The 56,559-nt window shown below is 57.9% G+C and carries 53 protein-coding genes and 1 pseudogene (2 of these 54 running past the window's edge); 23 read left to right on the forward strand and 31 right to left on the reverse strand.

Annotation, left to right across the window (positions count from 1 at the left end):
* Positions 1-1,335, reverse strand: the 5' portion of a protein-coding gene (locus ACVWY9_RS05220; RefSeq protein WP_457387704.1) for a serine/threonine-protein kinase. It extends 585 nt beyond the left edge of the window; the window shows 1,335 of its 1,920 coding nt (coding positions 1-1,335); its start codon is at positions 1,333-1,335; the stop codon falls past the left edge of the window.
* Positions 1,336-1,466: 131 nt separating this feature from the next.
* On the opposite strand from ACVWY9_RS05220, the gene ACVWY9_RS05225 reads away from it, so the two are divergent.
* Positions 1,467-2,384 (forward strand): histone deacetylase family protein, encoded by a 918-nt coding sequence (locus ACVWY9_RS05225; RefSeq protein WP_457387705.1) that lies wholly within the window; start codon positions 1,467-1,469, stop codon positions 2,382-2,384.
* An 11-nt stretch (positions 2,385-2,395) separates the two neighbouring features.
* Here the strand turns inward: ACVWY9_RS05225 and ACVWY9_RS05230 are convergent, their stop codons facing one another.
* The 12 genes from ACVWY9_RS05230 to ACVWY9_RS05285 form a co-directional block, all read right to left on the reverse strand.
* On the reverse strand, positions 2,396-3,115 hold the full coding sequence (locus ACVWY9_RS05230; protein ID WP_414349919.1) for a PP2C family protein-serine/threonine phosphatase: 720 nt from the start codon (positions 3,113-3,115) through the stop codon (positions 2,396-2,398).
* Positions 3,115-4,818: an ABC1 kinase family protein gene (locus tag ACVWY9_RS05235; RefSeq protein ID WP_457387706.1), complete on the reverse strand. Its 1,704-nt coding sequence runs from the start codon at positions 4,816-4,818 to the stop codon at positions 3,115-3,117. The genes ACVWY9_RS05230 and ACVWY9_RS05235 overlap by 1 nt, the downstream gene beginning before the upstream one ends.
* Before the next feature lie 29 nt (positions 4,819-4,847).
* Entirely contained in the window at positions 4,848-5,159 is a 312-nt protein-coding gene (locus tag ACVWY9_RS05240; protein WP_414343148.1) for a DUF6825 family protein, read from the reverse strand.
* Between the two features lie 124 nt (positions 5,160-5,283).
* A complete protein-coding gene (locus tag ACVWY9_RS05245) occupies positions 5,284-6,009 on the reverse strand; it encodes a phycobilisome rod-core linker polypeptide (protein WP_414343146.1) in 726 nt (241 codons plus the stop codon).
* Positions 6,010-6,067: 58 nt separating this feature from the next.
* Positions 6,068-6,709 carry a HEAT repeat domain-containing protein gene (locus tag ACVWY9_RS05250; protein WP_457387707.1) on the reverse strand — a complete coding sequence of 214 codons (642 nt, stop codon included), beginning with the start codon at positions 6,707-6,709 and terminating at the stop codon, positions 6,068-6,070.
* 75 nt (positions 6,710-6,784) lie between these two features.
* Positions 6,785-7,555: a HEAT repeat domain-containing protein gene (locus ACVWY9_RS05255; RefSeq protein ID WP_457387708.1), complete on the reverse strand. Its 771-nt coding sequence runs from the start codon at positions 7,553-7,555 to the stop codon at positions 6,785-6,787.
* A gap of 73 nt (positions 7,556-7,628) precedes the next feature.
* Positions 7,629-7,898, reverse strand: coding sequence for a phycobilisome linker polypeptide (locus ACVWY9_RS05260; protein WP_414349914.1), 270 nt, complete (start codon positions 7,896-7,898; stop codon positions 7,629-7,631).
* 320 nt (positions 7,899-8,218) lie between these two features.
* Positions 8,219-8,707 (reverse strand): globin family protein, encoded by a 489-nt coding sequence (locus ACVWY9_RS05265; protein WP_011432574.1) that lies wholly within the window; start codon positions 8,705-8,707, stop codon positions 8,219-8,221.
* 145 nt (positions 8,708-8,852) lie between these two features.
* Positions 8,853-9,371, reverse strand: coding sequence for a phycocyanin subunit beta (locus ACVWY9_RS05270; RefSeq protein ID WP_457385326.1), 519 nt, complete (start codon positions 9,369-9,371; stop codon positions 8,853-8,855).
* A gap of 394 nt (positions 9,372-9,765) precedes the next feature.
* Entirely contained in the window at positions 9,766-10,581 is an 816-nt protein-coding gene (gene trpA, locus ACVWY9_RS05275) for a tryptophan synthase subunit alpha (RefSeq protein WP_414329025.1), read from the reverse strand.
* A gap of 61 nt (positions 10,582-10,642) precedes the next feature.
* Positions 10,643-12,058: an ABC transporter substrate-binding protein gene (locus ACVWY9_RS05280; RefSeq protein ID WP_457387709.1), complete on the reverse strand. Its 1,416-nt coding sequence runs from the start codon at positions 12,056-12,058 to the stop codon at positions 10,643-10,645.
* Between the two features lie 140 nt (positions 12,059-12,198).
* Complete coding sequence (locus ACVWY9_RS05285; protein WP_011430147.1) at positions 12,199-12,414, reverse strand: hypothetical protein; 216 nt, start codon at positions 12,412-12,414, stop codon at positions 12,199-12,201.
* A 28-nt stretch (positions 12,415-12,442) separates the two neighbouring features.
* Between ACVWY9_RS05285 and ACVWY9_RS05290 the strand changes: the two genes are divergently transcribed.
* Positions 12,443-13,291, forward strand: coding sequence for a class I SAM-dependent methyltransferase (locus tag ACVWY9_RS05290; protein ID WP_457387710.1), 849 nt, complete (start codon positions 12,443-12,445; stop codon positions 13,289-13,291).
* Positions 13,292-13,299: 8 nt separating this feature from the next.
* Here the strand turns inward: ACVWY9_RS05290 and ACVWY9_RS05295 are convergent, their stop codons facing one another.
* Positions 13,300-14,088 (reverse strand): amino acid ABC transporter ATP-binding protein, encoded by a 789-nt coding sequence (locus ACVWY9_RS05295; protein ID WP_011432567.1) that lies wholly within the window; start codon positions 14,086-14,088, stop codon positions 13,300-13,302.
* Positions 14,089-14,351: 263 nt separating this feature from the next.
* Here ACVWY9_RS05295 and ACVWY9_RS05300 point away from each other — a divergent pair, with 263 nt between their 5' ends.
* From ACVWY9_RS05300 to ACVWY9_RS05340, 9 genes are all read left to right on the forward strand, one after another.
* Positions 14,352-15,389, forward strand: a complete 1,038-nt coding sequence (locus ACVWY9_RS05300; protein WP_457387711.1) for an amino acid ABC transporter substrate-binding protein — start codon at positions 14,352-14,354, stop codon at positions 15,387-15,389.
* Between the two features lie 98 nt (positions 15,390-15,487).
* Positions 15,488-16,660: an amino acid ABC transporter permease gene (locus ACVWY9_RS05305; RefSeq protein ID WP_457387712.1), complete on the forward strand. Its 1,173-nt coding sequence runs from the start codon at positions 15,488-15,490 to the stop codon at positions 16,658-16,660.
* A 3-nt stretch (positions 16,661-16,663) separates the two neighbouring features.
* Positions 16,664-17,872 (forward strand): amino acid ABC transporter permease, encoded by a 1,209-nt coding sequence (locus ACVWY9_RS05310; protein ID WP_457387713.1) that lies wholly within the window; start codon positions 16,664-16,666, stop codon positions 17,870-17,872.
* Positions 17,873-18,030: 158 nt separating this feature from the next.
* Positions 18,031-18,813, forward strand: coding sequence for a twin-arginine translocase subunit TatC (gene tatC, locus ACVWY9_RS05315; protein ID WP_457387714.1), 783 nt, complete (start codon positions 18,031-18,033; stop codon positions 18,811-18,813).
* Positions 18,814-18,835: 22 nt separating this feature from the next.
* The gene (locus tag ACVWY9_RS05320; RefSeq protein WP_414421994.1) at positions 18,836-19,417 is read left to right on the forward strand and encodes a nucleotidyltransferase family protein; all 582 of its coding nucleotides are present in this window, start codon (positions 18,836-18,838) and stop codon (positions 19,415-19,417) included.
* Entirely contained in the window at positions 19,404-20,852 is a 1,449-nt protein-coding gene (locus ACVWY9_RS05325; RefSeq protein ID WP_457387715.1) for an NAD(P)/FAD-dependent oxidoreductase, read from the forward strand. The genes ACVWY9_RS05320 and ACVWY9_RS05325 overlap by 14 nt, the downstream gene beginning before the upstream one ends.
* A gap of 107 nt (positions 20,853-20,959) precedes the next feature.
* Positions 20,960-21,826 carry an LmeA family phospholipid-binding protein gene (locus ACVWY9_RS05330; protein WP_457387716.1) on the forward strand — a complete coding sequence of 289 codons (867 nt, stop codon included), beginning with the start codon at positions 20,960-20,962 and terminating at the stop codon, positions 21,824-21,826.
* A 224-nt stretch (positions 21,827-22,050) separates the two neighbouring features.
* Positions 22,051-23,622, forward strand: a complete 1,572-nt coding sequence (locus ACVWY9_RS05335; protein ID WP_457387717.1) for a hypothetical protein — start codon at positions 22,051-22,053, stop codon at positions 23,620-23,622.
* A gap of 77 nt (positions 23,623-23,699) precedes the next feature.
* Entirely contained in the window at positions 23,700-24,617 is a 918-nt protein-coding gene (locus tag ACVWY9_RS05340; protein WP_457387718.1) for a methylenetetrahydrofolate reductase, read from the forward strand.
* Here ACVWY9_RS05340 and dapB read toward each other — a convergent pair.
* From dapB to rpsL, 6 genes are all read right to left on the reverse strand, one after another.
* Positions 24,614-25,474, reverse strand: a complete 861-nt coding sequence (gene dapB / locus ACVWY9_RS05345) for a 4-hydroxy-tetrahydrodipicolinate reductase (RefSeq protein WP_457387748.1) — start codon at positions 25,472-25,474, stop codon at positions 24,614-24,616. The genes ACVWY9_RS05340 and dapB overlap by 4 nt on opposite strands.
* A gap of 121 nt (positions 25,475-25,595) precedes the next feature.
* Entirely contained in the window at positions 25,596-25,913 is a 318-nt protein-coding gene (gene rpsJ, locus ACVWY9_RS05350) for a 30S ribosomal protein S10 (RefSeq protein WP_414328725.1), read from the reverse strand.
* 124 nt (positions 25,914-26,037) lie between these two features.
* The gene (tuf, locus tag ACVWY9_RS05355; RefSeq protein ID WP_414399300.1) at positions 26,038-27,267 is read right to left on the reverse strand and encodes an elongation factor Tu; all 1,230 of its coding nucleotides are present in this window, start codon (positions 27,265-27,267) and stop codon (positions 26,038-26,040) included.
* A gap of 31 nt (positions 27,268-27,298) precedes the next feature.
* Positions 27,299-29,422, reverse strand: coding sequence for an elongation factor G (gene fusA / locus ACVWY9_RS05360; protein ID WP_011432555.1), 2,124 nt, complete (start codon positions 29,420-29,422; stop codon positions 27,299-27,301).
* Between the two features lie 153 nt (positions 29,423-29,575).
* Positions 29,576-30,046: a 30S ribosomal protein S7 gene (gene rpsG, locus ACVWY9_RS05365; protein ID WP_011432554.1), complete on the reverse strand. Its 471-nt coding sequence runs from the start codon at positions 30,044-30,046 to the stop codon at positions 29,576-29,578.
* Positions 30,047-30,129: 83 nt separating this feature from the next.
* Positions 30,130-30,537, reverse strand: coding sequence for a 30S ribosomal protein S12 (rpsL, locus tag ACVWY9_RS05370; protein ID WP_011432553.1), 408 nt, complete (start codon positions 30,535-30,537; stop codon positions 30,130-30,132).
* Between the two features lie 209 nt (positions 30,538-30,746).
* Between rpsL and ACVWY9_RS05375 the strand changes: the two genes are divergently transcribed.
* Positions 30,747-31,439 (forward strand): ComF family protein, encoded by a 693-nt coding sequence (locus tag ACVWY9_RS05375; protein WP_457387719.1) that lies wholly within the window; start codon positions 30,747-30,749, stop codon positions 31,437-31,439.
* Here the strand turns inward: ACVWY9_RS05375 and ACVWY9_RS05380 are convergent.
* The 3 genes from ACVWY9_RS05380 to ACVWY9_RS05390 all read right to left on the reverse strand — a co-directional run bounded on the left by ACVWY9_RS05380 (position 31,417) and on the right by ACVWY9_RS05390 (position 34,419).
* The gene (locus tag ACVWY9_RS05380; protein WP_457387720.1) at positions 31,417-32,442 is read right to left on the reverse strand and encodes an HD-GYP domain-containing protein; all 1,026 of its coding nucleotides are present in this window, start codon (positions 32,440-32,442) and stop codon (positions 31,417-31,419) included. The two genes, ACVWY9_RS05375 and ACVWY9_RS05380, sit on opposite strands and share 23 nt — an antisense overlap.
* A gap of 194 nt (positions 32,443-32,636) precedes the next feature.
* Positions 32,637-33,575, reverse strand: coding sequence for a prohibitin family protein (locus ACVWY9_RS05385; protein WP_457387721.1), 939 nt, complete (start codon positions 33,573-33,575; stop codon positions 32,637-32,639).
* 40 nt (positions 33,576-33,615) lie between these two features.
* The gene (locus tag ACVWY9_RS05390) at positions 33,616-34,419 is read right to left on the reverse strand and encodes a prohibitin family protein (protein WP_457387722.1); all 804 of its coding nucleotides are present in this window, start codon (positions 34,417-34,419) and stop codon (positions 33,616-33,618) included.
* A 236-nt stretch (positions 34,420-34,655) separates the two neighbouring features.
* Between ACVWY9_RS05390 and ACVWY9_RS05395 the strand changes: the two genes are divergently transcribed.
* The gene (locus tag ACVWY9_RS05395; protein WP_457387723.1) at positions 34,656-34,931 is read left to right on the forward strand and encodes a hypothetical protein; all 276 of its coding nucleotides are present in this window, start codon (positions 34,656-34,658) and stop codon (positions 34,929-34,931) included.
* Positions 34,932-34,950: 19 nt separating this feature from the next.
* On the opposite strand, the gene ACVWY9_RS05400 is transcribed toward ACVWY9_RS05395, so the two are convergent.
* A complete protein-coding gene (locus ACVWY9_RS05400; protein ID WP_457387724.1) occupies positions 34,951-35,583 on the reverse strand; it encodes a 4Fe-4S single cluster domain-containing protein in 633 nt (210 codons plus the stop codon).
* A 170-nt stretch (positions 35,584-35,753) separates the two neighbouring features.
* Positions 35,754-38,030 (reverse strand): ComEC/Rec2 family competence protein, encoded by a 2,277-nt coding sequence (locus tag ACVWY9_RS05405; protein WP_457387725.1) that lies wholly within the window; start codon positions 38,028-38,030, stop codon positions 35,754-35,756.
* Positions 38,031-38,287: 257 nt separating this feature from the next.
* On the opposite strand from ACVWY9_RS05405, the gene cphA reads away from it, so the two are divergent.
* The 3 genes from cphA to ACVWY9_RS05420 all read left to right on the forward strand — a co-directional run bounded on the left by cphA (position 38,288) and on the right by ACVWY9_RS05420 (position 42,499).
* Positions 38,288-40,984, forward strand: a complete 2,697-nt coding sequence (gene cphA, locus ACVWY9_RS05410) for a cyanophycin synthetase (RefSeq protein WP_457387726.1) — start codon at positions 38,288-38,290, stop codon at positions 40,982-40,984.
* A 322-nt stretch (positions 40,985-41,306) separates the two neighbouring features.
* Positions 41,307-41,507: a hypothetical protein gene (locus tag ACVWY9_RS05415; RefSeq protein ID WP_011432545.1), complete on the forward strand. Its 201-nt coding sequence runs from the start codon at positions 41,307-41,309 to the stop codon at positions 41,505-41,507.
* Between the two features lie 122 nt (positions 41,508-41,629).
* Positions 41,630-42,499 carry a prepilin peptidase gene (locus ACVWY9_RS05420; RefSeq protein WP_457387727.1) on the forward strand — a complete coding sequence of 290 codons (870 nt, stop codon included), beginning with the start codon at positions 41,630-41,632 and terminating at the stop codon, positions 42,497-42,499.
* 269 nt (positions 42,500-42,768) lie between these two features.
* Here the strand turns inward: ACVWY9_RS05420 and ACVWY9_RS05425 are convergent, their stop codons facing one another.
* The 3 genes and pseudogenes from ACVWY9_RS05425 to ACVWY9_RS05435 form a co-directional block, all read right to left on the reverse strand.
* Positions 42,769-43,143 (reverse strand): DUF6883 domain-containing protein, encoded by a 375-nt coding sequence (locus ACVWY9_RS05425; protein ID WP_414330567.1) that lies wholly within the window; start codon positions 43,141-43,143, stop codon positions 42,769-42,771.
* A 102-nt stretch (positions 43,144-43,245) separates the two neighbouring features.
* The gene (locus ACVWY9_RS05430) at positions 43,246-47,208 is read right to left on the reverse strand and encodes a magnesium chelatase subunit H (RefSeq protein WP_457387728.1); all 3,963 of its coding nucleotides are present in this window, start codon (positions 47,206-47,208) and stop codon (positions 43,246-43,248) included.
* 241 nt (positions 47,209-47,449) lie between these two features.
* Positions 47,450-47,617: pseudogene (locus tag ACVWY9_RS05435) on the reverse strand (tyrosine-type recombinase/integrase); the annotation flags it as partial.
* 484 nt (positions 47,618-48,101) lie between these two features.
* On the opposite strand from ACVWY9_RS05435, the gene yhdJ reads away from it, so the two are divergent.
* The 6 genes from yhdJ to ACVWY9_RS05465 all read left to right on the forward strand — a co-directional run bounded on the left by yhdJ (position 48,102) and on the right by ACVWY9_RS05465 (position 54,133).
* The gene (gene yhdJ, locus ACVWY9_RS05440) at positions 48,102-48,992 is read left to right on the forward strand and encodes an adenine-specific DNA-methyltransferase (RefSeq protein ID WP_457387729.1); all 891 of its coding nucleotides are present in this window, start codon (positions 48,102-48,104) and stop codon (positions 48,990-48,992) included.
* Complete coding sequence (locus ACVWY9_RS05445; RefSeq protein ID WP_457387730.1) at positions 48,992-50,149, forward strand: restriction endonuclease; 1,158 nt, start codon at positions 48,992-48,994, stop codon at positions 50,147-50,149. Before yhdJ ends, ACVWY9_RS05445 begins: the two co-directional genes overlap by 1 nt.
* Positions 50,150-50,443: 294 nt before the next feature.
* Entirely contained in the window at positions 50,444-52,627 is a 2,184-nt protein-coding gene (locus tag ACVWY9_RS05450; RefSeq protein WP_457387731.1) for a DEAD/DEAH box helicase, read from the forward strand.
* Between the two features lie 462 nt (positions 52,628-53,089).
* Entirely contained in the window at positions 53,090-53,314 is a 225-nt protein-coding gene (locus ACVWY9_RS05455; RefSeq protein ID WP_414418970.1) for a hypothetical protein, read from the forward strand.
* Positions 53,304-53,639, forward strand: coding sequence for a putative toxin-antitoxin system toxin component, PIN family (locus ACVWY9_RS05460; RefSeq protein ID WP_414329508.1), 336 nt, complete (start codon positions 53,304-53,306; stop codon positions 53,637-53,639). The genes ACVWY9_RS05455 and ACVWY9_RS05460 overlap by 11 nt, the downstream gene beginning before the upstream one ends.
* Positions 53,640-53,842: 203 nt before the next feature.
* On the forward strand, positions 53,843-54,133 hold the full coding sequence (locus ACVWY9_RS05465) for a nucleotidyltransferase family protein (RefSeq protein WP_414329506.1): 291 nt from the start codon (positions 53,843-53,845) through the stop codon (positions 54,131-54,133).
* 290 nt (positions 54,134-54,423) lie between these two features.
* Here the strand turns inward: ACVWY9_RS05465 and ACVWY9_RS05470 are convergent, their stop codons facing one another.
* The 3 genes from ACVWY9_RS05470 to ACVWY9_RS05480 form a co-directional block, all read right to left on the reverse strand.
* A complete protein-coding gene (locus ACVWY9_RS05470) occupies positions 54,424-54,924 on the reverse strand; it encodes a low molecular weight protein-tyrosine-phosphatase (RefSeq protein WP_011432541.1) in 501 nt (166 codons plus the stop codon).
* Positions 54,925-55,061: 137 nt separating this feature from the next.
* A complete protein-coding gene (gene aat, locus ACVWY9_RS05475) occupies positions 55,062-55,640 on the reverse strand; it encodes a leucyl/phenylalanyl-tRNA--protein transferase (RefSeq protein WP_414347239.1) in 579 nt (192 codons plus the stop codon).
* A 17-nt stretch (positions 55,641-55,657) separates the two neighbouring features.
* Complete coding sequence (locus ACVWY9_RS05480; RefSeq protein WP_457387732.1) at positions 55,658-56,155, reverse strand: hypothetical protein; 498 nt, start codon at positions 56,153-56,155, stop codon at positions 55,658-55,660.
* Positions 56,156-56,511: 356 nt separating this feature from the next.
* Here ACVWY9_RS05480 and purN point away from each other — a divergent pair, with 356 nt between their 5' ends.
* Positions 56,512-56,559, forward strand: the 5' portion of a protein-coding gene (gene purN, locus ACVWY9_RS05485) for a phosphoribosylglycinamide formyltransferase (protein WP_414343433.1). Its footprint extends 615 nt past the window's final position; 48 of the gene's 663 nt are visible here — the first part of the coding sequence; its start codon is at positions 56,512-56,514; the stop codon falls past the right edge of the window.

Genomic DNA, 56,559 nt, shown 5'->3' on the forward strand with positions numbered 1-56,559 from the left:
CAGCTCCGGTGCCGGGTCCCGCCGTTTGCTCTGCTCTGAAGCCAAAACAAGGAACTCAGGGATCCCCTCCAGCGGCGGCTCCTCGCTCGAACCACTCTCCTCAGACAGGGGATGGGCATTCTCTGGGGCAATGGGATCTTCCACTGCCGGACGAGATCCTGACCCGGAAACAAGGGGAGCTGAGGGGCGCTGGAGAAACCGTCCCCATCCCCAACTCACCAAGGTCAAGCCCAGCAACCCGCCCATTAGAAGGGGAATCAGGCGCACCCAAAGCAGGGATCCCCCGTTCTCGACCTCCGTGGCCGCCGTCAAGGGCCTGAGCCGCAGAGTACCGGCTGTAACCAAGGACGGCGCAGCGGCAGGGAGACCTCCAGAAAGTGGGCCAGAGGCAGCCTCTTCCGACAAGGCGACTGGGACCTGAGGGGCAATAGATCCCTGTGCTCTGGCTTGAATGTGCTCCAGCTCCGCCAACACATTGGCCACCGATTGCGGGCGGGCGGCAGGATCTTTGGCCAGGCAACCGAGGATCAAGTCAGACAAACCGGCGGGCAGCGCGAACTTCAATCCCAGGTCTTCCAGAGGAATGGGGCGGCGCTTGTGGTGGGCCTGGTACCAGCCCGGGAAAGATTCGGTGGTGGGCTTGAGGGGCATCTGGCCAGACACCATCTGGTACAGCATGATCCCGAAGCTGTAGATATCGGAACGGGCGTCCAGCGGCAACCCTTCCAGCTGTTCCGGGGAAGAATAGGCCAGCGTTCCCAGGTAGGCATGGGTAGAGCTCAAAGATTCATGGCTGTTGAGCAGCTTGGCAATGCCGAAATCCACCAGCTTCGCCAGTTCCCCAAAACTGCTATCAGGCACTACAATCACGTTGGCCGGCTTCAAATCGCGGTGGATCACCTGCACCCGTTGCCCTTCCATGAGGATCCCCTCGTGGGCTGCTTTCAACCCCAAGCCAATTTGACGGGCCAGCCGGAAGAAGCGCTCCAAAGGCAAAGCCCCTGCGGCCAGAATATCCTTGAGGGTTTGGCCGTTCAGGTATTCCATCACATAGAAAGGCACCTCATCGGGGGTAAGGCCATAGTCATTGACTTTGACAATGTGCAGGCTTTTTTGGCCCAAAGCCGCGCAGGCTTTCGCTTCCCGTTCAAAGCGCAGGCGGGTGCGCTGATCCATTGCCGGCTGGGAGAGCAGCTTGACGGCCACTTCCACCCCACCAAAGAGCAAATCTTGAGCCAAATAGACTCGCCCCATGCCCCCCTGTCCCAGCAGATGTACAAGTCGATAACGCTGAGCCAAGAGGCGACCCAAAAAGGGATCCGACGCAGTAAACATAGGGAATTGCGGCGGTACGGAGAACAGGTTTGCAAGAGTCTCGAAGGGATCCGGCAGGAGCGGGCTACCTCTACCATAAGCACTGGAGCCGTCATAGGCCATGCTCGCCGCCGTCAATCCAGTTGCCCTTGATGTCTTTGCCAATTGTTTACCACCCCGACTACAGTGCCCCCCTGTCGCCGGACCACCGCTTTCCCATGCCGAAATTTCGCCTCTTGCAAGAGCTGCTGCTGCGGGAAGGGGTGATCCGCCCCCAGCAAGTGCACCACCCTGAGCTGCCCCCTCTCGCCTGGATTGAGTCGGTACATACCCCTGAGTACGTCAGGGCCTACTGTGAGGGATCCCTGGAGGCCAAGCTGCAGCGGCGCATCGGCCTGCCCTGGAGCCCGGAGCTGGTGCAGCGCACCTGTCGAGCGGTGGGGGGTACCGTCTTGACCGCCCAATTGGCCCTGCGCCACGGCCTGGCCTGCAACACCGCCGGCGGCACCCACCATGCCTTCCCCGCCTACGGCTCCGGCTTTTGTATCTTCAACGACCTGGCCATTGCCGCCCAAGTCTTGCTGCAGCAAGGGCTGGTGCAAAGGCTCTTGATCGTGGATTTGGATGTCCACCAGGGAGACGGCACTGCTTGGATCTTTCGCTCCGAGCCGCGGGTGTTCACCTTTTCCATGCACTGCGAGGCCAACTTCCCCGCCACCAAACAACAGAGCGACCTGGACGTGCCCCTGCCAGTAGGCATGGAAGATGAAGCCTATCTCCAGACTTTGGCCGACCACTTGCCCGATCTGTTGGCTCAGGTGCGCCCTGACCTGGTGCTCTACGATGCCGGTGTGGATCCCCACGAGGAAGATCTCCTGGGCAAGCTGGCCCTTAGCGACCAGGGCCTGTTTCGGCGGGACATGCAAGTGCTGAACACTTGTCTAAAGCAGGGCTATCCTGTCGCCTGCGTCATCGGCGGCGGCTACGGCAAAGACCTCAACCGCCTCGTGTATCGCCACTCCCTGCTGCACCGGGCTGCCAGCGAAGTGTACCGCCAATACCGTCTCTAGCCGGGGGCAAACTAGGCGTATTCGGCAATCACCACCGTGATGTTGTCTCGCCCGCCCCGCTCTTTGGCCGCCTCGATGAGCTTTAGGGGAAGCTGCTCCAAATCTTCCACCTGCAGGCAGTACTCGATGATCACTTCGTCGTCTAACTCCTCCGTCAGGCCGTCGCTACACAACAACAGGCGATCCCCTGGGTAAACTGTAATCGGCTGCACAGAAGGTGGACCCGCATCGGGTCGGCCCAGGCAGCGCTCGAGAATATGTCGCCAAGGGTGAATCCGGGCCTGCTCATAGGTCAGCTCCCCCAGTCGAATGGAGCGGGCCACCAAGGTGTGATCCTCTGTCATTTGCTGCATTTCGGATCCCCGTAGGCGATAGAGGCGAGAATCGCCAATGTGAGCGCTCCAGCAGTTGTCATTGGGATCCACCATGGCCACCACCACCGTAGTGCCCATGTCTGCCCGCTCTGGATTTTCCCGCTGATCCTTGAGGATGGCACTGTTGGCTGCTTCTACGGCTTCGCTGAGCAACCGGGGTGCCGGCACGTTTTTCCAGCCTCGATCCAGATATTCTCGGATGGTCTCGACGGCCAACAGGCTGGCTGTAGCCCCGGCAGCATGTCCTCCCATACCATCGGCAACAATAAAATAGCGCCCCTCTGGATCGCAGTAGCAGGCATCTTGATTGCTGCTGCGGATCTTGCCGGGATCCGTAGCGCAGGCATATCGTCGCATCACATCAATCGCTCTGACCGATTCAACCTTAAGAGTACTCTGATTAAAGCAAGAGCAGCGAGGGCAGCCAAAACCAAAGTGATAACCGTTAAGGTAGCATGTCCGGCCAAAAAGAGCTGAGTTGCGCTCAAAAAAAAGGCCGCAAACAACACCCCGTAAATGACTCCCAGCCCGGTGTTGTTCAGCTTGCGCAGCAAGCGCTCCGTCTCGCTGGATCGCACCCGCAGGCGTAGCTCCCCTTGTTCTATCTTGCTCAAGGTCAATTCGATCCGGCGCGGCAAGCTGAGGCTGCTGCTGGTGAACTCAGCCGCTTGACGGCCAACCTGGGCCAAGAGGGTCTCAGTCTTGCTTCCGTTTAAACTCATCAGCTCTTCCGCAAAGGGTTTGGCCACCTCCATAAAGTCGAACTCCGGATCCAACCCTTTCCCCAATCCCTCCAGCGTGGTCAGGGCCCGCATCACAAAAGTAAAGGTAGCCGGAAAACGAAACGGCTGATCGTAGGCCAGCTCGTAAAGGTCTTCGCTAATGGCCGCCACCGAGATTTCTCCCGAGTTGCCGGAAAAGGGTTTGTCCATAAAGTGATCCAGCATGTACTGCACCGAGCGGCGCACCGGAGCCAGATCGGCGGTGGGCACCAGCACCCCCAGTTCCACCAGCGAGGCCACCACCTGATCGGCATTTTTAGAGACCACACCTGCCAGCGTGCCCATCAGCTTTTCTTTCACATCGGAGGGCAGGCGGCCCATCATGCCGAAGTCGTAGAAGATCAGCGTGCCATCGGGCTTCACGGCAATGTTGCCGGGGTGGGGATCGGCGTGAAAAAAGCCATCCTTGAGCAGTTGCCGCAGATAAGCCTCTGCCCCCAGACGAGCCAAAACCTTGCGATCCAGCCCCGCCGCGCTCAGGGCTTCGTAATCGCTGATTTTGATCCCCGGCAGGTATTCCAATGTCAACAGGCGAGGAGAGGTGTAACGCCAATACACTTTGGGGACGGCAATTTGCGGCATATCCCGAAAGTTGCGACGGAAGGTATCGGCATTGCGGCCCTCATTGAGGTAATCCACCTCTTCCCAGAGGGTGCGCCGACACTCTTCGTAGATGCCGATCCAGTCGCGGCCCGGCCCGCCCCAAGAGGTGCGATACTGAAAGAACTCGGCAATCCCACGGCAGATCTCCAAATCGATGGTGAACAGCCGGGTCAGCCCCGGACGCTGCACCTTCACCACCACCTCTTCCCCGGTTTTCAGCTTGGCGCGATGCACCTGCCCCAAGCTGGCAGCGGCCAAAGGGGTGGGATCAAAGTAGCTGTAGATTTGGGTTATCGGCCTGCCCAGCTCCTGCTGCACAATTGCCGCCACCTGTTTGTAGCTGAAAGCAGGCACCCGATCCTGCAGCTTGGAGAGCTCCTCGACATATTCCGAGGGGAAGAGATCGGCGCGGGTGGAGAAAAACTGCCCCACTTTAATAAAAGTAGGGCCTAAGTTAAGCAGCGTTTCGCGGATCCAAATGGCTCTGGTCCGGCGGCGCTGGGCCTTTCGCTCGGGCGTGGGTTGTCCCCCATAGCTCCAAGCCTGCTGATCCAGCCAAAGGTAAAACAGCCAGGTGAGCACAAATCGCCAAATGTCCAGCATGCGGCCCTGGCGAGTATAGTTCTCCCGGGCCCAGCGGTAGGCGGTATAGGGCTTGACGGGTTGTGATCCCAAAGAAGTCCGGGATCCCAAAAGGCTCGCGTTCAAGCGTTTCGACTCCGGTACTTCTGCAACTCGGAGCGCAGCTGCGCCACTTCCGCCCGCAAGTCGTCCAGAGTTGCCTGCAAATCTTCTGTCTGGAAAGGCAGCGGCACCCTTTCCTGGGCGGCCATGGATGCTTCTGCCTCAGCCCGGGTCATGACATCCTGGGCAAAGGTTTGCCAGCCCTCCTGCAGCTCAGCCCACACCTTGCCCACTTCCCCGGCAATATCGGTGAGGGCGCTTTCCAAACGCTCGCGCAGAACGTCTGCCACAGCCTTGCCGACAAAAAAAGCCTGCACAACCGGATTCTTCATGCGACCCAAGTGTTAAGAAGCATCACCCAGATTATAACGAATCCTGCTCAAACACAGCGGCGAGCCGACCCACCCGAACAGCAGCGGATCGATCGGCCCGGCGGATTGGGGAGTTCGTCCAGTCCTAGCGGCGGTTGGTGGTCATGTCAGGGATCTTCAGATCGAAGACGCTGATGTTTTGCCGTGCAGCCGGCTTGGGATTGAGCATGCGGGCCATGTTGAGGAAGTTTTCTGGATCCCCGGGTTTGGGAGGACGGGTGAGACGATAGGTGCGCACCACTTCCCGCGTCGAGCGCTTCACGCCGGAGACATCGCGCCAACGAGCTCCATAGCGGGGGGTTACCAGGTTGGCGGGCTTTTCCGACAGGCGACGGCGTTGGTAAGGCACCACATCGTCCCCAAAGGCGGCATTGTACTCTTCGCTATCCACCACAGCGTCGATGAAGCCATCTAGCCCCTTGGTGGCAACGATGATGGAGTACTTGATGCGCTCCTGTTGGCTGTAGGTGGGCCGACCCAAAAAGCGCTGGAAGGTGACCTCGATGAAGCGGTAGTTGTCGTTGGGAACCATGACCAGATCCCGGTACACCTCCGACTTGCCCAGGCCGCGCACAAACTCTTTGACCGAGATTGCCCCGTTGCGCAACTGGGACTCCAGAGCTTTTTGCCGATAACTCTCCAGCATCAGATGCTCGCTGAAGATCTGGCGATAGGCAGCGCGAATGATGTTGTCAATTCCTGTCGGGTCGTCAGGACGGTAGACCGGCGGGGTTTCGTCGCTGGCTACAAAGTAGCGAGGCACCCGTTCATTTTGGGTGGTGGGGCGATCGGCAAGCAACGGAAGGGACATAGATGGTGCTCCTAAAAAAACGAGAAAAACTTAAGAAAAACACAGTGGGGCAGGGAAGCTAAGGCTCAGCAGCCAATTCCTGCCAGCTCATCTGGACGCGGAGAGGGATCAGAGGATCGGCATCTTCCAGGGCCATCTGGAGCGCAGCCTCGACTGAGGGGCGCAGAGATTGTTCACCCTGGCGAGCCAAGTCCGTCAGGGATCCAACGGCGGCGTAGCGGACTCCCCAATCGGCATCGGCAAGACATTGCCGCAACAGTTGCAAGGCTCGCTCTTGATCGAGCAAGGGCCGCTTGGCCGCCACTCGTCCTAGCCCACGGGTCGCCGCCCGTCGCACACTGGGGGCAAAGTCCGCCACAATTGCTTCCGCCAAAAAGGGGTAGGCATCCCCATGGCCAATACGGGCCAGAGCCCGCACCGAATAGGCCCGCGCCCCATAGTCAAAACCGTCAATATGGCTCAGCAAGGGCTGCACCGCGGCTTCCCCAAAGCGCAGCACCTCCTCCAGAGCAGCCTCCCCAACTGCAGGGCGATTAAACCCAAAGGCGCGAATTAAGATGGGGATCCCTTCCACTTGGCCCAGAGCCCCCAGCGCCCTCACCACCCGCAGCAAGTCCTCAGGCGACGTGGCCTGCTCCAACTCTGCCGCCAGTTGAGCCACAGCAGTGGGAAGCGCTTGAGCAGCCGAGGTGGAGGACATAAGCAACGAGTAGTCAAAGGTACAGTTGAAGCATCTGAAATGATCTAAATCAAAGGCACTGAGCGCCCCAAAATCCTAAAAGAGCCTCTCCAGTTGCGGAAGGATCGCTCCCGCCACCTGAGCCGGCGGTACCCGCCCCAACTGAAGCGCCACATCGAACAGCCGCTTCAGAGCATTGATGCGCAGGTTGAGCGCTACGTCGGCTGTTGCCAACAGCGGTGCCCCCGCCACCCATCCCGATTCGGCCAGGTCGAACAAAGCGGCCTGTCGCAAGCTGGAGTTGGAGTGGGCCAGGAGCGCCACTAGGATTTGGGTCAGCTCCTCGGCTTGCGTAAAGCGGTAGAGCACCCAAGCCGCTGCCGAACGCACCCGTTCGGAGGGATGGCTCAAAAAGGGTCGGATTGCTGCCTCAGCCTCAGTGGCCTGAAGCTGGCCCAGTGCCTCGATAAGGGCTTCCCAGGGCTGATCCTGTTCGCGAGACTGCAACAGTGCCAGCAAGGGATCCACTGCTCGCTTGTCCCCCAATTGAGCCAAGGCATAGGCAGCCTCTTCCCGCACGTGGAAGTCAGTACAGGTGAGGGCCTCGATCAAACCGGGCACGGCCCGCGCATCCCCGATTTGCCCCAGGGCCTTGGCAGCATTGCGGCGCAGAGGATAGCCCCCCAAGGCAGTGCGATCCCGCTCATCCTGCAACGCCAAAAGCAGCGGCTCTACCCCCCTTGGATCCCGAACTGTGCCCAGGTACCAGGCAGCATAGTACCGATCTTGCAAGTCATCCCCTTGCAGCCGGGCTATCGCCTGCTCCCAGCTAAGCTGCTGTGGCAGCACCGCCGTGTTGGATGCCATACGAACCGTTGCAGAGCTGTTCATGACACCTGGGCAACCTTGCCGGTAACTTCAGTTAGCTGTCGAGCATCCCTTACTCAGCAGCACCGTTGTCCTGAGCAGGAGAGGCATTGGCTCCCGACAAGGCAGTGACCTGCACGATTTTGCCACCCATCCGCAGAATGCGCTGCATCTCGGCAGACAACCGACTGTAGGGGACGGTGGCGCTCAGGGTGCTGCGGCGAACTTTGGCAGAGGTGGCCAGAGCATCGGGAGGGTTGAGCAGGCCGGTGTACTCAACTCGGTAAACCCGGCTGCCGGCTTCTGTCAGAGCTTCAGGGCTGGTGGTGCTTTGACCGAACATCGCTTTCCCCAATTATTATCAGATTTCGTTTAGAGGACTGTCAGGGGCAACCAAGCGCCGGACAAGCTGTACCGGCTACTTTCGCGGGCCAGCCGCGTTGCCACCAGGCAATGTCTAGAACCCAGAGGTTAACTCCCCCAGACTAGAGAGCAGGCGACTAACCCAACTGGCTCAAAGGGAGCCGAGGCGCTAAGCCAACCTAGAAACAGGTGGAATAGACCTCTCTGGAGCCGCCGCCTGCTCTGGAGAGATACACACTTGGAAGACGAAGAAAGAGATCGTCCCCTCCCAACAAGCGGGGATCTTTGCCCTGGGATCCCCTAGCTGAGGGCGTTGATGGCGTAATCGAAGTAGATGGCAGCTTCGTTGGCCGCTTGACCGCTCAGCATGCCCAGAGCGCGGCTCTTCATGTACTGCAGAGCCACGATGTACCAGCTGGGAGAGAGGTTAAAGGAGCGGTTCACTTCCCGCAGCCCGGCTACCAAGTATTCATCGAGGGGGCCGGTGCCACCCGCAACCAGGGAATAGGTGATGAAGCGGAGGTAGTAGCCGATGTCGCGGGCACACTTGGCCTGAAACACATCGCCGTGGCCCATTTCACCCGGCTGGGTCAAGTAAGGGAACCTCTTGAACACTTCCTGCACCGCTTCCCGCACCAGGGTTTGCTGATTGTTGGTTAGGACACGGGCCGCTTCCAGAGAAGCAGCAGCACGCTGGTAACGACCATTCACGGCCTGCAGCTCGCTGGCATTCAGAAAACGCCCTTGATTGTCAGCGGCAGCAATCGCTTCAGTGATGACAGTTTTCACCTTGCAGCTCCTAAATTCATCGATTGTGTTGTTAACGAACGTTCTGTAGGAAAGGCGGACTGGATTTCCACCTGCCTATCAGAAATGAGGGATCTAACGGATCTCAATTCTGAAAGGAACGACCAAGCTGGCTTCGACCCAAAGCTCAAACGATGGCGGCAGCCGCCTTATCGAAGTAGCTGGCCACTTCGCTTTGCAGCGCCGAGCAGTCCCCAGGAGTGATGCCCTTCGGATCCATGATCTTGGCCAGCGCTTCCTTCTTCATAGCAGCAATGGCATTGGCCACAGAAGTGGTGGGCACCCCCAGAGCAATGTAGGTTTCCCGCAGGCCGTTCAGGCAGCGATCTTCCAGCACAGAGCTATCCCCGGCCAAGGTGGCATAGGTGATGTAGCGCAGGATGATCTCCATGTCCCGTAGGCAGGCAGCCATGCGGCGGTTGGTGTAGGCATTGCCGCCGGGAGCGATCAGATCTGGCTCTTGAGCAAACAAAGAGCGAGCTGCATTGGTTACGATTTGGGCGGCATTGCTGGTCATGCGGTTGACAGCATCTAGGCGCTTGTTGCCCTCTGCCACCAAAGCCGCCAAACGGTCAAAGTCTTGGTCACTTAAAAAGGCACCGCGTGCATCTGCCTGAGCGATCACCCGGGTAAAAGCATCTTGCATGATGGATCTCCTTCTGGTCTTTCCAAAAAGTGGTGAGCGACTGGCTGAACCTCCCAAAAGCCGAATCCCAAGCTTTTTTGCGGGATCCTCTTTGACCCCCAAAAATCAAGGATTCCGTGGCAGCAGACCCCCCACCGAACCCCTAAATTTTTAGATAGGTCAAGAACCTCTGCGACTTTCAGACAGCCGAGCATCCAGCCTAATTTTATATCGCGGGATGGATGAGTGTTTTGTGAAGATTTGCAAACCTACCAACCCCAAAATGTCTGCCTAGGCTGGGATCCCTGGACTATGGGGCGCAGCAGGGGGAAATGGGTCTGCGGGCTGGCTCACAAAATGTAAACATTTGTTTTGAGATGGAAGCAGTCTGAGTGGGCACCTTCCTGAACAGAAGTTAACACTCTGGAGGGGTCACCTCTTGCAGGGCCGCTTTGAGGGCTCGACAAAAGTGAGCTATTTGTTGCAGTCCTTCTTCAGGCGTGGGGGCTTTCGCCAGCCGTTGCACAAATGCGCTGCCCACAATCGCTGCATCTGCCCCCCAGAGAGCGATCTGGCGGGCCTGGTCTGGAGTGGAGATGCCGAAGCCCACCCCAATCGGCAGAGGGGTTTGTTGGCGCAGTTGCTGCAGCAAAGCCGGGATCCGCTTTTCCAGGGTGGCCCGTTCGCCGGTAACGCCGGTAGTGCTCACCAAGTAGACAAAGCCACTGGACTGCTGGGCAATGCGGCGCATGCGCTCCGGGGGGCTGGTGGGGGCCACCAGCAGGATGAGGTCGATCTCTTCGGCCTGGGCTGCTTGTCGCAGGGATCCCGCCTCTTCCAGAGGCAGATCGGGGACGACCAAGCCGGCACAGCCGGCCTGCCGCAGTTGATGCAGAAAGTTGGGGATGCCGAGCTGGTGGATGGGGTTGTAGTAGGTGAACAGGATCAGGGGGGCCTGCAGCGAGAGACAGCGCAAGCCTTGTAGAATGGCGCCCAAAGTGACTCCCCGACTGAGGGCGCGGGTGGCTGCCGCTTGGATCACCGGCCCATCCGCCAAGGGATCCGAGTAGGGTACCCCCAGCTCGATAAGATCGGCGCCGCTCTGATCCAGAACCTGCAAAGCCTCAAAGGTGGTTTCCAAGTTGGGATCCCCAGCGGTGAGGTAGGGGATGAGGGCTTTTTCACCACGGCTGCGCAGCGCCTGAAAGCAGGCTGTGATCCGAGTGGGCATGGGATCCATTCGATTATGAGGAGATTGAGAGCATCCCCCACTGTAGCGTCTGCCGGGATCCCTAGGGGAGAGGCACAAAATCGTAGCCGGTACCGGAGCGGTTGCCGGGCTCAACCCGCACCAGCACATGGGGAGCGTTGCGGTCGCCGGAGGGCAAAAAGCGCACTTCTCCCGAAGCCCCGTCCTGGAGGAGGAAGTTGGGATCCTGCAAACGGGCCAGCACAGCGTTGCGGCTGGTGGCTCCTTGGCTGAAAGCTTGCAAGAAAACCCGGGTGGCATCATAAGCCAGAGCAGTGCGCCAATTGACCTGCCCTCCCCAGAGCTGGGCTGCCTTCTGGGCAAACTCGCGGTTGCGCGGCACCTGGGGATGCCAGGGTACCGCCACCACCAAGCCCTCTACCGCTGCTCCCCCTTCTTGCAATGTGGTGAGGCTGAAGAGCACATCGCCGCCCAGAAGAGCAAGGGGCTTACCAGCTACAGCGTTCTCGCGGGCTACGGCCAGGGCTTTTTCGGCTACGGAAGCCGTGGGAGCTAAAAAAGCTACCTGGGCTCCTTGGCCGACGGCCCTTTGCAGGCTGGCCTGGGGGTTGAAGTCCGACGCCGATAAGTCGAACTCCGCCAGCACGATGCCCCCTTCGCTGGTCAGGGTGGAGGCAAAGGCGTCCCGCAGGCTGGTACTGTAAGCGCTGTTGGGGTTGTAGAAGATGGCCACCCTTTGCAACCGCAACGTGTTGAGAGCATAACGGGCCAGTTGCGTGCCGGCCACTTGATCCGAGGGCACGGTGCGAAAAATGGCATCCCCCAGCATGCTGATGCGGGTGCTGGTGGAGGTGGAGGAGATCATCGCCAAGCCGGCAGGCTGATAAACCTCGGCTGCAGCCAGGGTGGCATCGCTGGTGTTATGGCCAATCACCCCCAAGATCTCAGGCTGCGCCACCAGGGCTTTGGCCACCGCTGCTGCTCGCTCAGGGTTATCGCCATCGTCGGCAATCACTACCCGCAGCAGCCGTCCTCCGATTCCCCCCTGTTGGAAAAGCTCCTCCTGAGCTTGCGCCACCCCGCGCAGGGTCTCTTTGGCGCGGTTGGGGTTGCTGGAGATGGGCACCACCACCGCCAGGCTCAAGGGACTGCCCTGCTGCTGGGCACGGGCATTGTTCAAGAAAATGCGAGCTTCCGGGTCGTTGCGGTTGCTTTGCAGCCCCATCTCCAACACCGGGATGGCTGCGCTGAGGTTACCTTGGCGCAACAGCTCTGCAGCGGCAACGGCAGCGGGACTGCTATCGGCAAACAAGGTGCGCTCGCCGCTGGTCAGGAGCAGATCTTGTGCTCCACCCCCCAACCCTGGCAGCGATACTGGCGGTAGAGAAATGCTTTCCGGCCAGCGAACATAGCCCGCCTGCCAAGCGCGATGACCGCCCCAGAGTAGCAATAGCCCCAAGGCAATGTAGACAATGGGTGGTGGAGACTTGGCAACCATATATCATTATTGTAGAGAGAGAAAACGCTAGCTTTTGGCCAGCAAAGACACTGCTTGTATCCTCAGGAATCCTCAAAAGTCATCTTTCCAAGGATCTCTAAGGATCTCCGACTATGCATCAGCATGAGTGCGGGAGTATGTCACGGATCGGGACGGTAGGAAGGGCTGTTGCGGTATTGGCGCTCTAGCTGCTCCACAATGGAAATGGGAACGGATGAGGTCTCGGAGGGCTCTTCTGGCGAGGTGCCGATCTGCGTCTCGGTCTCCACATTGAACTGCCGAGATGTTGCCCAAACCACTGCTGCAATCAGCAAAAGGACGATAGCGGCACCGTAAAGAAAGGCGACGATGGCCATCGGGTCAATGGTTTAGCTTTCCCCTTCCATGATAAAGGCTGTCGAGAATCACCCACTTCGGGATCCCTTAGAGCAAGCCCTATGGGACTGGCACCGAGGAGAGGCCAAGGGATCCCTGCTCTTGCATGCCTACGGCCTGGAGGGGATCCCGTTGGCGGAAGAGCCCCAGGTGGTCTCCCCAGAGGTGTTCTTCACCCAGGAGCTGCCGGAGGTGGAGGCCATGGCTTTGGATCTATGCCGCGGTCGGGTGCTGGACATCGGCGCCGGCACGGGCCGCCACAGCCTGCTGCTGCAGGAGGAAGGATTGGCCGTGGCTGCCTTGGATCGCTCCCCGGTGGCGTTGCAGATCATGGCAGAGCGGGGGGTGCGCTGCCGCATTGCCGCCGATCTTTTCCACTGGGCGGGGCCAGGAGAGCCCTTCGATACCCTACTCCTGCTGATGAACGGCGTCGGCTTGGCGGGATCCCTGTCGGGCTTGGAGCGTTTTTTGCGCCTGGCTCGCCACTGGGTTCAGCCCACTGGCCAGTTGCTCCTGGATTCCACCGATTTGAGCGATGCCAGCGACCTCGCAGATCTGCGGAATCTGCCGGCAGAAGAGGGAGGGCGTTTAGAAAACTTGGAAGATCCCTCTGGCAAGCTGGCCGCTCCTGCCCACCTCGAAGCAGGTGGCTCAGAAGATTGGCAGGAAGGGAGCGAGGCAAAAGCCAAGGTAGTGAACTTTGTAGCCGAGTACAACGGCCAGCGGGGGGATCCCTTTCCCTGGCTATTTGTAGATCCGGAAACCCTGCTGCAGTGTGCCCACGCCAACGGCTGGCAGGGGCAGATTGTCTATCAAGAGCCGGAGGGGGCTTTTCTGGCACGCCTCACCCCCTTCTGAAGGACTCGCTAGTGGGAAAGGATCTGGGATAAAAACAGGCGGGAGCGCTCTTCTTTCGGATTGCTGAAAAACTCTTGGGGGGTGTTTTCCTCCACGATCTTGCCGCGGTCGAAGAAGATAATCCGATCCGCCACCTCGCGGGCAAAGCCCATCTCGTGGGTTACACACACCATGGTCATCCCCGAGCGGGCCAACTCCCGCATCACGTCCAGCACCTCCTTGATCATCTCTGGATCCAAGGCCGAGGTGGGCTCATCGAAGAGCATCACCGCCGGATTCATGGCCAAGGCGCGGGCAATCGCCACCCGCTGCTGCTGCCCCCCCGAAAGTTGCCCCGGGTATTTTTCTGCTTGCTCGGCGATCCCCACGCGGCTTAGCAGTTCCATAGCCCGCTCTATCGCCTCACTTTTTTTCATCTTTTTCACGTGGATTGGGCCAAGGGTTACATTTTGCAAAACCGTGAGATGGGGAAACAGGTTGAACTGTTGAAAAACCATGCCCACCTCGCGGCGAATGGCATCGATGTTGCGCAGGTCGCTGGTTAGCTCAATGCCATCTACCACAATGCGCCCTCTCTGGTGTTCTTCTAAGCGGTTCAACGTGCGAATAAACGTTGACTTGCCCGAACCTGAAGGCCCACAGACCACCACCACCTCTCCGCGGCGGATGCGGGTGGTAATGCCCTTGAGGACGTGGAAATCGCCGTACCATTTGTGAACATCTTCGCATTGGATAATGTCAGCGCTGGCTGCACTTTGCGGAGAGAGTGAAGACCTTATGTGCGGGGATCCTTGCATGGGTGGGTGACTCCCTAAGTTTCACCAAAGCAGGCATGGGTACCATGGCAGAACTGGCCAAGCCACAACCGTAGCCTCTGCAACATTTCCATACGCCCTGACATGTAAGGCTTTGAGAAAATCGTAGGCGCCTATGGCAAACCATTCTATGGGGTGTGGGGTGTGGCAGGAGTGTAACCCAATGGCACGGTATCTCGGTTGAAGTGCCGTGTATGAACGACTGTTGACGACGAAGATCTTGAGGATTGACATGGGGTAATTTTATGAACTGGATAAAGCATTTGAACGGATTGGCTCCCTTGGCCGGGGCACTGGCGTTGTCTATGGGCCTGCAGTCCCTTCCCGCTTGGGCGCAGCTGGGGCCGCTCACCGACCGCATCAAGGCTCGGGGCGAGTTGATCTGTGGGGTAAACAACCAACTGCCCGGATTCGGCAACCTGGATGACCAAGGCAAGTATGCGGGTTTTGATATCGACATCTGCCGGGCAGTAGCTGCCGCTCTCTTTGGAGATCCGGACAAGGTTCGATACGTCTACCTGACGGCGGCCAATCGCCAGTCTGCGATTCAGTCGGGCGAGGTCGATATGATTAGCCGCAACACCACCTGGACCCTCACTCGGGATCGCGAGTGGGCGGTGACCTTCGGCCCCACCACCTACTACGACGGCCAAGGATTTATGGTGCGGAAGTCGCTGGGGGTGGAAAAGCTGGAAGACCTGAACGGGGCCACCATCTGTGTGATTGCCGGCACCACCACCGAGCTGAACTTGGCGGATACCTTCCGCGCCCGTGGCATTGCCTTTACGCCAGTAACCTTCGACGGCGATGATTCCTCTTTCAACGCCTACGAAGAGGGCCGTTGCGATGCCATCACCAGCGACCAAAGCGCCCTCATCTCCCGCCGGGCCAGCTTGGCTTCTCCCGACGACCACGTGATCTTGCCGGAGATCATTTCCAAAGAGCCCTTGGGGCCGCTGGTTCCCCACGGAGATGAGAGTTTCTCCGACATTATGAACTGGACGGTCTACGCCCTCTTCTATGCAGAAGAAAAGGGGATCACCAGCGCCAATGTGGAGGAGTTTCTCAAGTCGGAGGATCCCGATATCCGTCGTTTCTTGGGCCAGGAGGGCAACCTGGGAGAGCTGCTGGGCCTGAAGCCGGATTGGGTGGTCAATGTCATCAAGGCGGTGGGCAACTACGGCGAGATCTTCGACCGCCACCTGACCCCCTTGGGCGTGCCGCGGGGCTTGAACCAGCCCTACACCAAAGGCGGGATCCAGTACGCGCCGCCTTTCCGCTGATCGGCTGATTCGGAATCCGGGCCTAGGGATCCCGGTTGGTCAGTACCGGCCAGGGATCCCCTGCTCTTTGTTGTGCTTTGAATTGTTGCTTGCGCCTCATGACGTCTCTGTCCAGCCAGCCCCACCTTCACCCCCCCTGGTGGCGGGATGAGCGCATCCTAAAAGTTCTGCTGCAGGTGGCCTTTGTCGTGGCTGTGCTGCTGGTGTTCGGGATCCTCGCCCAGAATCTCCTCGCCAGCATGCGTCGCCTGGGCATCAGCTTGGGATTTCGCTTTTTGGGCAACTCTGCCAACTTCGGCATCACCGAGGGGCTGATCCCCTACGACCCTTCCGAGAGCTACCTGAAGGCCCTGCTGGTGGGAGCAGTGAACACCCTCTGGCTGTCCGCCATCAGTATTGTGTTGGCGACAGCGATGGGCTTTGTCCTGGGGATCGCCCGCCTCTCCAGCAACTGGCTGGCCCGCCAATTGGCCACCGTTATTACCGAGATCTTTCGCAATGTCCCGGTGCTGCTGATCGTGATCTTCTGGTACCAGGGGGTGATCCTCACCCTGCCGGGGGTGCGCAACAGTCTCTCCATCGGCGGGCTTGTCTTTATCAACCAGCGGGGAGTGAAGCTGCCCGGGTTGGATTTGAGCGGATGGTTTATCCCTACACTGGCCATTGTGATTGGGGCTGGGTGGGGGATCCGCAAGCTGCTCCTGGCCCGTCGCCCCGAGCTGGGATCCCGGCAGCGGAACCTGTGGGTGGCTGCGGGGGTGGCGCTGCTGGCGGTGGCCTGCTGGGTGCTCTTCCCAGAGCCGCCGGTGCGGCTGGATGTCCCGGTACTGGAGCGCTTTAACTTCCGGGGTGGGATCCAGCTTTCGGCGGAGTTTACCGCCATGATGCTGGGCTTGGTGACCTACACCGGCTGCTACATTGCCGAAGTGGTGCGGGGATCCTTTTTGGCGGTGCCGCGGGGGCAGTGGGAGGCGGCCCGGGCCGTCGGCCTGTCGGAGCTGGAAACCTTTCGCTTGGTGATTGTGCCCCAGGCCCTGCGGATCATGATCCCCTCCTTGAACACTCAGTATCTCACCTTGATTAAAAACTCCAGCTTGGCCATTGCCGTTGGCTTCTCCGATCTGTTCAACATCAGCAGCACCATCATCAACCAGTCGGGACGTTCGGTGGAGATGTTCGCCATCCTCATGGCCACCTACCTGACCTTTAACCTGGTGGTTTCCTACGGCATGAACTGGCTCAATGCCCGCGTCAAATTGGTGGAGCGCTAACCCATGCCCAGCAGTCTCTCCTCTCCGCTTATAGAAGAAGAAAAGGTACTCCCCCCCAGGGAGAAACAAAGTCCTCTGGCTTGGGTGCGCCGCAACCTGTTCGACTCCTGGTTGAGCACCTTGCTCACCTTGGTCTCTGCCTTGGTGTTGGCCTGGGCAATTTCCCTGTTCTGGAACTGGGCGTTCACCCAAGCCCGCTGGGAGGTGATCCCGGCCAACCTCAAAATCTTTGCCAGCGGCACCTACCCCAGCAGCCAACTGTGGCGGGTGTGGGCAGTGTTGGGAATTGTGCTGGCCACCTTGGGGGTAGCGGGGGGGGCTTGGGGCGGTGTGCTGCTGCACTACCTCATTCTCTTGGGAGCTGCTATGGGCTTGGCCGCTTTCCTGCCTTTGGGAACCCAGTCGCAGGGGTGGCTGGCGGTTTGCTCTGGAGCGACTTTTGCCGCTATTGCCCTCAGTCGGGGACGGGAATCCTGGCGGCTGGCTTCCATCTGGGTTTGGGCCCTGATCTTGCCCCTCTGTCTGCAGCTGCTGCTGGGCGACCTGGGCCCCCCTTGGCCGGCAGTGCGGGCTGAGCAACTGTCTGGACTGCTGCTGACCTTGATCTTGGCGGCAGCCGCCATGATCATCGGCTTTCCCATCGGGGTGTTGCTGGCGTTGGGCCGGGCCAATCGGGCGTTGCCGGTAATCCGGATCTTCTGCACGCTGGTGATCGAGCTGGTGCGGGGGGTGCCTCTGACCACCATTCTGTTTGCCGCCTGGCTGTTGGTGCCCTTCTTTCTGGGGGGGATCAGCGTCAACCTGATCATCCGGGCGGAGGTGGCCTTCATCTTGTTTACAGCCGTGTACGTGGCCGAGGACGTGCGGGGCGGCCTGCAGTCAATCCCGCTGGGCCAGCTAGAAGCGGCACGGGCGCTGGGCTTGAACCCCTTTCAAGTGACGGCTCTGGTGATTTTGCCCCAGGCACTGCGGGCAGCCGTTCCGGCGCTGGTGAACGAGTTCCTCACCCTCTTCAAAGACACGTCGCTGGTGTTCATTGTCGGCCTCATCGACCTGCTGCAGGCGGGGCGCGTGGTGTTCACCAACCCCAACTGGCTAGGCACCCAGCGGGAAGTGCTGTTTTTTATCGGCCTAATCTACTTCATCTGCTGTTTTGCCATGGCCTATGCCGCCCAGCAGGTGGAAAAGGCGCTGGGCTTGGGCAAGCGCTAGAAATTGCAGCCACTCCCCTTCCCAGTTTCATCTGCTCAGGCCCCAAGATCCCCTTAACAGGCCAGGGCTACATCCCCCTATAGCGGCTCGACAAGTGCTTTTCCCTGGAGAGGGGGCAGCGCTAAGATAGCGGGGAACGTCTCGTTACACCTTGGCCCATGACCCTTGCCTCTGAGACCGAGTCCCCGGAGCAAGCCGCGGCGGCCCCTGAGTCTAGTCGGGTGCGGGATCCGGAGTTTCCCTACGAGGTCGAGATGACCTTGATGGAGCACTTGGAAGAGCTGCGCAGCCGCCTGTTGGCCAGCGTGATCGCGGTGGTGATCTGCATCATCGCTTGCTTTGCCGTGGTGAACCGCATTGTCGCCCTGCTGGAGGTGCCCGCTCGGGGGGTTACCTTTTTGCAACTGGCGCCGGGGGAGTATTTTTTCGTTTCTGTGAAGGTGGCGGCCTACTCGGGGCTATTGCTGGCCACACCCTTTTTGCTCTACCAAATTGCCCGCTTCGTCTTGCCGGGGCTGAGCGTGAAGGAGCGCAAGCTGCTGGGGCCGGTGGTGCTGGGATCCAGCCTTCTCTTTGTGGCCGGCTTGGTCTTTGCCTACTATCTCCTCATTCCGGCGGCGCTTAACTTTTTCATCCGCTACGGCGAAGGGGTGGTGGATCAGGCTTGGTCCATTGACCGCTACTTCGAGTTTGTGCTGCTGCTGTTGTTCAGTACCGGCCTGGCCTTTCAGGTGCCGATTTTGCAGGCGCTGCTGGGGGCGCTGGGGCTGGTGACTGCCGAGCAGATGTTCAAGGGCTGGCGCTATGTGGTTCTGGGCGCGGTGGTGGCGGGGGCCATTCTCACCCCCTCGACGGATCCCCTTACCCAGAGCCTTTTGGCCGGGGCTGTGACGTTTCTATATTTGTTTGGCATTCTGCTGGTGAAGCTCCTTGGCAAATGAGCCGAAGCTGCATGCGCTGATCTTGGCGGCTGGGTTTTCCACGCGGATGGGAGAGCCGAAAGCCTTTCTGCCCTGGAAAGACGGGCAAACCCTGCTCTCTTACCAGATTTTTCAGTGGCGACAGGCGGGGTTTCAACCCTGGGTGGTGCTGGGATCCCAGCATTTGGCGGCAGCCCAACCCCACTTGGCAGGGGCAGAGGTGCTGGTCAATCCGGCTCCTGAGCTGGGCAAGACCCACTCCATTCGGGTAGGGGTGGAAGGGATCCCTGCCGATTTTCAGGTGCTGGCCATTTCGGCGGTGGATCAGCCCCGCCCGGCGTGGATCTACCACAGCTTGCTGGAGTACCATCTGCGCCATCGCGCTTGGGTTACTGTGCCGGTGCATCGAGGGCGACGGGGGCACCCTACCCTGATCGACAGGCGCTTGCGGGAAAAGCTGTTGGATCTCCGAGAAGAAACCCTGGGCCTGCGCCGGTTGTTGCAGGATCTGGGCAGGCGGGTACAGGAGGTGGAGCTCTACACTCCTGAGATCTTCCTGGACTGCAATACCCCTGCCGATATGGAGGCCGCTGCTGCCGGTTGCGACAGCGTTGCCCAGGAGTGAGGGGATCCCCTTCAGCACTTGTCCTGCGACCGGTCGCCTCAGCGGTACCGAGCACTTCGGCGTTGCCCAGCAAGATGTTCTTCCCATTGCTCGTATGAGAAAGGGCCTTTATCCTGCCAGCACCTACGATCCTGCCTGCCCGGTCGGCAGCTACTGGGACAGCACGATAGCAGATCCCGGTTGGCGGCATCCGGCACCTTTGCAGGAGCAGGTGAGCGCTGAGGTGGTCATTGTGGGGGGAGGATTGACGGGGCTATCGACGGCTCTGCACCTGGCCCGCGACCATGGCATTTCTGCCTGCCTGCTGGAGGCGGGATCCCTGGGTTGGGGGGCCTCGGGACGCAACGGTGGCTTTTGCGGGGTGGGGTCGAGCCACCTTACCCACACCCAGATGGTGCGGCGGGTGGGCCTGGCAGAGACAGAGCGCTACTACCGGGATCAATGGCAGGCAGTGGAAACCGTTCGGGAGCTGGCGGCCAGCGAGGGCTTCTCCCTAGAGGCTCAGGGACAGGGCTGCTATGCAGTGGCCCATCGTCCACAGGCATGGTCGGAGTTAGAGGCCGAGTACCAGATCTGTACTCAGGTGGCGGGCTACCCGGCCCAGCTCCTCAACCCCAAAGAGCTGCGGGAACGCGGCTTCAACAGCCAAGAGAACCACGGCGCTTTGCACATCGGGGTGGGGTTTGGCCTCAACCCCCTCAAGCTCACCCAAGGGCTGGCCCAAGCAGCCCACCGGTGGGGGGCAAAACTGTACAGCGGCAGTCCGGTCACGGCCTGGGAAAAGGTGGGATCCCAACACATCTGTCACACGCCGGGAGGAACGGTGCGCGCTCGGCACTTGGTCATTGCCACCAATGGCTACACCCCAGAGGCCCTGTATCCCCAACTGGCGGGATCCCTGCTGCCGGCACTGTCTAACATCCTGGTCACCCGACCTCTGACGCCTCAGGAGCAGAAAGCGCAGGGGTGGTGGGATCCGACGCCGCTCTACGACATGCGGCGGCTGCTGTTCTATTACCGTCTGCTGCCGGATGGGCGCCTGCTGTTTGGGGGACGGGGTGGCACCCGCGATACCCCGACGGAGCGACGGCAGTTGCGCACTTGGATGACTCGACAGCTCTATCGTCTTTTCCCCGCCTGGGAAGGGGTGGAGATCGAGTACGCCTGGAATGGGCTGGTCTGCCTTTCTCGGCAGTTTCACCCCCATATTGGCCCTTCGCCGGCGGATCCCAGCCTATGGTATGGCCTGGCCTATCACGGCAGCGGTGTAGCCACGGCGGTGTGGGCGGGCAAAATGCTGGCCCAGGAGATTGCCGGGATCCCTTCCCAGATGAGCGCTCTGTTTCGCCAGCCGCCCCGCGCTTTCCCTTTGCCCTGGTTACGGCTTCACTACCTGCGGCTGGGGTATCTTTGGTGGCAGTTGACGGATGGATAGCCTCTCCAAGTGTGCGGGGGATCCCTCTGTTCGGCAGAGAAGTCCTGCCCTAGTCTGGTTGTAGTTCGGGTGGAAACCATCGCTTGTTGTTGCTCCCGAGGTATCCAGTGCTGCTCACGTCTTGCCATCGGCCCAGTCCAGATCCGTCTCCTCTCGAAGCCCAATCGGCAGCCTGTCGCCGCCAACGGCTCTCGCAAGCGGGGCAGCGGCTAGGGTTTGCTCTGCTGCTCAGCCTACCCACCATGTTTTGGCCTTGGCCCGGATTTGCCCAAATTGCCGGATCCCTTCTCAGCCCTTTGGTGGCGGCTTGGATCCGTTCTGAGGTGCAGAGGGTCGATAACCTGCAGGTACAGATTGCCGGCTCCGACGCCCAGATTTTGAACGGGCAGATCCCTCAGGCCCAGGTGTCGGGAGACAACCTCAGCTATCAAGGCTTTCAGGTCAGCCATCTGCGGCTGCGGGGCCAGGATATTCGCCTCAATGTGGGCGAAGCCATCCAGGGACGGAGCCCGCTGCGGCTATTGGCCCCTGTGCCGGTGCAGGTGAGTTTACGCCTCACCGAGGAAGACCTGAACCGCACCCTTCAGGCTCCCCTCATCCAAGCCCAACTGGCCCAGGCCCAGGTGCAGTTGCCCGTTGGGGGCCAAGTGGTGCCCTTTCTCATCCGCCAGCCTCAGGTCACGCTGGAACAGGGTCGGCTGCGCATCCAGGCTAACCTGACCACTCCGGAAGGGGTGGAAGCGCCGGTGACGGTGCTGACCGGCCTAGAAGCCCAAGGCCCCAACCGGTTGCGGCTGGTCAATCCCCTCTGGGTGAGCGAAGGCCAAGAGATCCCCATCCCCGGCCTGGCCGATTTCCCCATTCAGTTGGATCCCGGCGTGCGCATTGACCGCCTGGAGGTGCAGCCCGGCCAAATCCTCTACGAGGGGATCCTGACCATTTACCCAGAAGTCGCAACCGTGCCGCAGGGATAGTTCGCCTGGGCAGGACGGAGACCTTTCCCGTTCAGCAACGGGTGTGATCGGGATCAATCTCAAAGGGTGTGCCTCTGGGCGAGGATCCCTCTAGCAACCGGAGGGAAAGGGATCTTGCTGGCCGTTTGCGTTGGTGCCCCGTCGGGAACCGCACCGTCCACAAGACGAGAGCGGCATCGACTCCCTTCGGTAGCCGGGCAGGAGTGGTGTATTGAGGTGAGATCATGATCCAGCCATCCAACTGCAAACTCAAACCCTTAATCTGCTGGGCGCTGCCCCTGATCTTGTCGGTCGTTTTTTTGGGGGGCTGTGCTGGCGACCCAGTTTCCACGGTGCCTCTGGACGGCACGGCTGCCGGCACCCGCACGGCCACTCCTGAGGGCCGAACCTTCTCCGATATCTCGCCCGGTCGGGATCCCCGTCTGAAGCATCTTTGGGCCAGCTTTGTCATCAGCCCCCAGCAATTGCAATCTGCCCGCGAGGCTTCTGTCTCTCTCCATCCGCAGGCCATTTTTCCCTGCACCGACTGCGAAAGCCTGCCGGGATCCCCGCCCCCCACTGCTTCCCCCGCTCCAGGCACCTACCGATCTGACCAGCTCACCTTCTCCTTCCGGGTTGAGCCCAATGAGACGTCCACCCGCCTCAGGGGTAGCTTTCACCTGGATACCACCACGCCTCTGATCCACCCCGGCGCAGGGGTGCGCTTGGTAATCCAACGGGCTTTCTGGGGGGAAGACCCGCTGGAACCGCTGCCACCTCCCCAGGACTTTCACCCTCAGCAGATCATCCGAGGCCAGTTCCAGGAGCGCAGTTGGATCCTCCCTTTCTCCCTGCCGCATCCCCCTGCCGGTGAGGTCTTGCCGCCGCTGCGGCTGGAGGTTGTTCTCACCTCGCCAATCCCACCCGATTCCGCCCCCTTTCTGCGGGGTAGGCCGCTGCCGCCACCTCCGGGTCGGCTGTATCACGGGGTCGCTTGGCCGGGCATTCCCACTTGGGATCAACTCCTCGCCTATCGCCAGGCCATCGGTCAACCCCCCGCCTGGGCAGCCGTGGATCACCTCTGGGATCCCCGCCAGGACTTTCCGCAGCAGTTGGCCAGTCGCCTGCGGGAAAGCGGCTCAGTCCCCTACCTGCGCCTGCGGCTAGATCCAGCCCAACTTTCTGCCTTGGCCAATGGGGATCACGATGAGACCTTGCGCTCTTGGGCCCGCGGGATCCAGCGCTTTGCCACCCCCATCATCCTGGCCGTCGTTGTTGGCGACGGGGATCCCGAACGCGCTCGCGGTAGCGGTGGGGAGCCCTTTGGTGGGACGGAGTCCTCGCTGCAACAACGGGCTTACCAACACCTGATGCAAACCCTGCGCTCTGTTCGCGTTAGCGGGACGGAGTCCCCGGCCAATTTGCTCTGGGTGGTGGAGCTGGACGGAGAAGATGCAGAGGCCGTGTCCGCCTGGGCTAACTTCCCTGGGATGGACTGGCTGAGCCTACAGGTAACGGGGGATCCCGCCGCTTTTGAACCGCTGTACCGCCGCCTTGAGGCCCTCAACCCGGAAGTGCCTGTGGTGATCCGCGGGCCAGCCCTGGGCTCGGAAGCCTCTCAACCTCTGCTGGCAGCCCTAGAGGCCCAACGCTGGCCTCAGGTGATCGGCTGGAGCTGGACTTTAAGCCCGGACGGGATCCCTCCTGCAGCAGCACAGGATTGGCGGCAGCATCTGCAACAGGGGGATCCCAAGATATGGCTGGGGGAAATGCGGGTGCAACTCCCGCCCAGCCCCCTTCCCTCGCCCAAGCCTTGAGAAAGGACGACCTGTCTGGAAAAACCTCCCGGAAAAGTCGATAATAAGCCAGCCGTTTTACCTTTCCTTCAGGAATTGTGGCCCTGATCCCCTCATCACCTCCCCTGTCCCGCTTCGCCCAGGCCATCCAGCGGGGGGAATTTCTGCTCACCGCCGAGATCACCCCCCCCAAGGGATCCGACACCAGCACCCTGCTGTCTTTGGCCCAGCAGCTCAAGGGGCGGGTGCATGCCATCAACATCACGGACTCCAACCGAGCCATGGCCCGCATGAGCCCGTTGGCGGCCTCGGTGCTGTTGCATCAGGCGGGTGTTGAACCGATCCTGCAGTTGGCCTGTCGGGATCGCAACCGCCTGGCCCTCCAGGGGGATCTGTTGGGGGCCTCAGCCCTCGGCCTGCGCAATGTGTTGGCCCTCACCGGGGATCCCATCCACATCGGCGATTGCCCCGATGCCCGCCCCGTATTCGATCTGGAGTCGGTGCGCTTGCTGCAGCTTATCCAACGGCTGAACAATGGCCTCGATTGCAACGGCAAACCTCTCCCGGATGGGGGCACGCATCTGTTGGCAGGGGCAGCAGTAGAACCCCAATCGGGCAGCTTTTCCGGCCTGGAGCGGCGCTTCCACCGCAAGCTGGAAAACGGAGCCCAATTTTTCCAGAGCCAGATGGTTACCGACTTTGAGCAACTGGAGCGCTTCATGGATAAGTTGGGCCGTCCCGCCGGCAAGCCCATCCTGGCTGGCATCTTTTTGCTCAAGTCGGCCAAAAATGCCGAGTTTATCAACCGCAACCTGCCAGGAGTGAAGATCCCAGACGGGATTATCCAGCGGCTGGCCAACGCCGCCCACCCCCTCGAAGAAGGGATCCGCATTGCCGCCGAACAGGTGCGTCAGGCCCGCCAGATCTGCCACGGGGTGCATCTGATGGCCGTCAAAGCCGAGCACCTCATCCCCCGCATTCTGGATGAGGCCGGGATCCCTCCCCTGACCCACTAGCTCAAGACCTGCTCCAGCCCGTAGACCAAACCTTTGAGCTGCAGCACCTTGCGGATCCCCAGGATCACCCCCGGCATAAAAGCTATCCGATCGGTGGTGTCGTGTCTCAAGGTGAGGGTTTGCCCCATCCCACCAAAAATGACCTCCTGATGGGCGATCAACCCCGGCAGACGAACGCTGTGAATGGGAATGTTGGGGCCAGAGAGCCCTCCCCGCGCACCGGGGATCAGCTCTTTTTCTTCCACTGAGGACTCCGTCCCGCTGTCGCGAACGGGCGGGTTAAAGGTTTTGCCCAATTGTCCCAGCCGTTGGGCCGTCTGCAGAGCCGTGCCGCTGGGGGCATCCGCTTTGCGGTTGTGGTGCAGCTCGATGATCTCAACGTGGTCAAAATACTGCGCCGCCTGCAGGGCCATCTGCTGCAGCAAAATCATGCCGATGGCGAAATTGGGCGCGATCAAACAGCCCACACCCGACTTGTCCGCCAGATCCCGCAGCCGCTCCACCTGCTCCGGCGTCAGGCCCGTCGTCCCCACCACCGGGCGTACGCCAAAGGCAATGGCCGAGCGAACATGTTCAAAGGCCGACCGAGGATGGGTAAAGTCCACCATTACGCCGCGGCTGCTGCGCTGCGACAACCTCAGCAACTGCCCCGGCAGGTCGTCGGTAATCTCCACCCCCAGGGATCCCAGGCCCAGCACCTCGCCAATATCCGAGCCCAATTGCGAGCGGGCTACTGCCCCCACTAGGGTCATGTCGGGCGTCTGGGCAACGGCCCGCACCACCTCCCGCCCCATTTTGCCCAGGGCCCCCACCACCAAAACCGGGATGGGGGATTGGGCCGCTCCTGGAGTTGCCAACCCCTGAGAGGGGTCTGCACCACTATCGCGATCGACCGGATCAACCGATGTTGTCACCCGCTGCTGCCCTCATCCAAGCTCTACGAAATGACTGCGAAAGCGGGGGATCCCTGCAGATCCATCACAGCTTCACCTCGATATCTACCCCTGCCGGCAGATCCAGCTTCATGAGAGCATCGATGGTTTTGGAAGAGGGGGAATAGATGTCGATAATGCGCCGGTGGGTGCGGGTTTCAAAATGTTCCCGCGAGTCCTTGTCGGTGTGGGGGGAACGCAGCACACAGTAGATGCGGCGCCGAGTAGGCAAAGGAATCGGGCCAACCGGTACGGCGTCGGTACGACGAGCCGTATCCACAATTTTGTCGCAGGAAGTATCCAGCAGCCGATGATCGTAAGCCTTCAGGCGGATACGAATTTTCTGTTGAGTCAAGGTAGGCATGGCCGGAGAGCAATCCAGAAAAAGGGGGACTCAAAAAAGCTGGCAGGGAAAGTGCTCCGCGCCACTATCGCAACTGAGTTGGTCTGGGGCCGCCAGCACTCAATCCCTGCCGAGAAAAAGCAGCTTACTTCAGGATCTTGGAGACAACACCCGCTCCGACGGTACGGCCACCCTCGCGGATAGCAAAGCGCATCCCCTGCTCAATGGCGATGGGCTGGATCAGCTCCACCGTCATCCTGACGCGGTCACCAGGCATCACCATCTCCGGCTGGGATCCGTCATCAGCCGTGAAGGAAGAGATGGTGCCGGTTACATCGGTGGTGCGCACATAGAACTGAGGACGATAGCCGGCAAAGAAGGGCGTGTGGCGACCTCCCTCCTCTTTCTTGAGGACATACACCTCAGACTCGAAGTTGGTGTGGGGAGTAATGGTCTTGGGCTTGGCCAGCACCATGCCGCGCTCCACTTCGTTCTTCTGAATGCCGCGCAACAGCACACCAACGTTGTCGCCGGCGATCCCTTCGTCGAGGGTTTTCTGGAACATCTCCAGGCCGGTAACGGTGGTAGAGCGAGTTTCTCGCAGGCCCACCAGTTCCACCGTTTCGCCCACTTTGATGCGGCCCCGCTCGATCCGGCCCGTGGCCACCGTGCCCCGACCAGTAATCGAGAAGACATCCTCCACAGCCATCAGGAAGGGCTTGTCCACATCCCGCTCAGGCGTGGGAATGTAGGAGTCCACCGCATCCATCAGCTCATAAATTTTGTCCACCCAAGGATCTTCGCCCCGCTGGGTTTTGGGGTTGGCGGTCATTCTTTCTAGGGCTTTCAGCGCCGATCCTCTGATGATGGGAACGTCGTCGCCGGGGAAGTCGTATTTGGAGAGAAGCTCCCGCACTTCCAGCTCCACCAACTCCAGCAGCTCTGGATCGTCCACCATGTCTTCTTTGTTTAGGAAGACCACCAAGCTGGGCACCCCCACCTGCCGGGCCAGCAGGATGTGCTCCCGCGTTTGGGGCATGGGACCATCAGCTGCAGACACCACCAAGATGGCCCCATCCATCTGAGCCGCGCCTGTGATCATGTTCTTCACGTAGTCGGCGTGGCCGGGACAATCCACGTGGGCGTAGTGACGGTTGGCAGTCTGATACTCGACGTGGGCGGTGTTGATGGTAATGCCGCGAGCTTTTTCCTCTGGCGCTGCGTCGATCTCATCGTACCTTTTGGCTGTGGCCTGACCCAAAGCAGCCAAGGTGGTGGTGATGGCAGCCGTCAGGGTGGTCTTGCCGTGGTCAACATGGCCGATGGTGCCAACGTTGACATGGGGTTTGGTGCGTTCAAACTTAGCGCGTGCCATGAATCATCACTTCCTTTTTGGTTTCAGTCAGCTACTCATTTCCTTTGTTTTTGGCAATGATGGCTTCGGCGATACTGCGAGGAACTTCCTCGTAGTGGCTGAACTCCATCGTGAAGGTGCCTCGACCCTGGGTCTTGGAGCGAATGTCGGTGGCATAGCCAAACATCTCCGCCAAGGGAACTTTGGCATTGACTTTGGTAATGCCGCCTTCTGTATTCATCCCCTCCATCTGGCCGCGGCGGGCGTTGATGTCCCCGATGACATCCCCCACAAAGGCTTCAGGGACTTCCACCTCGACCTTCATCATCGGCTCCAGCAGGGTAGGGCTTGCCCTGCGAGCGGCCTCCTTCAGAGCCATCGAACCGGCGATCTTGAAGGCCATTTCGCTGGAGTCCACCTCGTGGTAGGAGCCATCCACCAGGGTGGCGCGGATGTCAATCAGGGGATAGCCCGCCAGCACACCGGATTCGCAGGCTTCTCGGATCCCTTGCTCGGCTGGCCCAATGTATTCTTTGGGCACAACGCCACCCACAATTTTGGAAACAAACTCAAACCCTGTACCCGGCTCCGCCGGCTCTAGGTCGATCACCACATGGCCGTACTGGCCGCGGCCACCACTCTGGCGAACAAACTTGCCTTCCACGCGGCTAACCGGCTTGCGAATGGTTTCGCGGTAGGCCACCTGTGGGTTACCAACATTGGCTTCTACGTTGAACTCCCGCAGCATCCGATCCACCAAGATCTCCAGGTGCAGCTCGCCCATCCCAGAGATGATGGTTTGATTGGTCTCGGGATCCACAGACACGCGGAAGGTGGGATCCTCCTTGGCCAGGGCCTGCAGGGCCTTGGAGAGCTTATCGATATCGGCTTTGGTTTTGGGTTCTACCGCTACTGAGATCACCGGCTCTGGGATAAACAGAGACTCCAGGATCACCGGCGCATTTTCGTCGCAGAGGGTGTCTCCGGTGGTGGTGTCCTTGAGGCCCACCACAGCTCCCAGATCTCCTGCCCGCAGCTCATCCACGTCCAAGCGTTCATCGGCCTTCAGCACCACCAACCGCGAAATTCGCTCCTTCTTGTTCTTGGTGGAGTTGAGCACATAAGTACCTTTGGTCAACACCCCCGAGTAGACGCGAATAAAGGTGAGATCCCCGTACTTATCACTCATCAACTTGAAGGCCAGGGCGGAGAAGGGCTCATCGTCGCTGGCACGGCGGGACACTTCTGAGCCATCTGGCAGCACCCCCTTGATGGCCGGAATATCCACAGGCGAGGGCAGGTAATCCACCACCGCATCCAGCAGCATCTGGACTCCCTTGTTCTTGAAGGCAGAGCCACACAGCATGGGCACAATTTGGCCGCTGATCGTGCCTTTGCGCAGACCCGCCATCAAGTCGGCTTCGCTCAGATCTTCTTCGGCGAAGTACTTTTCCATCAGAGCTTCGTCCGTCTCGGCCACTGCTTCCACCAGCTTGGCCCGATACTCTGCCACGAGATCTTTCATCTCCTCAGGGATGGGGGCCGGACGAATGTCTTTGCCGATCTCATCCATATAAATGCGGGCTTGCATCCGCACCAAGTCAACAATGCCGCAAAACCCGTCTTCGGCACCGATGGGCAGTTGGATGGGCACGGCATTGGCCTTGAGGCGCTCCCGGATCTGGTTGTAAACCTTGAGGAAATTGGCCCCCATGCGATCCATTTTGTTGACGAAGGCAATGCGGGGCACATTGTAACGATTGGCTTGCCGCCAGACGGTCTCAGACTGAGGCTGCACGCCGCCCACCGAGTCAAAGACGGCGATCACCCCATCCAGCACCCGCATGGAGCGCTCAACTTCAATGGTGAAATCGACGTGCCCAGGAGTATCGATGATGTTGATGGTGTACTCCGGTGCGCCGGAGAGGGGCTGGGAAGGATTTGCGGGATCCCGCTTAGTCCAACGGGTGGTGATGGCCGCAGCAGTGATGGTGATGCCCCGCTCCCGCTCCTGGGCCATCCAATCGGTGACCGCAGTTCCGTCGTGAACTTCGCCAATTTTGTGCACCAGACCGGAGTAGAAGAGAATCCGCTCTGTGGTCGTGGTCTTGCCAGCATCGATGTGAGCTGCGATGCCGATGTTTCGGACTCGTTCTAGGGGAACTGTGCGTGCCACGTCAACCTCCCAATCCTCGTCGCCCTGCGACTTGGGCAAACTAAAAAATCCTTTACAATTCTAATCTTTTTTGCCGATTTTTCTCCACCTCGCTGGAACTCGGGCTGGGCAGAACAGGGATCCCAAAAGTCTCCACTGCTCCGCCAGGCTAGTTCAGTAGCGGTAGTGGGCAAAGGCCTTGTTGGCCTCGGCCATGCGATGCACCTCTTCCCGCCGTCGAATGGCGCTGCCGGTTTCGTTGGCTGCATCGATCAGCTCATTGGCCAACTTGGCGGCCATGGTGCGACCTGGACGAGTGCGCGAAAAGGTCACCAACCAGCGCAGCGCTAGGGAAGTGCCCCGTTCTCCTCTCACCTCCACAGGCACCTGATAAGTGGCTCCGCCCACCCGGCGGGCTTTCACCTCCACCAGTGGGGTGGCGTTGCGAACAGCATTTTCCAGCAAGGGCAGTGGGTCTTGGCCAGTGCGCTCCCGCACAATGTCCAGAGCTTCATAGAGGATCCTGGCAGCCAGGGATGCCTTACCCCTCATCATCAACTTGCGGATCAGCATGGTAACCAGACGGCTCCCATACTTGGGATCCGGGGGCACATCACGACGAGGGGCACGGTTGCGGCGAGACATAGGAGCTGGGTTGCTTGTTCAGATGGGGATGGCAGAAAGAAAGATGAAGAGTGGGATATGGAGGGTTGAGGGTGAGGGCAAAGCTATTTTTTCTTGCCAGCGGCGGCTGGAGCTTGGCCCGGCTTGGGCCGTTTCGCCCCGTATTTGGAGCGGCCTTGTTTGCGGTCTTTGACCCCTGCAGCGTCGAGGGTGCCCCGGATAATGTGGTAACGCACGCCGGGCAAATCCTTAACCCGCCCACCGCGAATCATGACCACAGAGTGCTCCTGCAGGTTGTGGCCGATGCCAGGAATGTAGGCAGTGACCTCAAAGCCGGAAGTGAGGCGAACGCGAGCCACTTTTCTCAGGGCCGAGTTGGGCTTTTTGGGCGTTGTCGTGTACACTCGGGTGCAAACCCCCCGCCGCTGTGGACAAGCCTTCAGGGCAGGAGACTTGGTCTTGCGAGCGGCAACGCTGCGCTCCTCACGGATCAGTTGCTGAATGGTGGGCATGGGCTGGCAGAGAAGGTCACGGCTTAAATTTTAAATTATCCGGTTGAATTATCCGGCGATATTGAATCCTAGCAAGGCGGGATCCCAGCGTCAACTTGGGGATGGACTGCTGGGCTGTTAGCCTGGCCGAGTCTGAATTTCGGCCTCGTTCCCCCCTTGCCTCAGCTTTTTAGGAGACTCTGCACACCAGAAAGGATCCCTAGCAGACGATGGGCTGGTTAGATTGGTGGATTGTGCCTCCATGTCCGCTTTGCCAGCGCCCTGCCAAGGCCGTGTTCTGTCAAGACTGTCAAAGGCGGTTGCAGGCGGAGCGCCTTGCCACTTGGCCAGTCACCACCTCGCCTTGGCCACTTTACGCCTGGGGGATCCACCGGGGGGCGCTGCGCAGGGCCATCTATTGCCTGAAGTACGAAGGACAACGGCGCATTGGCTCGGTTTTGGGAGAATGGCTGGGATCCCGTTGGGTCGAAAGCCAGTCCACCTCTTTAGGCTCCCCTGGGGCCTACACGGTGGTGCCCATCCCTCTGCATGCAGAGCGGCTGCGGCAGCGGGGCTATAATCAGGCAGCCTTGATCAGCCAGGCTTTTTGCGAGCGCACCGGTCTTCGCCACCTGCCCGATGCTCTGGTGCGGGTGCGGGCCACAGCGGCTCAACATGAGCTCAACCCGCTGCAACGACAGCACAACTTGGCCGGGGCCTTTGCCCTGAAACAAGTTCCGGCCACACCGGTGTTGCTGGTGGATGACATCTACACCACCGGATCTACTGTGCAAGCCGCCCAGCAGGTATTGGCCGCTGCCGGGATCCGTGTAGCCGGGGTAATCGTTGCCGCTCAAACCCCAAAAGCCGCCTCTCCAGACTGGCCCGGCCCTCCAGACCCTATCCCGCCTCCACCAAATTAAAGGCGGTGACAAACATAAAGTCACAAAACTCGCGCACCAAGTTCGGATCCCGCCAGCCCTTGCGGGTTTCCTCCCGCAGCACTCCTATGGCCTGTTCGGCAGTCAAGGCGGGTTTGTAGGGGCGAGGAGAGGTCAGAGCGTCGAAAATGTCGATCACCTGAAAGACGCGGGCCAACAGGGGAATCTCTTCGCCTGCCAGCCCATCCGGGTAGCCGCTGCCATCCCAACGCTCGTGGTGGTGGCGGATGATCGGCAGCACATCCTGCATGGTGCGCAAGCCCCGACAAATGTCTTCGCCAATCAAGACGTGGGACTTCATGATCTCCCATTCTTCCGGGGTATGCTTGCCCTGCTTACACAAAATCGCATCCGGGATCCCGACTTTGCCGATGTCGTGCAGGTAGCCGCCCCAGCGCAGGGCCTTGATCTGTTGACGAGACAGCCCCAAGTAACGGCCAAACTGTTCCCCCATGGCCACCAAGCGTTCGCAATGGTCACCCGTGATGGGATCCCGACTTTCCACGGCGCGGGCAATGGCAAACAACACCCCGGCAGCGTGATCCAGGTCTTCGTTCAAGCGCTTTTGGTGGATGGATGAGCGTACCCGCGCCAGCAGCTCCACGTGATCGAAGGGCTTGGTCAAAATGTCGTCGGCCCCCACCTGCATCCCCATCAGGCGATTGGAGCGGTCGGTCAGGGCAGTGATCAGCACAACGGGGATCAGGCGGGTCAGCTCATTGGCCTTCAGTTGCCGGCAGACATCGAACCCGCTCATGTTCGGCATCAGCACATCCAACAGCACCAAGTCTGGCCGAAGCCGCTCCACGGCTTCTAAAGCCTCTTCGCCGTTGGTGGCCTCGCTCACGCGGAAGTGGGCCGACCGCAACAGCTCACCGATGTAGAGGCGGCTGCTGGCCTGATCGTCCACCACCAAAACATGATCCGCCTCCGCCAGCTTCGGGTTTAGACGGGGAAAGGGGGTGTGAGTCAGGCGGGAGTTCATGGCGGCCAAAATCTAGTCTTGCATCGAGTACGAGCTTTCCCCCTCAGCCGGATTCGGCGCAACCCCACAGGGGATCCCAGTCCAAACACTTGGCGGTAGGATGCCAACAAACTCAAACGGCATCCCTCAGCCCTCGTATCTGGACACACTCTACACCCAGGTTTTTAAGACTGTACTCCGCAACTTCGCTGAACCTACTGCCCTCTTTGCAGGGCTGCCTGACGGGGATCCACATTGAGAAACACGGTGGCATCTCCCTCGACGCGGATGATGCGCAAAGGGGGCAGCGAGTCCGTCGGGTTTTGGATGCGCTCTTGCAGCTTCTCGTAGAACAGCAGATCCGCCAGTTGCGCGTTCTGCGCTGCCGCTTGTCCTTTCAGCTCAATGGCCCGCTGGTTGGCCGCCGCCAGGATCAGCAGCCGCTCGGTCTCTTTTTCCTGAATTTGCGCCCGCACTGCCGCCGTTTGTGCTGTAATCGAGGCCACCTGTTTGCGTTCAATCGAGTCTCTTAAGGCTTGTGGGAAATCGGGGTTGCCCAGAAACAGGCCCTCCACCTGCACCAGAGGCAGGGTTTGGCCATCGCGGTTGACAGTAGGCATCTCTTGGCGAATCAAGTCCAGCGCTCGTTGTTCGATGGCAGCCCGCTGGCTTTTCCGGTAAAAGTCTTCCGAATTGAAAGAGGCGGAGATATCCCGGATTTTGGAGCGCACCACCGGCACCACCACCGTGGAAAGATAGTTCTCGCCGATGTTGGCGTGCAGCTCGTCCAAAGTGGCGAGGTTGGGCTTGAGGGCAATGGCCACATCGATGGCAAAGGCTTGCCCATCGGCGGTGTTCACGGTGATGGCGTTGCTGATGGCATTGGCCGAGGCGGGGTCGTTGGTAAACTCCCAAACGCGGGTGAGCACGGTGTAGGTGATCGGCGTTTCGATCCCTGGGATCCGGAAGATGACCCCTGGCAGTTCCACCCGCCCCTTCTGCAACCCGGAAAAGGTATTGAACACTACAGTGGCATGTCCGGGCAAAGTGACGTACAGGCAAGCGCGGAGCACTCCCAGGGCCGCCAAGACGGCGATCCCTCCTACGGTTAACCAACCCACTCTGCTTTGGGGTGCTTCTCCTGTTGGATACATGGCGGCTCCTCGTGGAAAGAGGATGAAAAAGTGCTGGTTGCTATTTGGTAACCAGAGTTTCCAGGCGGGATCCCAGTACTGTGGCTTTCACCACCTCTAGGTACTGCGGATTTTGGGTGAGGGCCTGTGCTTTGGCTCTCAATTGACCGGCTTCTGCCTCCGCTTGAGAAATGATAGCGCGGGCATCTTGGCGGGCCTGCTCGATCTCAAATTGCTTTTGCGCCAGTTGATTTTCAGCAATGGTTTTTGCCTCAATGGCCGCTACGAAATCAGGATCGAAATCCACATCCCGCAGCAGAAAATCCAAAACCTCGATGCCGTATTCCTTCAGCAGAAGAGCCACCCGTTCGCGGATTTGGCCCTGGAGCAGCGGACGCTCGGTAGAATACAGAGCCTGGGCAGAAAAGCCGCTGGTCTCATTCAGAATGACCGACCGGACGATGGGGGCGATGCGATCCAGGTAATTTTCCCCCAGTTGCGTATAGACCTTGGGGGCGTCCACAATGCGAAACTGCAGCGTCGCCTCAGCTGCAATCTGCTGCCCATCCTGAGAAAGGGCCACCAGCCGCGGCGCGTAGGCAGTCGGGTCGTTGTCCTTCCAGGTGAGGGCCTGCGTTTTTACATCGAAGGTAACCGTGCGCGAGACAAAAGGCGGCACCCAATGGAGACCAGGCTGCAAAGCCACCGGCCTTACCCCCCCTCTCCAGGTGAACACCACCATATTTTCTCCATTGCCCACCAGTCGCAGCGGCCTGCCCATCGCCACTAGGATCAATACGGCTCCGGCAAGGGTGGCCTTGGGCAACAAGCGACCAACCCGCCTCTCCCAACCTTCTGCCCGCATCTCCCCATCTCCTGCGCATGCAGCCATTCTCGCGGCTGTGGGGAAATGAGGCTGAGAAATCGCCGCTATCTTTTAAGCCTTCTACAGGGATCCCTGTCTTTCTCTCCCACTATTCGCAACGATGTCGAGAACTCTACAAAGTTCACAAAAGATCACTTCATACTTTGCAAAGACCCGTGACGGACAGGCGAAAAGGGAAGAAGATTAAGACATAATAAAGATTTGGGTTGCCGTTCATGCTGTCCATTCCCGATTACGAGCGGCGGGACATCCAAGTGCCACTCTCGTGCATCCCCGTTGCCGCCCGGGCCTTGATCCGGCAGGGGGTATCCGTCTGCTGGCGGGAAGAAAGCCTGTCTGCCTTGATTCGTCTGGGATCCAAAGGAGCCGCCGACCGAGCCGCCATTCTGCTGGTGGAAATGAGCCTCATGGGCCAACCTGAGGAGCTAAAAAGCTGGCTGGAGATGTGCTGGCGACTGCCCGCTTGTTTCAGGGAACCCCTGCAGGTGTAGGATAAAGGATCACTGCAGTTCAAGAGCCTGCCTCGTCGAGGAGAAACTGGCTGCCGTAGCCGGTAACGATGCGGGTTCCATCTTTGAGGATATGAATTTCCACCTGGTCACTGGCCCAATTAAGCTGGTTTTGCAAGGCGGGGTTGAAGACGTGCACCCGCTGGTTGCGGGAAGAGACCAGCGAGTGGGGGGAGTGAATGGCCTGAGATTGGAGATAGGGGCCGTCCACTAAAATATCCAGCTCTTGCAGCAGCTCCTGGGCGCCGGGAGGAGCTTGGGGGGAGTGCAACTGTTCTAGGGTAAAGCCGGTAAAAGACATCACTGTCAGCCCTTTGGCCTTGAGAAGCCGCGCCAAGCTGGCCAGGGCAGGAGCCTGCCAGAAGGGTTCCCCGTCGGAGAAGGTTACCCCTTGATTTTTGGGGTTGCTTAGGATTTGGGCTGCTAGGTCGGTCACGCTCACCAGTTGATGGATGACAAACGGCCAGGAAGCCGGGTTGAAACAGCCTGGGCACTCCCGCAAGCAGCCCTGCACCCACACCACCGCACGGCAGCCCGGCCCATTCACTTCCGACTCGTCCACATACCCCATCAGGTTGAGATAGCCGGGAGGAATCTGGGCCAGAAAGCTCAGCGCCATCTCTGCCTTGGACATGGATCACCCGCTGCAAAACCTCTTGAGGCTATTCTTAGCCTAATTGGCAGCTATGCTCATAAGGCAGTCATGAATCAATAATTAACGCTTGAGAACGATTGAGGCTCGTAGTTGCAAAAACAGGATAACTGGGAGGCTGCTGAGAAAGCTGCCTGGTCTGGAAACCGGCCCTACTCCAATTGCGCCCTCAGGGTTTGCACTCCCCGCCGCGACCAGCTTACCGCTCCAGACCAATCGGCTACGTAGAGGGGTCGTTGTTTCTGCCGGAACCAGGTGACCACCGTCTCGCCGACAGAGCCAGAGCTAATGCCCGCCTGCACCTGAAAGCGCTCCAGGAGATCCAAAATCAGGGATCCCCCGTCCCACCACAGCCAGTCGATCTGGGCCGGCATCAGCGGGGATCCGGTTAGCTCGGCTTGCACATGGGTGCCGGCAGAGCCCAGCAGCAGCCAATGGAATCCCTCTGTTTCTAAAGTCAACACCAGGGGGTTGGTGTGGATGGCCTGTAGGCTCAACCGCTGCGACACCGGGATCCGGTCGGCAGGCTGCAACACTCGATAGGGGATCCCGGCAGCTTGCACAGCACTAAGGGAACGCAGGTAACTTTCGGAAGCCGCATTAGCCCCTCCCCCATCCCAGAATTGCCCAATCGCGTTGGCGGGACGTACTCCTTTGGAGAAAGCCGACAGCAGGATCTCCCAGCCGCCATTGGCAGAGCCGGCGGAGGTCATGGCCACCGCCCCGTCCAGACGGCGCAAGCCCTGCTGCCGCAAAAAGGGCAACACCGTGCGTTCTGCCAAACGGGGATCCCCGCTGTTGAGCAAGAGGTGGCGTCCTTCCGCTTGAATGGCCAGGATGGGGATTCGCCCACTGGCCAGGGCGGTGATCTGAACGGCTGGCCCCGGCCACAACCCCGGCCCCAACAGGATCCCGACCAGGATCAAGGCAGTGCCCTGCCAGCGGAAAGCCCGTTGCCACCGTGGCCAAAAGGTTAGGGCCACCAGCGCGCCGTAGAGGAGCAAGCACTGGAGCAGAGAAACTCCGCCGGTGTAGTAGGAGCTGAAGGGCCAACCGGCTATCCAGCTCACCCAGTTGATCAAAGGCGTGAGAAGCAGCTCTAGGGGCCTTGCCAGCAGGGATCCCAGCCCTGGAGAGAGTAAAGCCACAAAGGCCACCCCGAACCCTGCCACCAGCAGCGGCACCAGCAGAATCATCAGCAGGGGATTGGCCAGCAGTGAATAGGTGGGGATGCGGCCAAAGATGGCCACCTGCAGCGGCAAAGTCCAGATCTGGGTGGCCAGAGGAACGGCCAAGGCGGTGGCCACTGCCGGGGGCAAAAAGTCCAAGCGGGAAACGATGGGAGCTGTCCCCACCAGCAGGCCCAGGGTGGCGGCGAAGCTGAGCTGGAACCCCAAATCCGTAATCCACATGGGCTGATAGATTAGCAACACCACCGCCACCACCAGCAACGTGCCCAGCGGATTGAGCCTAACTTTTCCCTGCAGGCGCGGCTCCGTCAGCACCACCATGGCTGCTGCCCCCATCAGTGCTGCCCGCAACACCGAAGGGCTGAACCCCGTCAGGGCAATGTAAAGCCCCAGCACTGCCAGAATGATCCCCTGCTGCAGGCGCACCGCCAACCGCCGTGTCAGGACAAACACCACCCCCACCAACAGCGACACATGGAACCCAGAGGCGGCCAGCGCATGGGCCATGCCGATTTCCCGGAAGGCATCCTGCAAGTCGAAATCCAATTGGGCGGTCCGGGATCCCAGCACCAAGGAAGCCAACAGATTTCCCTGCCGCTCTCCTAGCCCGGCGATGAACGCTTCCCGCACCCGCCGCCGCAACACCCAGCCCCCCCAACCTCTTCCCCCCGGCTGCAGGATCACCTCACGGGCGCTGAAGCCGGCAAAAGCCCCCTGGCGCTGCAGGTAGGCTTGAAAATCAAAGCTGCCCGGGTTCAAGGCCGGACTGGGCAGGTACAGGGATCCCGTCAGGCGCACCCGTTGGTTGGGGTGGAGATCCTTGTCCTGGAGGGCCTCAGGGCCGGTGGTGACGTAGAGCTTGCCGCTGACCTGGCGGGCCGTGGAGTCGGCGTTGAGCACCTGCTCTGCTCTCAGCCAAAATTGCCGCCGTTCGCTGCGGGTGGGACGGGGTTCCGAGAGGACGGTGCCCACCAAGTTCATCTGCTGCTGGGGGGCCAACAGACTGATATCCGTCGGGCCGGGAAAAGGCTGCCGCCAACCCAGGTAATTCCAAGCCAGACACCCCACCAGACCCATCGCCAGCCAAGTGCGGGCCAGACGCGGTTGCCGCCGGCACAGCAGGGATCCCGCCAGCCCCAATCCCAGCAGGATCCCCCAGCCCCACCCGGCAGCCTGGGGCCAAGCCCGCACCAGCAGGCCCAAGATCCAGCCCAACCCCAGCAGATAGGTTCTTTCCATGTGCCGCAGACCCGTCTGCCCCCCACTGTACCGATGTGGTCAAGCGGGATCCATTGCGTTGTCTTAACCTTGCTCGCCTGCCGAAAGAATTGTATTAAAGGATACTCTTTCTCGACCTTGGCAAAGGGAGTGTAGATTAGGGCTGGTCGCGCCAGCGGGATGTAGTCCTTGGCAGTTTCCTGCGCCGGCATCCTGAAAACGACCCTAAAACGACCCTAAGTTATCTGTCCCCTTCCCCGCTGTTTCCCCTAGACCCTATGCGCATCCGATCCATCCGCGTTCTCAGTGGCCCCAACTACTGGAGCATCCGTCGTCATAAGCTGATTCAAATGCGGCTTGATCTGGAAGACTTGCAGGAGCGATCCACCAACACCATCCCGGGTTTCAAAGAAAGGTTGGAGGCCCTGTTGCCGGGACTGTGGGAACACCAGTGCTCCCGCGGCTGCTATGGGGGATTCTTGCAACGGGTGGAAGAGGGCACCCTCATGGGCCATGTGGTGGAGCATGTGGCCTTGGAACTGCAGACTCTGGCCGGCATGAAAGTGGATTTTGGCCGCACCCGCGAAACCTCCACCCCCGGCACCTACAACGTCGTGTTCGAGTATCAAGAGGCAGAGGCCGGGCGCTTTGCGGCCAAAGCTGCAGTCTACCTCTGTCAGGCTTTGGTGGATGGAGAAGACTACCGCCGCGACCTAGAACTGGACATTCAAGAGTTGCGAGAGATCCGAGAGAACGTCCGCTTCGGCCCCAGCACCCAAGCTTTGCTGGACGAGGCCGCCCTGCGCGGGATCCCCTATCTGCGCCTCAACAAGGGATCCCTGGTGCAACTGGGGTACGGCGTCTACCAAAAGCGCATCGAAGCCACCACCACTGAAAAAACCAGCATCATTGCCGCCGACCTGGCCGCCGACAAGCGGGCCACCAAAGAACTGCTGCAGGACATGGGGATCCCGGTGCCCAAGGGCTATACGGTGCGTCGCCGCAGCGAGTTGGCAGCCACCATCGAGGATGTCGGGGGCTTTCCGGTGGTGATCAAGCCCCTTAACGCCAACCACGGCAAGGGCATCACCGTCAACATCACCAGCCTGGAAGCCGCCGAGATCGCCTACGATGCCGCCAGCCAATACTCCGATGTGGTGTTGGTGGAAAAGCACCTGGTGGGGGATGACTACCGACTGCTGGTGATCAACAACAAGCTGGTGGCTGTGGCCAAGCGGATCCCAGCCTATGTGGTGGGAGATGGCCGCTCCACCATTCAAGAGCTGATCGACGAAGTCAACAGGGATCCGCGGCGGGGGTTTGGCCACGAAAACGTGCTGACCCAAATTAGCGTTGATGACATGACCCTGCGTATCCTCGAAAGCAAAGGCTACACCCTGGATACGGTGCTGCCCAAAGGAGAACATTGCACCCTCAAATCCACCGCCAACCTGAGCACCGGAGGCATCGCCGTCGATTGCACCGATATCATCCATCCCTACAACGCCTTCATTGCCGAACGGGCAGCTCAGATCATCGGCCTGGATGTGGCGGGCATCGACCTCATCTGCCCGGACATTGCCCAGCCCGTCAACGAAACCGGTGGCGGCATTGTCGAGGTGAACGCTTCTCCCGGCCTGCGCATGCACCTGGCCCCCAGCGAAGGGATCCCGCGCAATGTGGCTGAGCCCATCATCGACATGCTCTTTCCCCCCGGCAGCCACACCCGCATCCCCATCCTGGCCGTCACCGGCACCAACGGCAAAACCACCACCACCCGCCTGATCGCCCACATCCTCAAAGGCATCGGCAAGCGGGTCGGCTTCACCACCACCGACGGCGTTTACATCCAAAACCATCAAATTGCCAAGGGAGACATGACCGGCCCCCACAGCGCCCGCCTGGTGCTCAGGGATCCCACCGTAGAAGTGGCGGTGCTGGAAACGGCGCGAGGCGGCATTTTGCGAGAGGGGCTGGGGTTTCCGGAATGCGATATTGGCGTGGTGCTCAACGTAACCTCAGATCACCTGGGGTTGGGGGATATCGAAACCCTAGAAGACATGGCCCGCGTCAAATCCGTCTTGGTGGAAGCGGTACACGAGCGGGGCTACGCTGTCTTGAATGCCGATGATGGTCTGGTGGCCGCCATGGCCGCCAATGTCAAGGCGACAGTGGCCTATTTCAGCATGAACCCGGAAAATCCCCTCATTCAAAAGCACATTGCTTCCGGGGGCATAGCAGCTGTCTATGAAGAGGGCCACATCTCAATTTTGAAACGGGGCTGGAAACTGCGCATAGAAGATGTAACCAAAATTCCCCTCACCCTCTCTGGCAAGGCCAGCTTCATGATCCAAAATGTGCTGGCCGCTACTTTGGCAGCCTTCCTGCACGGGGTTTCCATCGACGACATCCGCATGGCGCTGGGCACCTTCACCAGTTCTGTAGCCCAGACCCCCGGTCGCCTCAACTTGTTTGATGTAGGGGGCTACCAGGTGTTGGTGGACTATGCCCACAACCCAGCAGGTTACGAAGCCATTCAAAGTACCCTGGAGCGCTGGGATTGCCAACGAAAAATTGGGGTTATCGGCGGGCCTGGGGATCGGCGCAACAGCGACCTACGAGAGTTGGGAGTCCTGGCAGCGCGCATGTTCGACCGGGCCATCGTCAAAGAAGATGATGACCGGCGAGGACGGGAACCAGGCGAGGTGGCCGCCCTAATCCGGCAGGGTTGGGAACAGGAAAAGGCAGGGGATCGTCTGCAGGAAATCTTGGATGAGGCAACTGCTATCGAAACCGCTCTGGAGAAAGCCGAACCCGGAGACCTGGTGGTGATCTTTCCGGCGGATGTACAGCGCACCATCCAGATCATCACCCGCTTTCAAGACAAGCTCAATCCCAAACCCAGTTACCGTGGCTCCTCCTACAGCATCGGCCCAGATTTGATCTCCCCCAGCCCTGACGTCAAACTGTCTTAGGCTGGCTGCCGACAACTCCAGAGTGCTCTATGGCCTCCATTCCTGGACAGACATCGAGAATTGAGTGGGCGGAGGTGACCCATAAGTCCTCGGCGGCGATATCCTAAGTTTAGGCTGGCGGGGGCGGGTGACTTGTCTTTTGGGAAGCAGCAGGTGTTCGGCTCAGGGGATCCTCGGCTTTTCAGAAGCCTTAACCGTTCTAAAAAAGTCTGAGGGATGGCAGACAGAACTTTGGGGATCCCAAAAGGTCTAAAGACTCCGTCCCGCCGACGCGATGGGAATGTCGTTAGGGTAGTTGTGAATTTGGCAAGGAAAACAGCTCATGGACAGCGCTCTGCTTCAAGCGGCTCGCCAGATTTATCAATTTCATCTGCAGTATCGACCGGAAGTGCTGGAGCAACCTCCGCGGGGGGTAGTTATTCACCGCCGTACCCTGCGAGGGGATCTGATCTTTTCCGAGTTCCCCATCCTGCTGCCCCAGGAAACTTTTATTCCGCTGCAGCAATTGGAGCCGCTGCGGTGAGGCACAAGGAGCTACGCTGACAGAGCAGATCCTTCCTTTTTCTGCCTTTAGGGACTCCGTCCTGCCGACGCGATGGGAATGGCTGCCATGCTCGAGATTCTCCCCTACTGCACAACGCTCACATGATGTGGCTGAGCATGATGTGGCTGAGCAGCGCCGACGCCAACAGAATCTGGGAGCTGCGCCTGTTGGCCTGGGTGCTGGTACTGGTGCTGGGGGCCTGTGTGGGCAGCTTCTTAAATGTGGTGGTCTATCGTCTGCCGCAGGGCCTTTCTCTGCTCTATCCCGGATCCCATTGTCCAAGCTGCAAGACGCCGCTGGGCCCCACGGAGAACATTCCCATCCTGGGCTGGTTGTTGCTGCGCGGTCGCTGCCGCCATTGTGGAGCGCAGATTAGCTGGCGCTACCCTGCCGTTGAGGCGTTGACAATGGGCCTGTTTGCCCTCAGCATCGGCGCTTTGGGGTTTTCTGCCCAAGGGATCCTCACCTGCATCTTGTTGAGCTGGCTGTTGGCCCTGGCGCTCATCGATCTGGATACCTTTTTGCTGCCGGAGGAGCTGACCCGTTCAGGCCTGGTAGTGGGGCTTTTGGCCCGCCTGGCTCTGCCGTGGCTCCAGGGATCCGGATCCCTGGCCGCTACAGGCCTGTCACTGGTGGAAGGGATTGCAGGAGCTGTGCTGGGCCTCTGGCTGCTGGAGGGCATTGGCCTCTTGGCCCGTTGGGTCTTGGGGCGGGAGGCTATGGGCGGGGGAGATGGCAAGCTGTTGGCTGTGATCGGCATGTGGTTGGGCTGGCAGGGGGTGACAGTCACCCTGCTGCTGGGCTGCGGGTTTGGCCTGGTGGGCAGCCTGCTGGCTATAGGCTTGGGGCAAGCCCGCCTGGGAAAACCCATCCCCTTTGGCCCCTACCTGGCCTTGGGTGGAGGGGTAGCGGCTCTGGCCGGATCCGAACTGGTGGAGGGCTACCTACGCTGGGCCGGATTGGTGGGGTAGAGGGAACGTCCATTCAACATTGGATACTTCATGTTTCGGGATCTATGACTTCAAACTGATCGGGAAAAAGAATGAGATTAAAATATCGAAAACCTCCTACCAAGCTCAAATCCGGAACCGCTAAATCAACCGCATAGCCTTCAGTGGGATCTGAGTAACATTCCACAATGGATCCCTGAGTTCCAGCAGGAATAGTGGTCTCGCTGAAATACTCCTTGACATCTGCCACAGTTTTGACTCTACTGTATGGCTTGATTCTAGAAGTGGTTTTACTCATCATTGTGTACCTCTAGCCAATTGGTGACCAAACGAGGGATTAAACTTTCCTTATCAACCTGCCACACGGTCACTAAAGTGCCTTTTTTCTGATTGAGGCCCAAAATTTCAATCTTGACTCGATAGCGGCTTCCATAGGGTGTTGGAAACGGATCCCCGGCTAAGGCGCAAGGCAGAGCAGCAGTAACCTGTTGCAGAATGTGAGCAAATCCCACCCTTCTTCCCTCTGGTGTACTGACATCATAGCCAAGCTCTGCAAAGGCAATCCACTTGCCTTGATTTCCAGGATTAGCTGGATTCATAGAGTAATCAACGAACTTGGCAGGATCCACTGCTGCTTCAGAAGCCCTGGGCAAGGATCCGGCCATGGTTGCAGCTTTTGCCGACTTCACGTAAGGTCTAAGGACTCCGTCCCGCTGGCGCGAACAGTAGCCCAGACGTCTCACGCTAACCTGAAACAACCATATTAATTACTCCACCCCTTCGATTCTGTCCTCGATCTCCTGATACAGCTCCTGCAGGCGCTCGATATTGGCCTGGGAAGTCTGCCAGTAGCCACGCCCATGCACCTCTAGCAGGGATCCGACAATGCGCCGGAAGGAGTGGGGATTGAGGTTCATCAAGCGCTGCCGCATCGCCTCGTCCTTGATGAAAGTCTCGTTGGTTTCCTCGTAGATCCAGTTGTCCACCGCGCCTGCCGTAGCTGACCAGCCGGAGGTGTTGACCAGCCGCTTGGCGATCTCCCGTACCCCTTCGTAGCCGTGCTTGAGCATCCCCTCATACCACTTGGGGTTGAGGAGCTTGGTGCGGGCGTCCAGACGGATGGTTTCGCTCAGGGTGCGGATCTGGGCGTTGGGCGTGGTGGTATCTGCCATGTAGGCCGAGGGGGCCTTGCCGTCGGGGCGCAGGCTTTGCACCAGCTTGGTGGGATCCGCGTCGAAGTAGTGGCTGACATCGGTCAGGCTGATCTCCGAGGAGTCCAGGTTCTGGAAGGTCACATCCACCGTTTTCAGGCTGGCCTCGAAGAGCTGTCGCATCTGCTGGTTGGGCAGGTTGGAGCCGAAGGCAAAGGACTTGCGGGATAGGTACATCTCCCGCAGCTCCCTCTCGTCCTCCCAGGAGCTGTTTTCCACCGCCAGGTTGATGTTGGCGGAGTAGGATCCGGAAGCGTTGGAAAAGACCCGCGTTGCCGCCTGTTCCAGGGTCAGCCCCAGTTCTTCTGCCTGCTGCAAGGCGTGCTTGCGCACAAAGTTCAGCTCTGGTGGCTCCACCGCTGCGGCCGCCAGCTTCACCGCCCGGTCGATCAGGTCCATCTGGTTAACAAACAGATCCCGGAACACCCCCGAGCAGTTCACCACCACATCAATGCGGGGCCGGCCCAGTTCCTCCAAGGGGATTAACTCCACCTTGTTCACCCGCCCCAGGGCATCGGGTTTGGGTCGCACCCCCAGCAAACACAGCACCTGCGCCAGCGACTCCCCGTAGGTCTTGATGTTGTCGGTGCCCCAGAGCACCACCGAGATGGTTTCCGGGTACCGGCCACCGTTACTGCTCATCTCGCGAGCCAGCAGCCGTTCCACCACCATCTCCGCCGACTGGATGGCGGCTGCCGTGGGGATGGACTGGGGATCCAAAGCGTGGATGTTGCGCCCTGTCGGCAACACATTGGGGTTGCGGATGGGATCCCCTCCTGGCCCCGGCAAAATGTACTCCCCTTCCAAGGCCCGCAGCAGGGATCCCAGCTCATAATCTGCCGTAATTTGCTTGAGGCACTCCTCCAGAAATTCAAACAAGGGCTTCAAAAGATCCGGATCCACCTGGGGGTAGCCCGCTTCTTTTAGGACTGCCAACCAGGGGGCTTGCCGGCCCATGTTGAAAAAGTTGAGCTTGGCCACCCGCGCGACCCGGCCCTGGGCGTCGGTCTGCTCCTGCACCAGCGCCGCCACCGCCTTCTGGCAGGCCTTGTTGATGCGATCCAGCAGCTCCGTATCCGCCAGGTGTCCTCGATCCCGGTTGCGGTAGATCTCGTCGATGTCCCGGCCCAGGCTTTGGGCAAGAATGCGCGGCAGACCCAGGATCCCTTCTTCCGGGCGGTCGATGCTGGCAATGCTCACCAGGGTGGCAATCGCCTCCTCTGCTGTGGGGGGCGCTCCAATGACGTGCAGACCACAGGGCAACAGCCGCGACTCGATCTCCATGAGCTGGGCGTAGAGCTTGCCCACCACCCTGTCCCGCTCTTCCAAGCTCAACTGGGCGGCGTCCCCCTGGGGCAACTCCACATCCTTGTCCAGGTTCACCAGCCGCGCCTTGTCGCAGATGGCGTTGACGATGGCGATGCCCCGCGCCCCCTCCCGCAGGGTTTGGTAGGAGCCGATCATCTCCCGCAGCTCTTGCAGCCCCTTGTAGAGGCCGGCGTTTTCTGCCGGCGGCGTCAGGTAGCTGATGGTACAGGCGTAGCCCCGCCGCTTGGCAATAGTGGCCTCACTGGGGTTGTTGGCGGCGTAGTAGTACAGGTTGGGCAGGGATCCAATTAGATTATCCGGATAGCACTCGCCCGACATGCCGATCTGCTTGCCCGGCATAAACTCCAGGGATCCATGGGTGCCAAAGTGCAACACCGCATCCGCCCCCCAAACTTTCTCCAGGTAGGTGTAGTAGGCGGCAAAGCCGTGGTGAGGGCTGGCTGACCTGGAAAAAAGCAGCCGCATGGGATCCCCTTCATAGCCGAAGGTGGGCTGCACCCCGATGAACACATTGCCAAAGTGCTTGCCGTAGATGAGCAGGTTTTGCCCATCGGTATTCAGGTGCCCCGGCGCTGGCCCCCAGTATTGCTCGATGGCTTTCACGTAGGGTGTCAGCGCCTCGTACTCCCGCACCGACAGTTTGGCGGCCACATTCAGCTCCGGGCTGGCGTACTGGGCCTGGGGATCGTGCAGGATGGACTCCATCAGCTCCTGCGGGGTTTTGGGCAGCTCGGGGCCGAGGTCATAGCCGTTGTGGGCCAGGGCCTGCATCACCCGGTGAATAGAGGCAAATACATCCAAGTAGGCTGCTGTCCCCACATTGCCTTTGTCCGGTGGGAAGCTGAAGACGGTGATGGCGATCTTCTTCTCCAGCTTGGGCTTACGTCGCAGGTTGGCCCACTTAATCGCCCGCGCCGCGATCAACTCAATCCGATCCTGCATTGCGTGAGCTTTGCCGGTGGCCGCATCCCGCCCTGAGAGGATGATGGGATCAATGGCCCCGTCCAGCTCGGGAATGGCAATCTGCAGAGCCACCTGCACCGGGTGCAGCCCCAGGTCGCTGGCAGCCCATTCCTCCGTCGATTGAAACACCAAGGGCAGCGCCACCATGTAGGGGCGATTCAGCCGTTGCAGCGCTTCCACTGCTTTGGGGTGATCCTGCCGCGCCGGCCCTCCCACCAGGGCAAACCCGGTTAGCGACACGACCACATCCACAATGGGCGCTGTCTTCTGCGCGTTCCAGAAAAACTCGTTCACCGGCTTGGAGAAGTCCAGGCCCCCGGCAAACACCGGCACCACTCGCGCCCCGCGCGACTCCAGCTCTTGCACCATGGCCACATAGTGGGCATCATCCCCCGTCACCAGGTGGGTGCGCTGCAACACCAACCCCACGCAGGGAGCCAAGGGATCCTTCACGTCCTGCGGCAGATCCTCGCGGGCGTTGTACCAGTCCAAATACTCCGCCAGGCTGGCAAACATCTGCGGCGCCAAGGGGTGCCAAATGCCCATCTCCAAATAGGTGACCGGCTCGGCAAACTGCACCTGATCCCGCATCCCCGGCAGGTAGCGATCCGCCAGCATCAGCAAAAAGTTCTCCAGGTTCTCGCGGGATCCCCCCAGCCAGTACTGGAAGCTGAGCATGAAGTTGCGGGCATCCTGCGCCTTGTCGAAGGGCAGATACTTCAGCACCTTGGGCAGCGTCTGCAGCAGCTTCAACATCCCCTCCTGGAAGTTGGATCCCTGCTGGCGCTTGCGCATAAACTGGGCGATGGCGCTCTTGGACTGGCCTAGCTGCGCCATGGAAAAGGATCCCATCTTGTTCAGGCGCATCACTTCCGGCATGGAGGGAAACACCACCACCGCATCCAGCCGTTCCCGCAGGGGTTCTACCGCCTGCACCACCTTCTGGGCAATGTCCTCGATGAAGATCAAGGATCCGATAAAGACATTGGCCGTTTCCAAATCCCGCTTGAAGGCATCGTAGCCCGCCGGATCCCGCAGCTCCTCCACCAGGTAGCCGGCCAGCTCCACCGCCAGCTTGGAGTTGTGGGCATTGATGCGCTGCACTGCTGCGGTCAGGGCACTCTGATATTGCGGCTCCAACACCACATACACCACCTTCATCAAGCGGCGATCCCCTACCTCGGCAGGGGTAACGTGGCGGGTGATGGGCTTAACCAGAGTAAACATGCGGTCGCTCTCCGTCGTGCAATGCAAAAATTGGGTAAACCGGGGAAAGGACTCCGTCCCGCTGACGCGAAAGGACTCCGTCCCGCTGACGCGATAGGCAGGATCCCCTATTGTCTGTTTCCCGTTCTACCAGAGAAACGGATCCCTGCTGGGAGCATGGCGGCAAGGTCGTAATAATTCGCAATGATCGCTGAGGTACTGTAAAGGGGAAGAGGATCCCTTCCCCAGAGAGCGTCCCCTTCTAAGGATCCAATGGACTTCTCACCCCGCGCCCGCCTTTATTCAGCACATGGGTGTAAATCATGGTGGTTTTGACATCTTTGTGGCCCAACAATTCTTGGACGGTGCGGATGTCGTAGCCGTTTTGCAGGAGATGAGTGGCAAAACTATGGCGGAAGGTGTGGCAAGTAAACTACCCGACTCCGTACCGCTTTAGCGATACAGAGTAGGCTTTTAGTAGCCCTGGGCCTGCTCTGCTCTACCAGAGAACAAAACAGGCCCGAACCTCTAGGCTGGTTTACAGCAGCCCCAATCGACCGTTACCAGTGCCTTAAATAACCGTTTCTGGTGCCCGCAATGTTATTGTAGCACAAGGCAAGTGAAGTCGCACATTCCTCCCGACACTGACTTTATGAGTACAGTGCGAGGCTCCTGCGATTTCTAGCTGACTTGCTCCAGGAGCTTTCTGGGTCTAGGTATGGGTGTGTTAATGCTCATTCAGCCAGATAAAAACCCTTTGGAGGTAATTATCGCTCAAAATGTTGACTATACAGACAAATTAGGGCAGCATTACACTAGGCGATGGAAAAGTCTGCTTCTTAGGTGATTATCAGTCATCTAGCTGCAGAAACACATGTTAGAGTGCATCAACTAATATTCGAGAGAGTCGCAGAATGACAGAGTATCTTATGGACAAGATAACTAATTACTCTAAAGATGGTCACAAAATTATTTGGGGAGATGCCCTGTGTATACTTGGTGAGGCGATTGAAGATGCTTCAATACACCTAATCTTTGCTGACCCACCATACAACATTGGAAAACGTTTTGGAAACTTTGTTGACCGCTGGGAAAGTGATGCAGAATATGCCAAGTGGTGTGAAAGATGGTTAGAGATTTGCATACGTAAGTTACGTCCAGATGGCAGTATTTATGTTATGAGCAGCACTCAGGCTATGCCTTATATTGATTTGTTTTTGAGGGAAAGGCTGACAATATTATCAAGAATAGTTTGGCATTACGATAGTTCAGGAGTACAAGCCAAAAAGTATTATGGCTCACTCTACGAACCAATTTTGTATGCAGTAAAAGACCCTAGAAACTACACCTTCAACAGTGAAGATATTGCGATTGAAGCGAGAACAGGAGCAGTAAGAAAATTAATTGACTACCGCAAACCAGAGCCAACACAATACAGTACAAAAAAAGTGCCAGGCAATGTTTGGTATTTTCCAAGAGTACGCTATAGGATGGATGAATATGAAGAACATCCAGCTCAAAAGCCAGAAGCCTTGCTTGAAAGAATAATTTTAGCAAGCAGTAATGCTGGTGATATTGTGCTTGACCCCTTTGCTGGAACATTTACAACTTGCGTTGTTGCCAAACGGCTAGGCAGGCTCTCGGTTGGTATCGAGATAAATTTTGACTATGTAAAGATAGGAATTAGACGGCTTGGGATTGCGGAAGAAATTAACGGCGAGCCGTTGTCTAAACCAACGAAAACTTATATTAGGCGTAATGGGGACAAGCAGAAATCACAAACTATTGATAGAGAGATAAGGTGATGTACCACGCATTTACAGATAGAATCATCCATATACTCAAAGAACACTTTGGCGAAGATTTGGCTCAAATTGTCTTTGAGAGTAGTCCTTTGTTGCAATACTTGAACGAAAAAACCCGTTCTGCAAATCGTGGCTCAAAGGCGCGCGGAGCTTTTGCCAATCATTATGCCTTATATGTTCTTGTAGAAGATTACATTAAGAAAGGTTACTTTGACCAACGCAAGGGTGAATATAACAAATACGACGGCGCACGTTTTTCCGACTTGTTCCGCAGACAAAGAGAACTTCCCTTTGGTGCAAAACTTCAAAACCACGCTCTAAATTCTCGTCTTAATGACGAATTCGCTAAATTCTTCCCAACATTGGGGCTCCGTCCAATCATAAGAGACCTTAAGGAACAACGATATTGGGTCAATGAAAAATTACTGGTTTTTAGTGTCACCAAAGATGGACAAGAATATCAAATCAATATAGCCAAAGCTGTCATTGACATCATAGATGCGTATGTAGAAACAAAGAAATCTGCTTTCCAATCTTTTCTTGAAGCGTGTCGCAAAATGTCAGAATTATCAGAAGTGGACACGAAAGGTGCTATAGAATTTATTAGGGCACAACTGCAACCGAACGTAGATGCAAGGATATTTGAGATAGTCAGTTATGCAATCTTGAAAGCCTATTATGGCGAACAATCCATATTTTGGGGCTGGACGGCAGAAGACCTTCAACAGGAGTATCTTGTCCTTTTCAAAACAGGAAGAACAAACGCAAATGATGGTGGTATTGATTTTGTAATGAAGCCATTAGGACGTTTTTTTCAGGTCACTGAAACCATTGATGTTAACAAGTATTTTTTAGACATAGACAAAATTCAACGGTATCCTCTTACGTTCGTTGTAAAAACAAATGATGATCCTGATGTAGTACAGCAAAGGCTGATAGAACAAGCGCAACGCAAATATGGAATAACCGCTATTGTTAAACGCCATGTAGAAGCAATTGAAGAAATAATCAATATTCCCTTGCTTCTAACCGTATTTGAATCACTTGTAGAATCTGGCAAATTATCAGACGTAATGGCAGAAATAATTCGACAAAGCCGCGTAGAGTTCAACTACGACGATGATGATGAAATAACAGACGACGAAAATGCGCTCTAACACGCGCTTGCACCTGACGCCGCTCCGCTGCGCTTCGCGGCGCAGGTGAAACGCAAACCGTTATGTTGCCAGCGCCAGAGTTGTGCCTAGTCAAGGTTGTTGGTAAGGGGGCGCTGGGGTCGGTGGGTAGCAGAAGCGATCAATACAAAAATTTACACAACATAATAAATCACTGCACCCGACCGTATGCTAAGCTATTCATATCATCCGAAGCCAGTGACCGCGGGTGAGTTCAGCCGTTATATTGCTTGTCTTATTAGTCAAATAGATTTAGTTTAGTCATTTGGAGACAGCATGTCAGAAGGTAAGTTCCAGAACTATGCTCCACTTAACCCAAACACAGCAGAGAAAAAGTTTTGGGAATGCCTCAAAAAGACATTTCAGAATGAGCCATGCGTAGCTTACTTTAGGTATCCAATTTTTAAACGCACAGGCAATCTCACCAGAGAACCTGACGTTATCTTTATGCACAGAGATTTAGGATTGTGGGTATTTGAGTGTAAAGGGTGCAGTATCGCTAACATTGAAAGTATCGAAGGGCATCAGTGGAAAATGACTAATTGGCATAGGGAAGAGGAATTGCCTATGCTTCAAGCTGAGGATGGCATGCTTGCAATAAGTGCGAAACTCGCAGAACGAAGAGAAACACGAGGACTGGTCACCTCACACTACAGAGTGGTGTTACCCTTTGTTAAAGGGCAAGAATGGCAAGATAAGGGATTTTCTGACTTGCCCTGTACCCAAGGCGTTGTTTTGCTGGAGGAGGATCTCAAGCCATCGACTCTCCGAGAAAAACTACAGTTGGGCGCTTGCGAAAAACCACAGCGTCCTCTATCTGATGAACAGTGGCAAAACATCGTTGCTTTACTGGGCGGTTCGCTACCAAGACAAGAAGCTAGAGCCATACCCACAGGAACACCACCCGAAAATCCTGTAAGAGTCATCCATTATCTGGAATCTCGCCTTCGTTTTCTGGACGATCAACAGCAAAAGGTAGCTTTTGAGGTTCCAGATGGCCCTCAGCGTGTTAGAGGATTAGCAGGAACAGGGAAAACCGTTCTATTTGCCAAGAGAGCCGCAAAAATCCATGCCGCGCACCCTGACTGGAAAATTGCTTTTGTGTTTTTTACACAGGCACTTTACGACCAAATCATAGGTTTAATCAGTCTTTACTATCGTGAAATGGTTCGGCAGGATGAAGGAGATGTAGAGCCAAACTGGCACAATGTACAAGTACTACATGCTTGGGGTTCAAAAGAGCGTAACGGTTTCTACCGTGACTTAGCCCAAAAATCGGGAATATGTCCTCTGAGTGTCAAGGATGTAAGAGAGAGGATGGGGCGCAACTGCTCTCCATCAGAGGCTTTTGAGTATGTTTGCGATGATCTGGAGAAAAGGGTACCGAACATACCTGTACTTTTTGATGCGATCTTGATAGACGAAGGACAGGATTTGCCCCCATCCTTCTATCGATTAGCTTATAAAAGTTTATCTGACCCAAAACGACTTTATTGGGCATACGACGAAGCACAGGGGATTGGAACCCTGACGGTACCTCGTCCTTTGCATATCTTTGGGCTTAATCCAGATGGAACACCAGTAGTAGATTTAGGTGGGAACAAACTTCCTGATGGAACCATAACCAGCCCTACCTACGAAGGAGGACTGCGCAAGGCACACAATTTAAACCGATGCTACCGAACACCTAAAATGCTTCTCATGGCTGCTCACGCTATCAACATGGGCTTACTGCGACAAGAGGGTTGTTTGCAAGGAGTGAGTAACAAAGAGGATTGGGAAAAACTAGGTTACACTGTTCTGGATGGAGATTTTTCAGATGCAAGTGTCAAAGCTGGCAAAACAGTCACAGTTACGCGCGAGGCAAAAAACAGCCCTCACCCCATAGACAGTGATGATTTTCCTCACAAGGACGCTTTAGGCTCACCTTTACGCATCCAGACTTTTTCGGATGAGTTGGAAGAGCAGGAATGGATTGCTCAACAAGTGGAGGAAGATCTGAAGTTAGGCTTCGACCCTTGGGACTTGTTGATTACTTGCCCCACTGGTGATAAAGAACAGCAGTACTTTGAAGCAATAAAATCTAAACTCTTAAAGCGAGGTATCCAAAGCGTTATTGCAGGTGTTGATACAAATCGGGATATCTTTCGCATGGATAACTGCATCACGATCTCAACAATTTTCCGAGCCAAGGGCAATGAGGCGTGGAAGGTTTATGCTTGCAGATTTCATTGTGCTACCCAGCCATTAGCTTGGAGAGGAGAGTCAGAACTACAGAAGCGTAACGAAGCCTTTGTTGCACTTACACGAGCGCGTATCTGGTGCGTTGTAACTGGGGTTGAGGGTGCGAGCCCAGTTTTTGAAGAATTGAGAGCTATTGTGCAACAGTACCCAAATCTAACCTTTAAAGCATTCAATCAATCCTCATTGAAAAGGATTAATGATGAAGATTTTGAATAGCAAATTAGAAACTCGTATCAATATTTGCTACCAATTGTAAGTGCAACATAACAAATCACTGCACCCGACTTGAAGCTATACTTTAGTCATTACCCAAAACTATAGCTAGGTAGGTTAAGGTTGTCGCCTTAAGATTCTGGGAAACCAATGTGGGGCTACGCCCAGCGACCCATATCATGCCAACCTTTGTATGCTTAGCTATACTGGTGGCGGGTGAGTTCAACCGTTATGTTGCCAGCGCCAGAGTTGTGCCTGGTCAAGGTTGTTGGTAAGGGGGCGCTGGGGTCTGCAGGTAGCAAAGGCAATCGGTGTAAAATCTACACAACATAACGAGTCGCTGCACCTGACCCAGTGTTATGTTCTGAGCAGTTCCTAAAGCTGTTAGTAGCAGGTGAGCTTAGCCGTTAGCCAGCGCGACTTAATCTCAAGTGTAATAATATCCAACATCGAGGAGTTGGAAAGATGAACACAGTGATTACCATTCCTCTGGATGCAGATACAGCGAGACTTTACAGTCAAATTCCTGCTGACCTGCAAAGAAAGTTTCAGTTGTTACTTAACCTTTGGCTGCGCGACCTCATCGTACCACCGCGTCCCCTTCAGGTTGTCATAGATGAAATCAGCCAAAAAGCACAGGAGTGTGGCTTAACTCCTGAGATACTGGAATCTCTGCTGAATGTCGAATGAACCATGCTTTGTTTTTGATACCAATGTTGTTATCAGTGCGCTCCTGTTGAGATGTTCTGTCACTCGTCAAGTCTTTGACAGGGCAACACAGAGAGGCAAATTGCTTATCTCACGTGTGACCGTTGAAGAATTGAGCGATGTCCTGCGGCGCAAAGGATTTGAAAGGTATATAACCGAGGAAGAACGGATGGAGTTCTTGAGCACTTTTGTTAGAGATGGCGTCTTGGTGGAGATTGTAGAGCGCGTGGCGACGTGTCGTGATCCCAAAGACGACAAGTTTCTTGAACTGGCTGTTAATGGCAAGGCAAGATGTGCGTGCCGTTAGATGTACCCAGAGACAAGATGATGAGCAAGCTCAAATGCCCTCATTGCGGGAACCCAGGGATCCCTGTCCTCTGCAAGGTGTGCCTCGGCTCAACTGTGCCTGCGACCTGCAAAGCGTTATGAATCTTTGTTTGAGTCGTAATTGAGAGGAAATAGGTGAGCTATAATTCCTAATGGACTTTTCTTTTCATTGCAGGTTGGGTAATGCAAAAACAGGAAGTCCTTACATTACTGGCAAATCACCAGAACACTCTGAAGGACTTTGGCGTAAAGTCTCTAATGCTCTTTGGTTCAGTAGCAAGGGATGAAGCGCAAACAGACAGTGATATCGATCTGCTAGTAGAGTTTGACCGTCCAGTTGGATTGTTCACTTTTGTACGCTTGAAACGATATCTAGAGGAAATTTTAGAGAGTCCGGTTGATCTAGGTACGCCTGACTCCCTCAAGCCCTATCTGCAAGAATCCGTTCTCCGGGAGGTGGTTCGTGCCTTCTAGAGATTGGCAGAACAGAGTAAGATCGGAAATAGAGGCAATTAAGTTAGATGAGGATCCCTCTGGGCCAGGATATATGGTTGTTTCAGACTGCAGGAAAGCAACTTGGGGATCCCAGGTTCCCCTAGTTTGCTTTGGGAGACAGATAAGGGGTATGTTTGTGTTGGCCGGTTAGAGATCGAAGGCAGGACAAATGTCCCAAACTTGTTCGGAATGACTATCGCAAACGGAGCTATTGTACTGGCTACCGTCTCATCGCCATTTGAATTGACTATAAGTAAACACACAAGCTCTCAAGCACGGGGGGGCAACGGTGGGCATTGGATCCCGGGAACCAGGGATTCCAGCAAGCCGCTACAGGCATCCCAGAGCAGCTCGATCACGTAATGGAATCCAGCCTCACCCCCGTAGTAGGGATCCGGAACTTCTTCGTCAGAATGAGAGCGGCAATAGCTGCACATCAGGCGCACTTTCTCGGCATATTTTCCCTGGGGATCCAAGCTGAGAATGTCGCGGTAATTTTGTCGATCCATAGCCAGGATCAGGTCAAACTCGCGCAGGTCGGCAGGTCGAATCTGGCGGGCCTTGCCTTGTAGCTCTAGGCCATAGCATCGGGCTGCTTGTTGCATGCGCCTATCTGGGGGGCTGCCGATGTGATAGGCTGCCGTACCTGCTGAGTCGCAGATAATTGCTTCCTTATGGCCGCTGCTGCGCAAAAGGTGATTGGTGATGCCCTCAGCAGTGGGAGAGCGACAGATGTTACCCAGACAGACAAACAGAAGCTTTTGGCTCATGGCAACCTCCCCATCGGATCCCATGTGTGGGCCCACCACAGGATGTATCCGCCTGCAACAGCGGGACGGATTCCCTTTCTATTTTCCACCAAGAGCCGCTGCAATGTTTTGTCGGCGGCTATCGTAACATTGCAGATTTAATTGAACCGACAAGGGATCCCCAGGCATTGCTGCAGCAGCTTCAGGTATTCTTGTCCCTCCATGAGAAAGGCACCAAAACGGGCCAGGTGCGGGTTCATCAACTGAGCGTCGAATAGGCGAAAGCCCCGCTCCCGTAAGTGCTCCACCAACTTCACCAAGGCCACCTTCGAGCCGTTGGGGATGCGGTAGAACATGGACTCGCCGATAAACGCCGCTCCAAGGGCAATACCCAGGATCCCGCCTGCCAAGGTCTCTCCCTGCCAGGTTTCAAAGCTGTGGGCAAAGCCAGACCGGTGCAGAGCTGCGTAAATCTGCTTCAGCTCGGGGCTAATCCAGGTTTGGGGACGAGCGGCACAGCCCTCTACCACCTGCTCAAAAGCGCAGTTCAGCCGCACCTGAAAGCGACCGCTGCGCACCAAGGGCCGCAACGAACGGGGGCAGTGAAATCGCTCATCGAGGGGGATCACCGCGTGCTGGTCGGTGCTGTACCAAGCCAGGGATCCCGCCTTTTCGTCGGCCATCAGAAAGTAGCCTTGGGCATAGCCTGCCAGAATGGTGGCCAGATCCACCTGCATCGCCTCAGTTGCGCTCCTCAAGATTGCCATTCTGGAGAGAGACTGGCAAAGTCTCCCCCATTAGCCCTGGGGTGGCAATCCACACAGCCGCTCACCCGCACAGGAGTGGGAAACTCCACCTGCAGATGCAAAGCGCGGAAATAGCGGGAATCTGCCAAGCGATAGGGCACCTGTTCCCCCTGTCGCAGGGGCCGGGAGTTGGGCCGCAAATAGCCCCAGGCCAGTTGTAAAGCCACGCCGCTCAGGGGCTGGATCTGCTGGCCATAGTGGTTGGGATCCTGCAGCAGCCGTCGCCAGGTTTCGGTGGGCAACACTTGGGCGGGCAACGCCACATGGCAACCACCACAACTGCGCACATATTGAGCTTGCTCCAGTTGGGCTTGAGTCAGGCCCTGCTGCGCTTGTGCTCCCAGGTTCTGCGCTGATCCCGCCAGCAGGGATCCCATAAACCCGGCCAGGATGACTACCATGCTGCAAATCCAAAACCGCCGGCGTCGTCCTTGCAAAGGAGCCATGCTCTCACACCCAATGCCCATGCTTTCCCACTCTAGATCAGGTGGCCGCTCGCCACAGTGGGACGGAGTCCATAAGATCCGGCCTCAACTGCTGGGATCGACTTGATCGACTTGGCCTATTTTTGGAGGAGCTTGAGAGATCGCGGATCTCCTGCTGCATTTTCCGCATTTCTTGAGGCATCTCCCGCAGCTCCTCTTGGGCTTGATCCGTGCAGCGCTCGATGGCGCGGGTGCGCCTGTCAAAGCCGGCGACGGTCAAGTTTTTGGATCCCTCTCTGGATCAACCTGGCCAGAACCAGAGGGGAGGCTGTCTGGGTTTAAAATAGCGGGGCTGCAGACTTTCCCACCAAGCGCTCATGAACCTACCCAGCTTACTCTGGCCGGATCCCGACGGGATCCCAGTG

This window comes from Thermostichus sp. OS-CIW-31 (assembly GCF_054060305.1).

What these genes read in the sequence shown, in the direction of transcription:
- ACVWY9_RS05225 (WP_457387705.1), top strand. Translation starts at nt 1,467, where the DNA reads ATGTCTTTGCCAATTGTTTACCACCCCGACTACAGTGCCCCCCTGTCG.
- ACVWY9_RS05230 (WP_414349919.1), bottom strand. Translation starts at nt 3,115, where the DNA reads ATGCGACGATATGCCTGCGCTACGGATCCCGGCAAGATCCGCAGCAGC.
- ACVWY9_RS05240 (WP_414343148.1), bottom strand. Translation starts at nt 5,159, where the DNA reads ATGAAGAATCCGGTTGTGCAGGCTTTTTTTGTCGGCAAGGCTGTGGCA.
- ACVWY9_RS05245 (WP_414343146.1), bottom strand. Translation starts at nt 6,009, where the DNA reads ATGTCCCTTCCGTTGCTTGCCGATCGCCCCACCACCCAAAATGAACGG.
- ACVWY9_RS05250 (WP_457387707.1), bottom strand. Translation starts at nt 6,709, where the DNA reads ATGTCCTCCACCTCGGCTGCTCAAGCGCTTCCCACTGCTGTGGCTCAA.
- ACVWY9_RS05255 (WP_457387708.1), bottom strand. Translation starts at nt 7,555, where the DNA reads ATGGCATCCAACACGGCGGTGCTGCCACAGCAGCTTAGCTGGGAGCAG.
- ACVWY9_RS05260 (WP_414349914.1), bottom strand. Translation starts at nt 7,898, where the DNA reads ATGTTCGGTCAAAGCACCACCAGCCCTGAAGCTCTGACAGAAGCCGGC.
- ACVWY9_RS05270 (WP_457385326.1), bottom strand. Translation starts at nt 9,371, where the DNA reads ATGCAAGATGCTTTTACCCGGGTGATCGCTCAGGCAGATGCACGCGGT.
- trpA (WP_414329025.1), bottom strand. Translation starts at nt 10,581, where the DNA reads ATGCCCACTCGGATCACAGCCTGCTTTCAGGCGCTGCGCAGCCGTGGT.
- ACVWY9_RS05280 (WP_457387709.1), bottom strand. Translation starts at nt 12,058, where the DNA reads ATGGTTGCCAAGTCTCCACCACCCATTGTCTACATTGCCTTGGGGCTA.
- ACVWY9_RS05285 (WP_011430147.1), bottom strand. Translation starts at nt 12,414, where the DNA reads ATGGCCATCGTCGCCTTTCTTTACGGTGCCGCTATCGTCCTTTTGCTG.
- ACVWY9_RS05290 (WP_457387710.1), top strand. Translation starts at nt 12,443, where the DNA reads ATGATAAAGGCTGTCGAGAATCACCCACTTCGGGATCCCTTAGAGCAA.
- ACVWY9_RS05295 (WP_011432567.1), bottom strand. Translation starts at nt 14,088, where the DNA reads ATGCAAGGATCCCCGCACATAAGGTCTTCACTCTCTCCGCAAAGTGCA.
- ACVWY9_RS05300 (WP_457387711.1), top strand. Translation starts at nt 14,352, where the DNA reads ATGAACTGGATAAAGCATTTGAACGGATTGGCTCCCTTGGCCGGGGCA.
- ACVWY9_RS05305 (WP_457387712.1), top strand. Translation starts at nt 15,488, where the DNA reads ATGACGTCTCTGTCCAGCCAGCCCCACCTTCACCCCCCCTGGTGGCGG.
- ACVWY9_RS05310 (WP_457387713.1), top strand. Translation starts at nt 16,664, where the DNA reads ATGCCCAGCAGTCTCTCCTCTCCGCTTATAGAAGAAGAAAAGGTACTC.
- tatC (WP_457387714.1), top strand. Translation starts at nt 18,031, where the DNA reads ATGACCCTTGCCTCTGAGACCGAGTCCCCGGAGCAAGCCGCGGCGGCC.
- ACVWY9_RS05335 (WP_457387717.1), top strand. Translation starts at nt 22,051, where the DNA reads ATGATCCAGCCATCCAACTGCAAACTCAAACCCTTAATCTGCTGGGCG.
- rpsJ (WP_414328725.1), bottom strand. Translation starts at nt 25,913, where the DNA reads ATGCCTACCTTGACTCAACAGAAAATTCGTATCCGCCTGAAGGCTTAC.
- tuf (WP_414399300.1), bottom strand. Translation starts at nt 27,267, where the DNA reads ATGGCACGCGCTAAGTTTGAACGCACCAAACCCCATGTCAACGTTGGC.
- rpsG (WP_011432554.1), bottom strand. Translation starts at nt 30,046, where the DNA reads ATGTCTCGCCGCAACCGTGCCCCTCGTCGTGATGTGCCCCCGGATCCC.
- rpsL (WP_011432553.1), bottom strand. Translation starts at nt 30,537, where the DNA reads ATGCCCACCATTCAGCAACTGATCCGTGAGGAGCGCAGCGTTGCCGCT.
- ACVWY9_RS05375 (WP_457387719.1), top strand. Translation starts at nt 30,747, where the DNA reads ATGGGCTGGTTAGATTGGTGGATTGTGCCTCCATGTCCGCTTTGCCAG.
- ACVWY9_RS05380 (WP_457387720.1), bottom strand. Translation starts at nt 32,442, where the DNA reads ATGAACTCCCGCCTGACTCACACCCCCTTTCCCCGTCTAAACCCGAAG.
- ACVWY9_RS05385 (WP_457387721.1), bottom strand. Translation starts at nt 33,575, where the DNA reads ATGTATCCAACAGGAGAAGCACCCCAAAGCAGAGTGGGTTGGTTAACC.
- ACVWY9_RS05390 (WP_457387722.1), bottom strand. Translation starts at nt 34,419, where the DNA reads ATGCGGGCAGAAGGTTGGGAGAGGCGGGTTGGTCGCTTGTTGCCCAAG.
- ACVWY9_RS05395 (WP_457387723.1), top strand. Translation starts at nt 34,656, where the DNA reads ATGCTGTCCATTCCCGATTACGAGCGGCGGGACATCCAAGTGCCACTC.
- ACVWY9_RS05400 (WP_457387724.1), bottom strand. Translation starts at nt 35,583, where the DNA reads ATGTCCAAGGCAGAGATGGCGCTGAGCTTTCTGGCCCAGATTCCTCCC.
- ACVWY9_RS05405 (WP_457387725.1), bottom strand. Translation starts at nt 38,030, where the DNA reads ATGGAAAGAACCTATCTGCTGGGGTTGGGCTGGATCTTGGGCCTGCTG.
- cphA (WP_457387726.1), top strand. Translation starts at nt 38,288, where the DNA reads ATGCGCATCCGATCCATCCGCGTTCTCAGTGGCCCCAACTACTGGAGC.
- ACVWY9_RS05415 (WP_011432545.1), top strand. Translation starts at nt 41,307, where the DNA reads ATGGACAGCGCTCTGCTTCAAGCGGCTCGCCAGATTTATCAATTTCAT.
- ACVWY9_RS05420 (WP_457387727.1), top strand. Translation starts at nt 41,630, where the DNA reads ATGATGTGGCTGAGCATGATGTGGCTGAGCAGCGCCGACGCCAACAGA.
- ACVWY9_RS05425 (WP_414330567.1), bottom strand. Translation starts at nt 43,143, where the DNA reads ATGGCCGGATCCTTGCCCAGGGCTTCTGAAGCAGCAGTGGATCCTGCC.
- ACVWY9_RS05430 (WP_457387728.1), bottom strand. Translation starts at nt 47,208, where the DNA reads ATGTTTACTCTGGTTAAGCCCATCACCCGCCACGTTACCCCTGCCGAG.
- yhdJ (WP_457387729.1), top strand. Translation starts at nt 48,102, where the DNA reads ATGACAGAGTATCTTATGGACAAGATAACTAATTACTCTAAAGATGGT.
- ACVWY9_RS05445 (WP_457387730.1), top strand. Translation starts at nt 48,992, where the DNA reads ATGTACCACGCATTTACAGATAGAATCATCCATATACTCAAAGAACAC.
- ACVWY9_RS05450 (WP_457387731.1), top strand. Translation starts at nt 50,444, where the DNA reads ATGTCAGAAGGTAAGTTCCAGAACTATGCTCCACTTAACCCAAACACA.
- ACVWY9_RS05455 (WP_414418970.1), top strand. Translation starts at nt 53,090, where the DNA reads ATGAACACAGTGATTACCATTCCTCTGGATGCAGATACAGCGAGACTT.
- ACVWY9_RS05460 (WP_414329508.1), top strand. Translation starts at nt 53,304, where the DNA reads ATGTCGAATGAACCATGCTTTGTTTTTGATACCAATGTTGTTATCAGT.
- ACVWY9_RS05465 (WP_414329506.1), top strand. Translation starts at nt 53,843, where the DNA reads ATGCAAAAACAGGAAGTCCTTACATTACTGGCAAATCACCAGAACACT.
- ACVWY9_RS05470 (WP_011432541.1), bottom strand. Translation starts at nt 54,924, where the DNA reads ATGAGCCAAAAGCTTCTGTTTGTCTGTCTGGGTAACATCTGTCGCTCT.
- aat (WP_414347239.1), bottom strand. Translation starts at nt 55,640, where the DNA reads ATGCAGGTGGATCTGGCCACCATTCTGGCAGGCTATGCCCAAGGCTAC.
- ACVWY9_RS05480 (WP_457387732.1), bottom strand. Translation starts at nt 56,155, where the DNA reads ATGGCTCCTTTGCAAGGACGACGCCGGCGGTTTTGGATTTGCAGCATG.